Origin of the sequence: Dokdonella sp. (assembly GCF_019634815.1) — a bacterium.
Classification (GTDB): domain Bacteria; phylum Pseudomonadota; class Gammaproteobacteria; order Xanthomonadales; family Rhodanobacteraceae; genus Dokdonella_A.
The window spans coordinates 1-57,671 of the sequence record NZ_JAHCAP010000020.1; the positions used below are offsets into that span (position 1 = coordinate 1).

Here is a 57,671-nt window from a genome sequence, read left to right on the forward strand (position 1 = left end):
TCGCTGATCGCATGGCGGCGCATGTCTTGGAATCCGGCGACATCGTTTTTGGACGAAAGGGGGCGGTCGACCGCCACTTGCTCGTCACTCCGGAGTGCGCGCAGTGGATGCAAGGGTCGGACTGCATTCGGCTGCGACTAAGTGGCGACGTGCTGATTCCTCGTTACGTCTCCTACGCGATGCTGGAAGAACCGCATAAAAAGTGGATGCTTGCCCAGTGTGGCAACAAAGCAACGATGGCGTCGTTGAATCATGACGTTATCAAGCGCATCGAGATCTTCGTCCCTCCGGTGCCGGTGCAGCGCGAAATCGTAGGTGTACTTACCGCCTACGACGACCTGATCGAAAACAACCACCGCCGCATCAAGCTGCTGGAAGACGCCGCCCGCCTGCTGTACCGCGAATGGTTCGTGCACCTGCGCTTCCCCGGGCATGAGCACGTCAAGGTGGTCGATGGCGTGCCGGAGGGGTGGGGGCGGATGGCGCTGGGCGATGTGCTGACACTGCAACGTGGGTTCGATCTACCTTCTGGTGCGCGTGTCGAAGGTGAGATCCCGATCTTCGCTGCAACTGGCGTGCACGGCAGCCACAACAAGGCGATGGTCAGTGGCCCCGGTGTGATTACGGGACGAAGCGGATCATTGGGCGCGGTTTCGTATTCGCCGGGTGACTTCTGGCCGCTGAATACCACACTCTGGATCAAAGAATTCAAACGTGTCGCGCCGGAGTTTGCTTACTTCCTTCTATCCGTCCTTGGGCTGGAGCAATACAACGGCGGCGTTGCCGTGCCGACGTTGAATCGAAACGATGTGCATCGCATCCAAGTCAACTTGCCTTCGCAAGCGCTGATGGACGAGTTCAATGAGTTTGCCTTGTTGCAGTTCCGGCAAGTTGCCACACTTACCCAGCAAACCGAAAAACTCCGCCAAGCCCGCGACCTCCTGCTCCCTCGCCTGATGCGCGGCGACCTCGCGGTGTAAACCAGGTCACAACCTGCCGGCCAGCCTTGCCAGCAGATCCATGCGCTCATGCAGAATCGCCACGACCAATGCGGGCGCGTTGTCGCGCGGCAGGCAGAAGACGTAGTGGTGCCCGCAGTGCGCCACGCGCAGCGCCGGATGAATCTCGCCCAGAGCCTTGAATCCGCCCGCGCCGGCGCATAGCCGCTCGATGCCATGCTCCAGTTGGCGAATGTAACGACGAACCTGTGCATCGCCCCATTGCTTGCGGGTATGGCCAATGATGCCGCGCAGATCGGCCGCCGCCGCGTGCGTCAGCATATACGCCTTCACCCTTGGCGATCCTGCGCCAGCTCCTCTTCAAGAATGTCGCCGATGCGCTGCTCGGACACCTTGCCCGCCAAGCCCTCGCCGATACGCGCTGTCAGCAAGTCGTTCAGCCCTCGCCAAGCCTGATCGGCCTCGGCGTCGCCGGGGAACAAGCGTTCCAGCGTGTATTGGCGAATGGTTTTGCCTTGCAGGGCGGCCAGAGCCTTCAGGCTCTGGTGCTGTTGGTCGGTCATGTCGATGGTCAGACGGCTCATGGGCAATCCAGGACAATGATTACAAACCCACATTACTACATATGTTGTGCGACGCCACTCAGGTTGTGGTTTGTTGCTCCCCCGCCTGATGCGCGGCGATCTCCAGCTTGTCTAAATGGCTTATTAATAAGCCTTAACGCTTGATTTGGCTTATTCATAAGCCTATATTGGCCCCATGGCCAAGCCCGCCGCCCGCACCTATTCCCGCACCAGCCAACAGGCCCTACGCCTGCTGGGCGCCCTGCTGCGCGCCGCCCGCATCGAAAAGAAGATGGGCACGCAGGCCCTGGCCGAGCGCGCCGGCATCTCCCGCGACCTGTTGCGGCGCATCGAAAAAGGCGACCCGCGCTGCGAGATCGGCGTGGTGTTCGAGCTGGCCGCCATCCTCGGCGTGCCACTGTTCGAACCGGAACCGGGGGCGCTGCAGCGCCGTCGCCGCGAGGTCGAAGACCGGCTCACCCTGCTGCCCAAGGCCGTGCACGCCCCGCGCGAGGAGGTGAAGGATGACTTCTGATGCCGTCCGCGAGCCGCCGCGTGAGGCCTATGTGTGGACCTGGCTGCCGGGACAGGCCGAACCGGTCGTCGCCGGGCGGCTGGCACCCACGCCGCTTGGCCTGCAATTCAACTACGGCCGCAGCTATCTGGCGCGAGACGACAAGCTGCCGCTGTACCTGCCGGAACTGCCGCTGCAAACCGGTCTGCTGCCCTTGCCGGCCGGCCTGGCGATGCCGGGTTGTTTGCGGGATGCCGCGCCCGATGCCTGGGGGCGGCGCGTCATCCTCAACCGGATGTTCGGCCGTGAGGCGAGCGCTGCCGATCCCGTGTTGCTGGACGAGTTGAGCTATCTGCTGGAGTCCGGCTCGGACCGCGTTGGCGCGCTGGATTTCCAAGCCTCGGCCACGCAGTACGTGGCGCGTGGCACCGGTTCGGCTTCGCTGGGGGAACTGCTGCAAAGCGCCGAACGGGTGGAAGCGGGGCTGCCGTTGTCGCCAGAACTGACGCAAGCGCTCCAGCACGGCACCTCGATCGGAGGCGCGCGTCCGAAGGCCACGCTGGATGGCGACGGGCGCAAGTGGATCGCCAAGTTCTCCAGCAGTGCCGATGTCTATCCGGTGGTGAAGGCGGAGTTCGTCGCGATGCGACTGGCCGCACTGGCGGGCATCGTTGCCGCGCCGGTGAAGTTGGTGCGCGTGGCCGGCAAGGACGTGTTGCTGGTCGACCGTTTCGATCGCATTGCGGATGGGGACCGCTGGCAACGTCGCGCGGTGGTTTCAGCGCTGACCTTGCTGGGACTGGACGAGATGATGGCCGCGTATGCGAGTTATGAAGACCTCGCCGACATCGCCCGCCATCGTTTCATCGAACCGCGCGCCACCCTGCGCGAGCTGTTCGCACGGCTGGTGTTCAACATCCTGTGCGGCAACACCGACGACCATGCGCGCAACCATGCGGCGTTTTGGGATGGCCGCGCCTTGTCGCTGACACCGGCCTACGACATCTGCCCGCAGCAACGCACGGGACAGGAAGCCACCCAGGCGATGAAGATCCTGGGCGACAACCGCTTCAGTCGGCTGACGGTTTGCGTGGACGCGGCCGCCCGCTTCCAGTTGTCCACGGCGGATGCACGCGGCATCATCGATGCACAAGTGCTGGCAGTGAAGACGCATTGGCGTGCGGTGTGCGACGAGGCGGGGTTGGGCGAGGCCGAGCGCAATGCGCTGTGGGGGCGCCAGTTCCTCAATCCGTTCGCCCTGCAGGACTACGGGGAAGCCTGAGGGGGCGCAACCACGCATGGCCTTGAACGAAGACACCCTGGTCCAGCAGACCACCGCGGACTATCTGCGTGACGCGCTGGGCTGGCGTTCCGAATACGCACACAACACCGAAGTGCTGGGACCGGAAGGCAGCTTCGGTCGCGCCAGCGAAAAGGACGTGGTGCTGACCCGCATCCTCGGCGAAAAACTCATGGCCCTGAACCCCGGCCTGCCGCTGCTGGCCTACCAGGACGCGCTGCGCCAGATTGTGGAAATCGGTGCCGGCCAGAGTGGCATGACCGCCAACAAGGACAAATACCTGTTGCTGCGTGATGGGGTGAAGGTTTCCTTCCGCAAGGATGACGGCAGCATGGATGCGCGCAGCCTGCGCGTGTTCGACTTCGATGCGCCGGACAACAACGACTTCCTGGCCGTGCGCGAGCTGTGGGTCAAGGGCGACCTGTATCGCCGCCGCCCGGACCTCATCGGCTTCGTCAACGGCATCCCGTTGCTGTTCATCGAATGCAAGACCATCCACAAGAACCTGCGCAAGGCCTTTGATCAGAACCTGAAGGATTATCTGGACACCGTGCCGCAGTTGTTCCACCACAACGCCTTCCTGCTGCTGGCCAACGGCAGCGAGGCCAAGGTCGGCGCGCTGGGCGGCAAGTTCGAGCATTTCCACAACTGGAAACGGTTGGAGGAAGCCGCGCCCGGCGTGGTGGACATGGAAACCCTGCTCAAGGGTGTGTGCGACAAGCGCAACTTCCTTGACCTGTTCGAGAACTTCATCCTGTTCGATGACGCGGGTGACCGCACCATCAAGATCGTGGCCCGTAATCACCAATTCCTCGGTGTGAATCGCGCGGTGCGCGCGGTGGGGCAGCGTCAGCAGAACCTCGGCAAGCTCGGCGTGTTCTGGCACACGCAGGGCAGCGGCAAGAGCTATTCCATGCTGTTCTTCACCCGCAAGGTGCACCGGCGCATCGGCGGCAACTACACCTTTCTGATCGTCACCGACCGCGACGACCTGGATGGCCAGATCTACCGCACCTACGTCGGCTGCGGCGTGGTGGGTGAGAACGACGAGGCGCGTGCCAGCGGCGGCGCAAACCTGAAGGACATGCTCACGCAGCACAAGGGCTACGTGTTCAGCCTGGTGCAGAAATTCAATGAGCAGGTGGACCCGGACAATCCTTACTCGCGGCGCGATGACATCATCGTCATCAGCGACGAAGCGCACCGTACCCAGTACGGCACGCTGGCGCTGAACATGCGCAACGCCCTGCCGAACGCCAGCTACATCGGCTTCACCGGCACCCCGCTGATGGGCGACGACGAGGTGACGCGCCGGGTGTTCGGTGATTACGTGTCCACCTACGATTTCCAACGCGCCGTGGACGACGGCGCCACCGTGCCGTTGTACTACGACGCGCGCGGCGAGAAGCTCAAGGTCGCCACCGACGATCTGAACCAGCGCATCGCCGACAAGCTGGCCGAGTTCGAGGACGAGCTGGGCGGCGACCCGGACGCGCAGCGTCGGCTGGAGGCGGCCATGGGCCGCGACTACCACGTCATCACTGCCGGCGAGCGTCTGGACCGCATCGCCCGGGATTTCGTGAAGCATTACGCCGAAGGCTGGGAAAGCGGCAAGGCGATGTTCGTCTGCATCGACAAGCCGACTTGCGTGCGCATGCACGGGCTGATCGAGAAATACTGGACCGAGCACATCCACAAGTTGACGATCGAGCGGAACAACACCTTGGACGATCAGGAGCTGGCCCAGCGATCCCGGCAGCTCAAGTGGATGGGCGAGACCCGATTCGCCGTGGTGGTGAGCGAGGAACAGGGCGAGGTGCAGCGCTTTCGCAACCTGGGGTTGGACATCGAACCGCACCGCCGGCTGATCAAGGAAGGCTGGGTGGTGCCGGGCGAGCCCAAGCCGCTGAGCATGGAGGACGCGTTCAAGAAACCGGAACATCCGTTTCGCGTGGCCATCGTCTGCGCCATGTGGATGACAGGCTTCGACGTGCCGACCCTTGGAACGCTGTACCTGGACAAGCCGCTGAAGGCCCACACCCTGATGCAGGCCATCGCCCGTGCCAACCGCGTAGCCGAGGGCAAGACCAACGGCCTGATTGTGGATTACTGCGGGATCCTCAAGAACCTGCGCAAGGCGCTGGCGACGTTTGCCGGTACCCGATGCGACGGTAGCAGCGACGGCGAAGCAACGGATCCAGCGCAGCCGGAAGAGCGCTTGCTGGAATTGCTGGATGGCGCGCTGGCGGAAACCTGTATCTGGCTGGACAGGCGCGGCGTGCCCTTGTCCGTGATTCTCGAGACCAGCGGATTCCAGCGCAATCGGGCAATCGTGGACATCAAGGAGTCGATCAACGAGAACGATGAGAGCCGCAAGCGTTTCGAGCTGATGGCGCGCGCGGTGCAGGCGCGCTTCAAGGCCTGCGTGCACGTGGCCGGGGTCAATGAGCGGCGTGCGCGTGTGGACGCGGTGATGATCGTCTACAAGTCTCTGCAGGAAGATGTTGACCGAAAGGACATCAGCCACATCATCGAGGCGCTTCGCAGCGAGGTGGACGAGGCGATCGTGACCGCTGATGCGAAGGCGGTTGGCGATGGTGATCCGGATGCCAGGGATCGCTTGTTCGACATAAGCAAGATCGACTTCGACAAGTTGCTCAAGGAGTTCCAGCGCAGCAAGCGCAAGCAGACCACCGTGCAGAGCCTGAAGGCGGCCATCGAATCGAGGTTGGCAAGATTGCTCGCGCAGAATCCGCTACGCAAGAACCTGCAGGAGCGCTACGAGGAGATCGTGGCCGAGTACAACCAGGAAAAGGATCGCGCAACGATTGAAGCGACCTTCCAGCACCTCACCTTGCTGGTTCAGGCCATGAGCGAGGAAGAGCAGCGCGCCGTTGAACTCGGTCTGGACGAGGAGACGTTGGCGCTGTTCGATCTCCTGCGCAAGCCGGATCTGGACAAGGCAGGTATCGAAAAACTCAAGAAGGTCTCCGAGGGCTTGCTGACAACGCTGAAGGCGCGAATCGCCGAGATCGCAGATTGGCAAGCAACCGAAGGTAATCGAGATACCGTACGCGTCACCATCCATGACTTCTTGTACGCGGATGCTACCGGCCTGCCGGTGGATAGCTACAACGAACAGGACGTAGAGGCGAAGACCGACGCGGTGTACCAGCACGTCTGGCGGGTTTACCAAGTCTTGCCGTCTCCCGTTTTCAGCAACTGAAGGTCACGCAGGGAGTGGGTCAGCTCCAGTAGGTAGCGTACAGACTTCAATCACGGACCTTCACGGGTAACATGAAAATGGCAATGGGCCGGCTTCGCCGGCGACTGGGTACTCCTCGGATGGTCGCATCAGTCGACGGGCTGCGATCGGGGTACGCAGCTGTACCGACGAGCGCGCCGCACAGGGAGCACCGCTCACGCGGCTGCGCAGGCAAGCCCGCATGCGCTAGCATTTCCGCATGCAAGAGCATGACCCCGGTGCTGCCGACGCGGCAGACAACCCGCCAGACTGGAACGTGCAGGTCTACCAATGCCTGCACGATCTCGCGCGTCGCCACCTTGCCGGCGAGCGCGCCGACCACACGCTCAACACCACGGCGTTGGTGCACGAGGCCTGGCTCGCGCTGTCGGGCGCGCCAGTGACCTGCGACGCAACGCGGTTCTACCCGTTTGCCGCAACCACGATGCGCCACATCCTCATCGACCACGCGCGTCGCCGCCTCGCGCAAAAGCGCGGCGGCGGTGAGACGCACATCGATCTGGATGTGGTCGAGGTTCCGATCAACGATGCGGCGGGTGAACTGCTTTCGCTCGATCGTGCGCTCGATCGCCTTGCCGATCTGGAACCGCGCCTGTCGCAAGTGGTCGAGTTGCGCTTTTTCGCCGGTCTTTCGGTCGAGCAGACCGCGCAGGTGCTCGAGATCGTGCCACGCAGCGTCGTGCGTGACTGGGCGCGCGCACGCGCCTTCCTGCGCGAGGTGATGGGGTGAACGCCGGCGCCGGCCCGCTGGAGCGGCGCTGGCGCGAATTGGCGCCCCTGTTCGAGCGCGCCTTCGAACTCGAACCCGATGCGCGCGCGGCGTTCATCGACGCGATCGACGACCGCGAGCTGCGCGATGCCCTGCGCAGCCTGCTCACCGACCGCGCTGGCGACAGTCCAATCGATGGTGACAGCGGCCGCTATGCCGCCGAACTCATCGGTTTCGGGCTGGAAGGCCGCCGCATCGGTGCCTGGCGCATCGGTCGTGCGATTGGCGCAGGCGGCAGCGCAACGGTGTTTCTGGCACGCCGCGACGATGGCGCCTACGAACAGAAGGTTGCGATCAAGATCCTGCGCCACGGCATCTACGATGCCTACGAGCGTGAACGCTTCATGCGCGAGCGCGCGATCCTCGCCCGCCTCGAGCATCCGCACATCGCCCATCTGTTCGATGGCGGCCTCACTGCCGAGGGCGTGCCGTGGTTCGCGCTCGAATACGTCGATGGCGCGCCGGTCACGCACTGGTGTGACGCGCAAAAGCTCGATCTCGACGCCCGCCTGCGCCTGTTCGCGACGATCTGCGCAGCGGTCGCCCATGCCCAGCGCAATCTCGTCGTGCACCGCGATCTCAAGCCATCGAACATCCTCGTCGATGGCGAAGGCCGGCTCAAGCTGCTCGATTTCGGCATCGCGCGCCTGCTCGACGATGCCGGCGGCGATGAGCTGACCCGTACGGAAGCGCGCCGGCTCACGCCGGCCTACGCCGCGCCCGAACAGCGCGATGGCGGCGCCGTGACCACCGCAACCGATGTCTACAGCCTCGGCGTGCTGCTGCACGAGCTGTGCACCGGGCAGCGGCCGCAGTTGCTCGCCGATGGCAGCCTGCGCTCGCCCGCGCTCGCCGTCGACGCGAATGCCGCGCAGATCCGGGCGTCCGATCAACGCACGCTGCGTCGACGCCTCGAAGGCGAACTGGGACTGATCATTGCCAAGGCCCTCGCGCTGGATCCGCTCCAGCGCTATGCCGGCGCCGCAGCGCTGGGCGACGAGATGCAGCGCCTCGCCGAGGGCAAGCCGATCCTTGCGCGCGCCGACTCGCGCGCCTATCGCTTCGCCAAGTTCGTGCGTCGGCACCGGCTCGCCTTTGCGGTCGGCAGCGCCTTGCTCGTCGTGATCCTCGGCGCCAGCGCAGCGACCGCATGGCAGGCGCGCGTCGCGCGCATCGAGGCAGCGCGGGCCGATGCGGTACGTGATTTCGTGTTGGCACTGTTCGAAGGCATCACCCCCGACGAGAGCAAGGGGCGTGTGGTCAGCGCGCGTGAGCTGGTCGATCGCGGCGCCGCGCGCTTGAACGAACCTTTGGCTGGTGAGCCCGCGATCGAGGCACGGCTGGCGACGACCCTGGCAACCGCCTATCGACAGCTGGGCGATTATCCCAAGGCCATGCAGTTCGCGCAGCGCGCTCTGACGAGCGCGGACCAACCGGCTGCGCGCAGCCTCGCCCTGGTCGAGCGCGGTCGCATCCATGCCGCGCAAGGCGATTTCGACGGTGCCGAGCGTGACTTGCGCGAAGCCCTGGCACTGGCCCCGGGGAGCAATGGCGGCGAAATTCGCCTGCGCCTGGCCGACGTGCTGGCCGAGCGCGGTCGCCTCGACGAGGCACTGGCGATGGCCCGGGACAACCTGACCCACGCCACCACCCCCGACCAACGCGACCAGGCCCTGGCGATGCTCGGCGGCATCGAGTTCCGCGGCGGCAAACTTGCCGATGCCGCGCGCGAGCTCAATCAGGCGCTCGCGCTGGCACGGGCCAAGCGCGGTGAGACGCACACCCAGACCGCCGCGATCGAACACGACCTGGGCGTGGTCACGCTGCAGCAGGGCGATGCCAAGGCTGCAGTCGCCCTGTTCGAGCAGGCGCTCAAGACACGTCGCGCCTTGCTCGGTGACAAGCACCCCGACATCGCCGACAGTGAATTCAACCTCGGCACCGCCTTGCGCCGCCTGGGCGAGAATGAACGGGCGGGCCAGCTCATCCACGAGGCGCTGGCTATGCAGCGCGAATTGCTCGGCCCGAAACATCCCGCCGTGGCCGTGAGCCTGAATTCGCTGGCAGTGCTGGCCTGGCAGCACGGCGACCTGGACACCGCGATCGCACACCTCAAGGAAGCGCTGGAAGTAGCGACTGCTGCGCAGGGCAAGAGCCATCCCAGCGTGATCGCGATGCGCAACAACCTCGCCGGCATGCTGCGTGTGACCGGAAAGCTCGATGAGGCCGAAACGCTGGCCCGCTCAACACTCACCGATGCCCGCGCAGCGCTGGGCGAGAACCACTACCTTACTGGCGTAGCACAATTGGGCCTGGGTTCGACCCTCGCGGATCGCGGCCAATTCACGGCGGCTCTTGGTGAGGTCAGGCAAGCGCAGGCAATCCTCGCCAAGGCGCTCGGCAGCAACCACGCCGATACCCTCATGGCCCAGGTTGCGCTGGCCGATCTCGAACGCGAGACGGGCGAACTCAAGGCCGCGGCCGACGATGCCCGGCAGGCGCTGGACGCAGCCACCAAGGTCTTGCCTGCCGGCCATCCTCGGCTGGGCAAGGCCTATCTGGTGCTCGCGCGCATCGACGCCCAGGCCGGGGATTGCGCGCGTGCATCGCCCGCCTTCGAAACGGCGGCGCAGGCGCTGGCCAAGGGTGGCGCGTCGATGCGCACCGACCTTGCCGCGGCACAAGTGGGTCTGGCGCAGTGCCTGCGCACCAGCGATCCGGCGCAGGCCGACAAGTATCTCGCACAGGCTCGGGCAACGATTGCGACCCTGCCCTTCGTACCGCCCGCGCTCGCACATGCGGCCGCCAGGCTGCACTGAGCCCTGCCCCGCGGCCGCGTCCGGCGCCCGCGCCAACCAGGTGATCGGCGCCGGAAAAAACCGGAATTTCGACCCTGCCTGTCCTGTGCGCCCCCTTTCTTGCGCCTTGAGGATGGTCCACCCACGAAGGAACGAGGATGGGCGCCGGTCTTGCGCGCGCCACGACATGCGCGCACGCGCTACCGCCGCATTGCCATTTTCCAGACGCCGGATCGCCCGGCCTTGCGCAACAGGAGAGCTCGCGTGAAAAGACTGCTGCTGACGACCAGCATCCTCGCCGCCGGGTGCTGGGCCATGCCCCATGCATACGCCGATCGGCCGGCCACGCCGGCGGAGCGGCAGGCCGCCGGCTTCGATGATCCGGCCATCCCGTACATGATCCGCGAAATGCCCGCAGCGCGTTCGCACATGCCGCGCTCGCCGAAGGGCATTCCGGGCTCGAAGTTCCAGACGCGCCTGGGCGCCGCGTTCCTCGGTCGCACCAGCGACTACACCTTCGGCTTCGCTCCTCCACCGAGCACGGGCTGCGATTCGGGAACCGAGCGCTTTGCCACCGCTGCCTTCGACTTGCCGCAGGGAGCAAGGATCCATTACCTCGATGTCTTCGCTTTCGACGCCAATGCCAGCGACGACATGCTCGTGTTCCTGCAGCAGGTTTGCCAGGACCTCGGCAGTCTCGATCCGCCCGTGGTGACCCAACTGGGCAACACCACGACCAGCGGCTCGGCCGGCAATGCACTGGTGACGCTGGATTTCAGCGCCGCGCCCATCGAGGTCAACCGCTACACCTGCCATTACCTGGTGCGCGTGAACCTGGCCTACCCAAGTGGCGCCTGCACCACCAGCATCGGCCTCGACAAGGCTCGCATCCAGTACACCAATGCCGGCAACTGAGGGAGCAAGCGCCATGAACTCAAAGATCAAATCCTCTTCGGTTGCGGGCTTTGCCTTGATTGCCGCGCTGGCAAGCCAACCGGGCGCGGCGGGCATCCTGTATGGAACCCAATACGAAACCATGATCGGCCGCTCCGGGCACCGCACCAGCAGCGCGCTCGTGATCGACTCCACCGGATACCTCGACGCGGCCTGCCTCAACTCCGCGGGGCCGGGACGCCGCACCATGATCTATCCCTTCGACATTCCCGACGGCTTCGAGATCTTCAAGGTTGAAATCTGGGGCCGGGATGCATCGCCGAGCAATGACCTCGGTTACCGCCTCGTTGAAACCTGCCAGCCATTCCTGTCACCCGGCGTACCGGTCAGCACCAACCTTGCCACGTATTCGACCAGCGGCAGCCCCGGCGAGTTCGTCGCGTTCCTGTTCGCCGACCAGCATGTCGCGATCAGCTCCAGTTGCGCCTACTACGTCGAAGCACGCTTTGCCGCAGACGGCGCCGCCTGTGGCGGCTATGACCTTGCCACGCGCAATGTCCGCATCCTGCTCAATGATCCCGATGTCATCTTCCGCGACGACTTCGGACCCTGAGGACCTGCACATGAAACTTGCCTACGCACTGATTGCCACGGCCGCACTCGCATCGACGAATGCGATTGCCCAATCCCGACTCGTGCCGGTGCAGGATCCTGCCGAGCTCGCTGCTGCAGGGTTCCCGCCCGATGCGGCCAATGTATGGCGCCTGCTGGACACCAAGACGGCAAGCAACTCACGGCCGCTCGATCCCGAGGGAGGCGCTCCGACGGTCGACACGTCCACCATCGTAACCGCCGAAGATTTCCACCATAAGCTGAGCAACGGGCAGTATCAGGCCGTGGCTTATGCCCAGCTGCAATGCGATACCGGTTCGCCCTACTTCAATGCAAACCTGCGCTTGCCTTCGGGCAAACGTCTCAAATACCTCGATGTCTGGGGCAAGAACACCTCCGCCTTCCCCATCAAGACGACCCTGCTTTCCGCATGCAAGGCGGACGACACCCCGGGTATGACCACCAATTTGATCCTCGGGCAGTACACATCCGCTGCTCCGGGCACCGGCGGCTACTCCAGTTGGGTCGAACTCCCCGCCGGGGTGTTCACGGACACCGAGCACTGCGCCTACGAGATCACGATTAGTTTCGGCGATCCGGCGACATTCACGTGTCAGGGCAGCTCGCAAATCTTCTACAAGGCTCGCGTGGTTTGGGACTCCGAGTGATCTGGAGATTGACCCGGGATCCGCGCTCGCACACCGCGGCGCGGACTCGGGCTCATGCCGGCAATGCAAGCCGTGGGCACGCCGATGGCAAGGTTCAAGCGCCCTGATGCAGAGCCTGAACCTCGCGCTGCCTGGCGTTGGCAAGCGGAGGATCGGTTGCCACAGAAGCCGCGGCGCGTTGCGATGCGCGCACGGCCCAGCCGCGTCGCCCGGCGCTGTTCACCAACGCGGCACGCCGGCTTCCTGCGGTAGTTCACCCTTGCGATAGAGCTGCTCGAGACGCGCGACGAGCGCATCGAGCGCGAGTGCGGTTTCGGTTCCATTGACCTCGACCGCACGCGCGATCTGTGCGGCCGTGAGCGGGCGCGTCACCCGTTCGCCCGCGGCCTCGGCAAGCCGGACGGCCAGCTCGGCCAGATGCGCGGCGTAGATGCGTGCCTGGATCGCCTGCTCGAGAAATTCGCGCCGCAGCACGAAGTCCTTGTCCGCCATGTCACACCTCCGCACGATGGCCGCATCGGCAGCGAGTGTACGTCCATCGGCTGATGGTGGCGATCGGCAGCGCATCATCGATGCGCGCGCGACGTGGCGCCGCTGGTGCGACATGCAAGCACCATGCACAATGGGCCGATGCGTATCTGTGTCTATTGCGCGTCCAGCGCCGCGGTCGATCCCGTCTATCTCGAAGCTGCTCGCAGCCTGGGCGACACGCTCGCGCGCGCCGGCTGCACGATCGTCTATGGCGGTGGCGGTACCGGCCTCATGGGCGCGCTCGCCGATGGCGCGCTGGCCGCGGGCGGCGAGGTCATCGGCATCATCCCGCGCTTCATGGTCGAGGTGGAGTGGCAGCACCCGGGCGTGGGCGACATGCAGATCGTCGAGGACATGCGCGAGCGCAAACATCGCCTGCTCACCGGCTCGGATGCGGTGATCGCATTGCCGGGTGGCTGCGGTACCCTCGAGGAACTGTCCGAGGCACTCACGCTCAAGCGCCTGGCGCTGTACGCCAAGCCGATCGTGCTGCTGGACATCAACGGTTTCTATGCGCCGCTGGAACGCTTCCTCGAACAGATGATCGAGCAGCGTTTCATGAATCCCGAGCATCGCGGCTTGTGGACGCGCGTGACCCGCGTCGATCAGGTGCTGCCGACGATCCGCGCAATACCCGACTGGGACGTCAACGCGCGCGATTACGCGGCGGTGCGCTGAGCAGGCGCGACGGCTTCAATCGAAACGACTGAGATCGCGATCGCTGTCCGCGCGACCACCACCGCCGTCACCGTCGGGATCGTCGAACAGGCTCATCGCCGCTCCGTCACCGCCTTCGTCGCCTTGACCGCGAGTGGAGGCTTCGCTGGCCGCCTTCTGCTTGTCCCAGCGCGTGCGCAGGATCGGATTGGCCGACTCAGCCGCCTCGAGTGCGCTCACCAGTTCCTGGCGCTGCGCCTCGGGCACGTCGTTCCAATGGCAGTCGGCGAGTGCGCCGGCCATCGAATACAGCAGGTTGAGGCTCGGCCGGAATCCCGCCCGCTTGACCTTGAGGAAGGCCTCGACCACGCCGATGCGGGCGAGGTCCTCGGTGGTGCGCACGCCGACCTGCCGCAGCCAGGCTGCCGATTTCGGTCCGACATTGCGGATCTTGCTGTCACGTCCACTCATCGCTGCCTCGTCATGCCGCGGCGGCGCGTGGCTGCAATGATTCGATGAAGACCGCACACAGTGCCTGCATCCCACGCCGGTCGTCCTCATCGAAGCGCGCGAGCCGCGGGCTGTCGACATCCCAGACGCCGAGCAGGGTGCCCTGCGCATCGACCAAAGGCACGACGATCTCCGAGCGCGAGGCGCCGTCGCAGGCGATATGGCCGGCAAACGCATTCACATCAGCCACCAGCTGGCTCGTGCGCGTCGCGGCAGCGGTACCGCACACGCCCCTGCCCAGCGCAATGCGCACGCAGGCGGGCTTGCCCTGGAACGGGCCGACTACCAACTCGCGGCCATCGAAGAAATAGAAGCCGCACCAATTGATGCCCTCGAGCGCATGCCAGGCCAGAGCCGCCAGGTTGGCCGCATTGGCGATGCGATCATGCTCGCCATGCAGCAGTCCATGCGCCTGCTGCACGAGCTGGTCGTAGAAGTCGGCCTTGTCGAGGGCTTCGATGCGGGTGGCGGCGAACATGCGGGCGCTCGTGGAAGCAAGCGCCCATTGTATCAGCTGCTGCAAATGCCGGTCGCGGCGTGTATGATGCGCGGTTTCCATCCGTCCATCCATCCATCCGCATTGAAGGATATAACGTCGCGATGAGCAACTACCTCTTCACTTCCGAGTCGGTTTCCGAAGGCCATCCCGACAAGGTCGCCGACCAGATTTCCGATGCCGTGCTCGATGCCATCCTCGCCCAGGACAAGCGCGCGCGCGTGGCCTGCGAGACGATGGTCAAGACCGGCGTTGCCATCGTCGGCGGCGAGATCACCACCAGCGCCTGGATCGACCTCGAAGCGCTGACCCGCAAGGTCATCCTCGACATCGGCTACAACTCCTCCGACGTCGGATTCGACGGCGCCACCTGCGGCGTGCTCAACCTCATCGGCAAGCAGTCACCCGACATCAATCAGGGCGTGGATCGCAAGAATCCCGAAGATCAGGGCGCGGGCGACCAGGGACTGATGTTCGGTTACGCCACCAACGAGACCAAGTCCTTCATGCCGGCCGCGATCGATCTGTCGCATCGCCTGGTCGAACAGCAGGCCAAGGTGCGCAAGCAGAAGAATTCGCCGCTCAAGTGGCTGCGCCCCGACGCCAAGAGCCAGGTCACGTTGCGCTACGAGAACGGCAAGGCAGTCGGCATCGACGCGGTCGTGCTGTCGACCCAGCACAATCCCGAGGTCAAGCAGAAGGACCTCATCGAGGGCGTGCGCGAATACATCCTCAAGCCGGTGCTGCCGAACAAATGGCTGCACAAGGGCACCAAGTACCACATCAATCCAACCGGCAAGTTCGTGATCGGCGGTCCGGTCGGCGACTGCGGCCTCACCGGCCGCAAGATCATCGTCGACACCTACGGCGGCTGGGCCCGTCACGGTGGCGGCGCGTTCTCGGGCAAGGATCCGTCCAAGGTCGACCGCTCGGCCGCCTACGCTGCGCGCTATGTTGCCAAGAACATCGTCGCTGCCGGCATCGCCGATCGCTGCGAAGTGCAGGTGAGCTACGCGATAGGCGTGGCCCACCCGACTTCGATTTCGGTCACCACCTTCGGCACCGGCAAGATCAGCGACGAGAAGATCGAGAAGCTGATCCGCGCGCACTTCGACCTGCGTCCCTACGGCATCATCAAGATGCTCGACCTGGTGCATCCGATGTACCAGTCGACCGCAAGCTACGGCCACTTCGGCCGTACGCCGCACAAGATCAGCTACAAGGACGTCACCGGCAAGACGCAAACTGCCACCGCGTTCTCGTGGGAACAGACTGATCGCGCCGAGGCCCTGCGCAAGGCCGCCGGCATCAAGTAAGCCATGCACTCCGGTGCTGTGCGAAGAAGCGGGCCGCGCAAGCGGCCCGTTTTCGTTGGCCACGTCCCCTGCGACAATCCACGCTCGAATCCGTCACGAAATTCGGGGCCATGCGCGAAACCGATCGTCGCCCGATTGCCGCCCGCAACACGGGCTGGGCCCTGCGTTGTGCGCAATGGCTCGCGCGCAGCGACATCACGCCGAATCAGATCTCGGTGTTCAGTGTGGCCTTCGCTGCTGCGGGCGCGGCGGCACTGCTGAACTGGCCCGACTGGCGTGGCATGGGTACCTGTGCGCTGTGCATTGTGTTGCGCCTGTCATGCAACCTGTTCGACGGCATGGTCGCGCTCGAAGCCGGCCGCGGCGCCACACCGATCGGCGCGATCTACAACGACGCGCCCGACCGCGTGGCCGATGTGCTGTTCCTGGTCTCACTCGGTCACCTCGCCGGCTGCGACTGGCTCGGCTGGCTCGCCGCCCTGCTCGCGGTGCTCACCGCCTACATTCGTGTGCTCGGCGGCACGCTCGGTCTGGCGCAGGATTTTCGCGGACCGATGGCCAAGCCGCAGCGCATGTGGCTGATGTGCGGCGCGTTGGTTGCCGCGGCGCTGCTGCCGACCCACGCATCGAGCATCCTGCTCGGCGCAGCGGCCCTGATCGCCGCCGGCTGCGCGCTCACCTGCGTGCTGCGTTTGCGCGCAATTTCACACGCGCTGCGCGCCCGCACGTGAGCGGCGTGCCGCATCGACACCGCACACGCATCATCCACCTTGTCGGCCACGAAGACCGGGCCACGGAGCGCGTGCGCACGCCGAGGCCAATGCATCGTGTCCTTGCGCCTGCCCGCCTACCTGGCGGCACGCTGCAGGAACGATGCGGCAGTCGTCATCGGCCGGTTCGCCTGCTCGAAACCATTCGCGAAGATGACATCGGAAATCACCGATTCTTCGACCAGCACGAAGATGTCCGAAGCATCGTTGGTGTCGTTGGGCACCAGGTTGCTCGCCTCCGATGCGAAGGCCATCGACAGACCCGAGGCATTCACGGCCAGCGTGTAGCCGGACGCCCCGTTGCCCGGCGCGCCGGCACTGTCCGTGCTGATCATCTGCGGCGCGCCGGCGCCTGGAACAAACACGAAGACCTGCGGGTAGCGGCCTGATCCGGTCCAGTTGTAAAGGCAGGCCATCACCACGCTGCCGATATCGGACACTGCCGAGGTCGAACAACTGTCGTAGTCGGTCGCAGGAATCGCGCTGGGCCGCGGGATGGGCGTGATGGTGTTGGTTTGACGGTCACGCAGGTAGACACCGCTGTTGCCGCTGCAATCCACGCCGTTGGCCGTGCCCAAGCCAGCGTAGCAGGGCACCTTGACAGCCACGTAGCGGCCGCTCGGGGAGATCGCGGGATAGTAGGCGAACGAATTCGGTCCGTTGGGCATGGTCGGACTGCGGCTGATGAGCTCGATGGTATTGGCCTCGAGATCACGCACGTAAGCCTGACCGGTGCCGGCGCCGGCAACCATCGCCGGATCACACAGCATCGCCAGAAAACGCCCGGTGCCGGAGAGCGCATGCGGCAGCAGCGCGCAGGTACCGCCTGACGCAGTCCCATCGGCCTTGACCGAGGCCATCTCGACCTGGCCCGTCTGCATGTCCTTGACATAGATCTCACCGGAACTGCCCGTCGGCGTGGCCGGCAGGTACGCCAGGCTCACGGCCGCGCTCATGTTGGCGACGGTCTGGAACGCGACGTAACGGCCATCGGCCGAGATCGACACGGTGTTGTCTTCGATGCCCGTGCTCGCGGCCTGGCCCGCGGCATTGGCGCTGGCCACTTCCAAGGCGCCGGTCTGGCGGTCCTTGCGCAGTGCCTGCCAGTTCGGACCGTAAGCCGACCGGCTGTAGGTGAGAAAGGCAACATAGCGCCCATCGCCCGAAACCGCGGGCGACTCGCCGCGGAAAAGGCCGCCGCCATCCAGCGATATCGCTTCGATCAGGCCGGTATCCAGATCGATCGCGACGGCGCGGTTGCCGTTGTAGTCGTCGCCGAGCCACTGCTTCGCATCGCTTGTGAACACCACGGTGCGGCCGTCAGCCGATACATCGACATCCGTCGACTGGCCGTTCGGCTCGATGCCAGGGCCAGGCACCAAGCGCCCATAGAGGAAATCGGCATGGGCCAGCCCGGGGCAGGCAGCCAGGGCAAGCAGGCTCAGCAGGGCGGCGGGCAGGCGGGCACGGTTCAAGGACATGGGCGGTATCGCTGTGGCAGGAAGTCCAAGGCAAGAACGCAACTTCGCGTCCGATCCCCTCATGCAAGCCCGCATTGCCAGCACCCGGCAACGGGCATACCGCGGCGCCACCCGAGCCGTCTCATTGGAACGCCCCATGTCCATGCAGATCCGCGACTTGTCCGGACCCGCGCCCACACCGGCGTAGAGCGGAGCTTGCTCTGCTCCCATGCGCCCCAAGCCGAGCGAGCTCGGCTCTACAGGAGCACACCACCGCCGTCGTAGAGCGGAGCTTGCTCTGCTCCCATGCGCCCCAAGCCGAGCGAGCTCGGCTCTACAAAACCCACCGCGTCGTGGAGCGGAGCTTGCTCCGCTCCCGGGCGTCAGGTCGGGCCTTCCGGCCCTCCTACCTCGCGCAGTTGTAGGAGCGACGGCAGTCGCGACCTTCCCGTAGAGCGGAGCTTGCTCCGCTGCGTTTTCCACCCCGTTGCCGCTCCGCGAGCCGAGCGAGCTCGGCTCTACAAAACCCACCGCCCCGTGGAGCGGAGCTCGGCAGAGTCAGTGCCCCCGTGCGGACATCACCTCCAGGACCGCCGGCGCGGTCACGCGCCCTTGCTCCGCGGGATCGAAGCCGTTGGCGAAGATCACGTCGAAAATCACCGATTCTTCCACCAGCACGTAGATGTCGGTTACACCGTTATGGTCATTCGCGTCGGCATTGCTGGCCTCCGACTCCCATGCCATCGACAATCCCGACGCGTTCACCGCGAGTGTGCTGCCGGCCGAGCCGTTGCTTGCCCCGGTGCCGCCGGCTGCCGGGCTGATCAATTCCGGTGCACCCGCGCCAGGTACGAACAGGAATACCTGCGGATAGCGTCCTGCTCCCGCCCAGGTGTTGAGGCAGGCCAATACCACGCTGCCGACATCCGAAATCGCCGTCACGCTGCACGTGTCGTATTCGGTGCTCGGGAGCAGCGCCGGCCGCGGAATCGATGTCGTGGTGCCGGCCTGGCGGTCGCGCACATAGATGCCGCTGTTGCTCGCGATGTTCGCGCCATCGGCATAGCCCAGGCCGCCGTAACCGCGCATCTGGAAGCTGACGAAGCGGCCGCTGGGCGAGATCGCCGGGCGACCGCCGAAGGTGCTCGTCCCGTTCGGAACGGCAGCGTTGCGGCTGATCAATTCGGTGGTGTTGGCCTGCAGGTCGCGCACATAGACCTGGCCAGCGGTCGCGCCGCCGACCATCGCGGGAGAACACAACATGACCACGAGGCGACCGTTGCCCGACAGCGCATGCGGGAGCAAGTCGCAAGTGCCGCCGGACAGGCTGCCATCGTTCTTGCGCGAGGCCACCTTGAGCTCACCGCTCACCATGTCCTTGACGAAGATCTCGCCGCTGCTGCCGGCCGGGACCATGCCGCCGCCCGCGGGGTTCGCATGCGCGGCGCCGAGGTTGGAGGAGGTGGACTGGAACGCGACATGGCGGCCATCGGCCGAAATCGACACCGTGTTGTCCTCGATGCCGCTGTCGGCCGCCTGCCCGATCAGATTGGAACTGGCCAGGACCACCGCGCCGGTCTGGCGATCCTTGCGCAGCGCCTGCCAGTTCGGCCCGTAGCTGCCATTGGCATGCGTCAGGAAGGCAATGTAGCGTCCGTCACCCGAGACAGCCGGAGCCTCGCCGCGAAAGAGGCCGCTGCCATCCGCGGAGAGCGCTTCGACCGTGCCGGCTTGGAGATCGACGGCGAGCGCGCGGGTGCCGTTGAAGGTGTCGCCCAGCCACAGTTGCGAGTCGCTGGTGAACACCACGGTGCGGCCGTCGGACGATACATCCACCCAACTCGAACGGGCGTTCGCTTCGCCGCCCTGGGGCGTGAGGCGGCCGTAGAGGAAATCGGCGCGGGCAGGATCCGGGCAGGCGATCAGGGCGAGCAGACCCAGCAGGGCGATGGGTGCGCGGGCAAGAGCAGGTGACATGGGCGATCTCGCAGTGGTTGGGGGTTCCCATCCTGACTATGCAAAACCGCGCCAGATCCCCGCATGCCAACCGGGACAGCCATGCCCGGAGACGGCAGATTGCCAGCACCGCTCCGGTGGCCTACCTTTGAACGACACTGGCCGGCACGAAAGAGGCGGCACCATGTCCACGCAGATCCGCGACCTACCCAAAGCCCCCCCATCTCCGGACTGGAGCGTGAGCGGCATGCAAACGACGGGCGCCAACGGCCAGGCGCGGGTGGACATCCGCGTCACCGGGCGCGTCACCGGCAAGATCGACCAGGGCGGCGGCACCGACGCGGTGCGCGTGTCGCTGTGGGACGACGGCGAGGAAAAGGACTTCAAGGTTGTCCCGGTCCCGCTGGGCGCCACTGCAGTCGTGGATGTGCGGCTCGGCTTCTCCGGGCGTTACGACGACACCGCGGGCGGCATCGGCATCACCGTGGTCCATGGCTCGCACGCCGGCGCGCAGGCACTGTTCGCGCTCGATCCGTTCTTTCCCAAGGATGTCCAGGCCGGCGCCAAGCCGGAAGCCTGAGCGCAAGCGCGCCCCATGCGGTGTGCGCGCAGGCGCGCTCGCGCCGCTGTGATATTTCGCCCGCCTGCGCGAATCACGATGCCGACGACAGCATCGGGCAAGGCGCAATGGAGCAGGCACTGGGCATGACCACGGCAGACCGGGACACGGATTTTCGCGAGCTGCTCGAACGCCACCGCGGCATCGTGTTCAAGGTGGCCAGCAGCTACGCCAACAATGCCGCGGACCGCGAGGACCTCGCGCAGGAAATCGCCGCGCAGGTCTGGCGCGCATTCCCGCGCTACGACGGCGAGCATGAGTTCTCGACCTGGATGTATCGCATCGCGCTCAACGTGGCGATTTCGCATCTGCGCGAGCGCAGCCGCTACGAGCGCCACCATGAGGCGCTCGATCTCGCCAGCCACGATGTCGCCAGCACCGACGCGGCGCCCGATGCCGATGCCGCCGTGCGCGAGTTGCAGCGCTGCATCGCGCGTCTGGACCCGCTCAACCGCGCGCTCTTGATCCTGTATCTGGACGAGCGCAGCCAGCGCGAGATCGCCGAGATTCTCGGCATCAGCGAAACCAACGTGGCCACCAAGATCGGGCGCCTGAAACAGCGCCTGCGCAACGACATGAGCGAGGTTTGAGCAATGGAGACGACGATGGAACTGGACGAACTCAAGGCCGCCTGGCAGTCACTCGACCGCCAGCTGCAACGCCGCAGCACGCTGGACATGGAACTGCACATCGAACGCAAGCTCGATCGCCTGCGCTCGCGCGTGCGCCGCCTGTACTGGGGCAAGATCGCGCAGATCCTGTTCGGCGACGCGCTGATCTACTTCGGCATCATGGTTTCGATCAGCCAGCGCGCGACGCCGCACCTGCTCGCCTGCAGCCTGTACATGCTCGCCTATGGCGTGCTGACCGTGGTGTTCGGCGGGGTGATGCTCGGCCGCATCTCGGGCATCGACCACACTGCCCCGGTGCTCGACATCTCGCGACGGGTGGTCGCCCTGCGCCGGGCCTACCGGGTCGAAAACCTTTGCCTGGGCCTGCCGTGGTGGTTCCTGTGGATCGCGATCTTCGCGCTTGAAATGCAGGCCATGGTCGGCATCGACCTGTTCGTGCGCGCCCCGGCCTTCCTCTGGATCAGCGGCGGCCTTGGCGTGATCGGCTTCATCGGCACGCTCGTCTGGTTCGGCCGCCGCAATGCCCGGCTGGCGGCCGATGGCGACGCCTCCGACGCCCCGCGCAGCCTGCGCGAGGCCAATCGGATCCTCGCCGACATCGCGCGTTTCGAGCAGTCCTGAACCGGCATATATCGCTTCATCGCGACAGCGCGATATAATCCGCGGCCGCCTGTCGAGGGGCGCTGCACGTGGGCCCGCCAATCCGCGGCCCCGCTCAGGCTCGACATGCGCTTTCGCAGCAACGGCGCCCGGAACCTCGATCGTATCGTCCGCCGCCGCGCGCGCGGCGGACACGCGATCCCGAACCGGAGTCCTGCCATGAACGCACAGATCAAGACTTTCTCCACCGAGGGCGACTACAAGGTCGCTGACATCAAGCTGGCCGACTGGGGCCGCAAGGAAATCGACATCGCCGAAGCCGAAATGCCCGGCCTGATGTCGATCCGCAAGAAGCACGCCGCGGGCAAGCCGCTCAAGGGCGTGCGCGTGACCGGTTCCCTGCACATGACGATCCAGACCGCGGTCTTGATCGAAACGCTCAAGGACATCGGCGCCGACGTGCGCTGGGCCTCGTGCAACATCTTCAGCACCCAGGACCACGCTGCCGCCGCGATCGCCAAGTCCGGCACGCCGGTGTTCGCATGGAAGGGCGAGAGCCTGGAGGAATACTGGGACTGCACGCTCGATGCGCTGTCCTTCCCCGACGGCAAGGGCGGCTTCCTCGGCCCGCAGCTCGTGGTCGATGACGGCGGCGACGTGACCCTGCTGATCCACAAGGGCTACGAACTGGAAAAGGGTGACGCGAGCTGGGTCGACAGCGCCTCGGGCAGCCACGAGGAACAGGTCATCAAGAATCTGCTCAAGCGCGTCGCCAAGGAGCGCCCGGGTTACTGGACGCGCGTCGTCGCCGACTGGAAGGGCGTGTCCGAAGAAACCACCACCGGCGTGCACCGCCTGTATCAGCTCGCCGAAGCCGGCAAGCTGCTGGTGCCGGCGATCAACGTCAACGACTCGGTCACCAAGTCCAAGTTCGACAACCTCTACGGCTGCCGCGAGTCGCTCGCCGATGGCCTCAAGCGCGCGATGGACGTGATGCTCGCGGGCAAGGTCGCGGTGGTGTGCGGCTACGGCGATGTCGGCAAGGGGTCGGCGCACAGCTTGCGTGCCTACGGCGCGCGCGTGGTCGTCACCGAGATCGATCCGATCAATGCGCTGCAGGCGGCGATGGAAGGTTTCGAGGTCAACACCGTCGAGTCCACGCTGGGCCGCGGCGACATCTACGTCACCACCACCGGCAACAAGGACGTGCTCACGCTCGCCCACCTGTCGGCGATGAAGGACCAGGCCATCGTCTGCAACATCGGCCACTTCGACAACGAGATCCAGGTCGATGCGCTCAACACCTCGGGCGCGGTCAAGACCAACATCAAGCCGCAAGTCGACAAGTACACGTTCAAGGACGGCCGCGCGATCTTCCTGCTCGCCGAAGGCCGCCTCGTCAATCTCGGCTGCGCCACCGGCCATCCGAGCTTCGTGATGAGCAATTCGTTCTCCAACCAGACGCTGGCGCAGCTCGACCTGTGGGCGAACAAGGACGGCTACCAGCCCAAGGTCTACATCCTGCCCAAGAAGCTCGACGAGGAAGTCGCGCGCCTGCATCTGGAAAAGATCGGCGTGAAGCTCACCACGCTCAGCGCCGAGCAAGCCGCGTATCTGGGCGTGCCGGTGGAAGGCCCCTACAAGCCCGAGCACTATCGCTACTGAGCACGCAAGCTCTCACTCGCATCGACACGACGGGCGCCGCAAGGCGCCCGTTTTCATGTGCATGTGCCGAGCCCTTCATGGCGCGCCAAGATGGCCCCGCAGAAACCATGACCGGCCAGTCCCGAATGCAGCTCGAACAACTGCACAGTAAACGTCAGGCCATCGAGGCTCTCGGATTGAAATTCGGAGCGAAGCGCATCCGTGTATTCGGCTCCGTCGCCCGCGGCGAGGAAAACGATCGCAGCGATATTGCCTTCCTCGTCTGTTTTCCGCGCGGGTACGATCTCTTCACCCAGCGGTTGCCCCTGACCGAAGAGCTTTCCTTGCTACTCAATCGTGCAGTGGAAGTTGTTCCGGAACACAAGCTTTCCCGCGTTCATCGCACACCCCGGCAAGCTGGAAATCAGGGGGCAGCGTGTACTTCTCCGCGCTCTTTCCATGCCTCGACACCGGGTGCCCGTGTGCCCCCGGTTTTCCGCGAATCTACGCCAACTGCATGATCTGGTTCAGCACCAGCAGCACGTCGGCGAACGGCTTGTCGTCCACCTTGCGCATGGGGTGAGGCTTGCCGCCGCGCAGCCGCCAGTCGAACGACTTGGGTTGATGGCATAGAACGTAACTCGTCGCGCCGGGCTTGCGCCCGCTCACCGTGCCTGCGACGACGGCGAATGGATTGCTTGCGTTGTATTCGGCCGTCGTCATCGGCAATCCGACGACAAGCGACGTGCGCTGGTTGAACGCCCTGGGTGACAGCACGAGGAACGGATGCACGTCGCGCATTTCTCGCCCGGCCTGCGGGTTGCAGCCGATCCAGATCACGTCCTGACGATCCGGCACCCATGTGCGCACCGATTTGCTGGAAAGCGCTCCGGCGCGCTTGCTCACCATCGCTCGGCACCGATGCGTTCATCGGTAGACATGGCTTCGCCGCCGTGGCTTTGCGGATCGAAGCGGGCCAGGCGTTGTTCGAGCGTGAGCGGCGCGTCTTCGATCGGCGTGACGACGACGCGGCCATCCTCGACGGCGATGCTCACGCGCTGGTCCGCACGCAGATGCGCGGCGCGCGCGATCGCCGATGGCAAGCGCACGCCGAGATTGTTTCCCCATTGCTTGATGTCCAGTTCGACTGCCGCCACGGCACACCCCGTTCGCTATGTTTATACGAAGTCTAAACTTCGGCGGTTTCGAGATCAACACCGTCGAGTCCACGCTGGGGCGCGGTGACATCTACGTCACCACCACCGGCAACAAGGACGTGCTCACCCTCGCCCACCTGTCGGCCATGAAGGATCAGGCCATCGTCTGCAACATCGGCCACTTCGACAACGAGATCCAGGTCGATGCGCTCAACGCCTCGGGCGCGGTCAAGACCAACATCAAGCCGCAGGTCGACAAGTACAGCTTCAAGGATGGCCGCGCGATCTTCCTGCTCGCCGAAGGCCGCCTGGTGAACCTGGGCTGCGCCACCGGGCATCCGAGCTTCGTGATGTCGAACAGTTTCTCGAACCAGACTCTCGCGCAGATCGATCTGTGGGCGAACAAGGATGCGTATTCGGCCAAGGTCTACATCCTGCCCAAGAAGCTCGACGAGGAAGTCGCGCGCCTGCATCTGGAAAAGATCGGCGTGAAGCTCACCACGCTCACCGCCGAGCAGGCCGCGTATCTGGGCGTGCCGGTGGAAGGCCCCTACAAGCCCGGGCACTACCGCTACTGAGCACGCAAGCTCTCACTCGCATCGACACGACGGGCGCCGCAAGGCGCCCGTTTTGCAATGCGGGCTTCCCTCGACTGAGCCAGGCGCAGTGCTACTCTGCGCCGCTCCCCGCACCCGGAATCAAGCCATGCGCAAGCTGCTGAAATGGTCCTCGCTCACCCTGCTCGGCCTCGTCGCCATCGGCGCGCTTGCCTTCGTGCATGTCTGGTACTTCAAGCCGCTCGACATCAACTGGTTCTACGGCCGCGTCTTCGCCCAGTTCGCGCTGCAGAATCCGGAAACGATCAGCAGCATGCGCATCCTGCCGCACTGGGCAGATTTCACGCGTGACCAACTCGATGACGCCTCCCCGGCGCAGGAAGAAGCGATGGGGCATCTGTTCGAATCGGCGCTGGACACCCTGCATCGCTACGATCGCAACGCCTACACCGGCGAGGCGCGGTTGTCCTACGACGTGATGGAGCAGTTCCTTGCGATCCAGGTCGAAGGTGAGCGCTTCCGCTACAACAACTTTCCCGTCAACCAGATGTTCGGCGTGCAGTCGAGCCTGCCCAACTTCATGGCGCAGACCCATCAGGTCAAGTCGGCTGGCGAAGCCGAGGATTACATCACGCGACTGGATCTGTTTCCGCGCAAGTTCGACCAGGTGATCGAAGGCCTGGACCTGCGCGAGTCCAAGGGCGTGATCCCGCCGCGCTTCACCGTCAGCGGCGTGCTCGAGCAGATGCGTGGCTTCATCGCGCCACCGCCACGGCAGAACATGCTCTACACCACGTTCAAGGAAAAGCTCGAAAAGATTTCCGAAGCGCAGATGTCGGCGAGTACGCGCGCGGACCTGCTCGCACGCGTGGAGTCGGCGATACAGACACAGGTGTACCCGGCCTACGGCAAGCTCATCGCGCACTTCGAACAACTGGCCGCCAAGCCGCTGGAGAATCGCGGCGCCTGGAGCCTGCCCGATGGCGATGCCTATTACGCCTGGTGCGTGCGCATGCACACCACCACCGACATGACGCCGGCGCAGGTGCATGAACTGGGCTTGGCCGAAGTCGCGCGGATCAGCACCGAAATGGACGCAATCCTGCGCGCGCAGGGCTTGACCGAAGGCACGATCGGCGCGCGTGTGCAGCAGCTCGCGCGTGCGCCTGATGAGACCTATCCGAACACGCCCGAAGGCAAGGCCGCGATGATCGCGCAATATCAGGCGATCCTCGATGAGGTCAACGGCAAGCTCGGTGACGCCTTCGATGTGCGACCCAAGCTCGGCGTCGTGGTCAAGCCGGTGCCGGCGTTTTCGGAGAAGACCGCGCCCGGCGCCTACTACGAATCGGGCGCCTTCGATGGCTCGCGCCCGGGCATCTTCTACGCGAACCAGCGCGATACCGCCGAGACACCGAAATTCGCGATGCGCACGCTGGCCTATCACGAGGGCATTCCCGGCCATCACTTCCAGATCACGATCGCGCAGGAACTCGAGGGCGTGCCGTTCTTCCGCCGCGTGTTGCCCTTCACCGCCTACAGCGAAGGTTGGGCGCTGTACGCCGAACGCCTGGCCTGGGAACTGGGCTTCGAGAAGGACCCACTCGACAACCTTGGCCGCCTGCGCGACGAGATGATGCGCGCGGTGCGTCTGGTGGTGGATACCGGCATTCATTACAAGCACTGGACGCGCGAACAATCGATCGCCTACATGATGGACAACACCGGCATGGCCGAAGGCGATGTCACCGCGGAAATCGAGCGCTACTTCGTTGCGCCCGGCCAGGCACTCGCCTACAAGGCCGGCATGCTCAAGATCCTCGCGCTGCGCGAGAAGGCGCGCGCCGCGCTTGGTGACAAATTCACGCTCGGTCGATTCCACGATGAGGTGTTGACCCACGGCGCGCTGCCGCTGTCCCTGCTCGAGCGCGTGATCGACGAATGGATCGCGGCGCAACAGCGTGCCCCGACGAGCACCTGAACGCCCGCGAGATGTGCCGCCGTGGATAGCGCTTGCGCCTGATCGCCTTGCGCGCGATCGCGCTACAGTGCGGCGATGTGACGCCGAGGCATTGCGATCGCGCACGCCGCGTCGCGCCGAATCGCGCATGGGAGGTCACGCATGGCATCGGACCGGACGGCCTTCGTGCTCAGCGGCGGCGGGAGCCTGGGCGCCGTGCAGGTGGGCATGCTGCAGGCACTGGTCGAAGCCGGGCTCATGCCCGACTTCGTGGTCGGCACTTCGGTCGGCGCGCTCAATGGCGCGGCCTTTGCCGACGACCCCACACCGAAGGGCGTGCAGCGGCTCGCCGACCTGTGGCGCAGCCTGCGCCGCGAGGACGTGTTTCCGCTCACGCTGCTGGCTGGCCTCAAGGCCCTGCTGCTCAAGCGCGATCATCTGGTCGAAGCGGGCGCCCTGCTGTCGATCGTGCGCGGCATCCTGCACGCCCGGCGCATCGAGCAGACGCGCATCGCGCTGCACGTGACCGCCACCGACGTGCTCAGCGGCGCCGAGGTCACGCTGTCCACGGGCGATCTGGATACCGCGCTGATGGCGAGCACGGCGATCCCGGTGGTGTTTCCACACGTGGAGATCGATGGCCGCTACCTCGTCGATGGCGGCGTCGGCGACAACACACCGATCAACACCGCCGTTGGACTGGGCGCGACGCGCATCATCGTCTTGCCCACGGGCATGAGCTGCGGCCTGCGCGAACCGCCGCGCGACATGGCTGCGCTCGCGCTGCACATCATGAGCCTGCAGAGCATGCGCCAGCTCGACCGCGACACCGAACGCTTTGCCCAACGAGCGCGCATCACGATCGTGCCGCCGCTGTGCCCGCTCGATGTCTCGGTGTTCGATTTCTCGCAGACAGCCGCGCTGATCGACCGCACCGCGCGGCAGACCCGCGACTGGCTCGCCGGCGGCGGCATGGACCAACATGGTCCACTCGATGTACCCCTGCTCCACCATCATGGTCACCACGCCTGAACGGACGCGGCCAAGCGTCATCAGCCACGCAGGCGACTCTTGCCCTGGCATCCGCGATTTGCATCGCCGGGAAAATCATGGCGCAGGATTCCGGCACCCTGCTAGGCTAGGCAGCACACACCTGCTGCGTGTGCGTACGCGCACGGCAGGCATGATCAGGGGGCAAACCGGGTTGCTGTGGCCGCCGCTTGCGGCGCCTGCTCTGCGCGGTGCGCCAAGACGCGAGAGCCGCCATGAATGCAAGCCGCAACGACGCGCACGTCGTCGTTCCCGATCCGCTTCGCCTCGGTCAGGTCCAGGCCCTGTGCGATCTCGACGCACCCTACGCGCATGGCGACGCTGCCGATGCGCTGTTCGTCGCCGCGATGAACGAGATCATCGCCTGGCATGTCAAGCACAACGACTTCTACCGGCGTCTGCTCGCGCGCAGCGGACCTGCTGATGGCCGCGTGCACACGATTGCCGATTGCGCCGCCCTGCCCGCAATCCACGCCAATTTCTTCAAGACCCACGAGATCGCCTCGATCGCGCCCGAACAGGTCGCGCTGCACCTGACTTCCTCGGGCACCACCGGGCAGAAGTCGCAAATGTATTTCGATGCCTGGTCGATCGGCGCGGGCCAGCAGATGGTCGAGAAGATCTTTGGCCACTACGGCTGGGTCACGCCGCAAGCAGCCAACTACCTGCTGTTCAACTACGAGCCGCTTGCCGACTGGAAGGTCGGCACCTCGTGGACTTCCAATTCGCTGACGCGCTTCGCGCCGATCAACGACCTGCGCTACGCGCTGCGTCGCAATGGCAGCGGCGGCCACGAGTTCGATGTGTATGGCGCGATCCGCAGCCTGCAGGAGTACGCCGAGCAGGGTTTGCCGGTGCGCATCTTCGGCTTTCCGGCCTTCGTCAACGCCACGCTCGAACGCATGCAGGCGCTGGGCATGCCAGCGCTGTCACTGGCACCGGGCTCGATGACCTTCTTCGGCGGTGGCTGGAAGGGCCAGGCCGACAGGGCGATCCCGAAGCCTGCCCTGCAGGCACGCATCGAGCAGCAACTGGGTATCGACAACGCGCTCATCCGCGACGGCTTCGGCTCGGTTGAACACAGCGTGCCCTACATCGAATGCGCGCGACATCACTTCCACATTCCGGTGTGGTCGCGCGTGGTGATCCGCGATGTCGCCACGCTCGAACCCTTGCCCGCAGGCGAGCCGGGTTTTCTCAATTTCATCTCCGCCTATGTCACTTCGGCGCCATCGCACAACGTGATCATGGGCGATCTCGCCGCCTGGTATCCGGGCGAGGCCTGCGAATGCGGATCGAGCGCGCCGTGGTTTGACCTGCTCGGCCGCGCCGGCGCCGGCAAGAATCGCAGTTGCGCGGTCGCCGCCGCCGAACTGCTCAAGGGGAATGCCGCATGAACTGGCCGCAGCCTGATCCGAGCACGCCACACCTTTGGCAGGGCCAGTGGCTCGACGACGCCGCTCTCGATGTCCATCTGCACGCACTCGCCGACGAATTGCACGCCGATCTCGCGCGCGCCTCGCCCTTGCCGGCGTTGCTGCGCGCGGCCGATGCGCTGAGCGCGAAACTGCGCCCCGGCGCCGGCCACGACGAGGCCCTCGTCGACTCACTGCTGGCAACGCTGTGCGCGGATCCGGCCACCGATGAGGCACAGGCGCGGGCGATGCTCGCCACGCTTGCCGATCACCTCTCGCGCAGCGCACTCGAAACCAAGTTGCGCCGCGAGCTCGGCAGCCTCGTGCCGACCACGCCGCGTCGCATCGATGGCGCGGTCGACACCTTCGAAGCCTGGGCGCCACTCGGCCTGCTCGTGCACGTGGCGCCGGGCAACGTGCCGACCGTCGCCCCGTTGACGGTGATCGAAGGCTTGCTCGCGGGCAACGTCAATATCCTCAAGGCCAGCAGCGGCGTACCGCCGTTCGCCCAGCACCTGCTGTCGGTGCTGATCGAACTCGATGCCGAGCGCGTGCTCGCACCGTTCATCAGCGTGGTCAGCCTGCCCTCGCGCGATACCGCGCGACTCAAGGCGCTGTTTGCGCTCGCTGACGGCATCGCGGCGTGGGGCGGCGAAGCCGCGGTTGCGGCGGTCAACGAGCTCGCACCGGCCGGTTGTCGCGTGGTCGACTGGGGCCACAAGATTTCCTTCGCCTATTGCGCGGCCGAATGTCTGGATGACGAGCAGGTACTCGAAGCACTCGCGCGCGATGTGTGTCTGATCGAACAGCAGGCCTGTTCGAGTCCGCAGTGCCTGTACGCCGAGGTCGACAGCCGCGAAGCGCTGTTCGCCTTTGCCGAGCGCTTTGCCGGGGTGCTCGCGCGCGTATCGGCGCAGATGCCGCGCGCCGCGGGCGCCGAACCCGGCCCGCAGGAATGGGCCGACATCACCACCGCCTGCGTGCTCGCGGAACTCGAAACCGCCTGGTCCGACAGCACACGCGCGTTTACCGCTGCCGATCGCAGTTGGCGCGTGCTCGCCGAGGACAATCCGGCGCTGCGCGCCTCGCCGCTGTTTCGCACGATCTGGATCAAGCGTCTCGCGCCCGAGCGCATCGTCGACACGCTGCGGCCGATGCGCCGCTGGTTGCAGACTGCGGGGCTGGCCTGTCCGCTGCCGCGGCTGGCCACGTTGTCCACGCGCCTGCTTGCCGCCGGCGTGCTGCGCGTGGCGCGCGTGGGCGAGCAATTGGGCGGTTACGTCGGCGGGCCACACGATGGCGTCTACGCGCTGCAGCGCTACAGCCGTCGCGTGAGCCTGGAGCTGCCGGAAACGACGCGCTCGATTTCAAGTTTCGACGAATTGATCGACGCGCCGCCACCGCCGCTCACCGGCGTGCCGGTGATGGACAAGGCCGCCTTCGTCGCGCTTGCACCCGATGCCACCAGGACGCAGCTGATGTTTCGCAGCGGCGGCAGTTCGGGCGATCCCAAGATGAGCACGTTCAGCTGGGATGACTACCACACGCAGATGCGTGCGGCCGCCGACGGCCTGCGTGCGGCCGGGCTCGATCCGGCGAGCGACCGCTGCATGAACCTGTTCTTCGCCGGCCACCTGTACGGCGGCTTCGTGAGTTTCTGGAGCATTCTCGAAGCGCTCGGCGCGTACCAGCTGCCGATGGCTGGCGTAGACGACCTCGCCGAGGTCGCGCACACCATCGTCGCGCGCAAGGTCGACACCCTGCTCGGCATGCCGTTCTATCTCAATCGCCTGTTCAGCGAGCAGGCGCAGCTGCTGCGCGAATACGGCGGCGTGAACAAGGTGTTCTTCGGCGGCGAGCACATGGCCGCGGCGCTGCGCCGCCGGCTGCGGGAGGAGTTCGGCGTCAAGCTCATCCGCGCCGCGTCCTACGGCAGCAACGATGCCGGCCCGCTCGGCTATCAGTGCGGGCACTGCGAGGATGCGGTCTACCACGTGCTCACGCAGTCGCAATATCTGGAGATCCTCGACAGCGAGCGCGACGCGCCCGTAGCCGCGGGCACACCGGGGCGATTGGTATTCACCTCGCGTCACCGCAGCAGCGTACCGTTGCAGCGCTACGAGATCGGCGACATGGGTCGCGCGGTTCCCGGACCCTGCGCCTGCGGTCGCACGGCACCGCGTTTCGAACTGCTCGGTCGTTATGGCGACCTGTTCCGCGCACCGGCCTTCTTCAATTACAGCCGCTTCGTGCGCACGCTGTCCGAGGAAGGCGCATACGCCGGGCCGGTGCAGCTCGAGCTCAGCCACGATGGCACGCGCCACCGCATCAAGGTGCGCGTGCTCGAGGGATCGGCACCTGCCGCCGAAACCGTGCGGACGCTGTTGCTCGCGCACGATCCGGACCTGCGCCACTTCGTCGAAGACGGCGAGCCGATGACCGGGCTCGACATCGAACACGCGCCGCTCGAGCGCTTCGCCGCCAACGCGGTGACTGGCAAACTCAAATCCATCGTCGACCTGCGGAGTCCTGCATGATCGTCCATTACCCGCTCGACACCATCGTCGGCGCCGCTCGGCAGTTGTCGCCCTACTACCGCGAGTTGTATGCGGGACTGCCCGAGCGCCCCACGCTCGCGCAACTGCCGGTGATCGAGCAGAAGGCGTTCTGGGCGGCCAATACCACCCAGGACAATCGCCTGCTCACCGGGCCGATGCGCGATGGCATGGTGTTCAAGAGCGGCGGGACCACGGGCGAGCCGAAGTTCTCGGTCTACAGTCGCAGCGAATGGGCCGCGTTCACCGGCGTGTTCGGCATGGGCCTCGACGCGGGGGGTCTGGCCGACGGCGATCGCGTGGCCAACCTGTTCTATGCGGGCGAGCTGTATTCCTCGTTCATTTTCATCATGCATTCGCTGCTCGCAGCGCGTGCAGGCAGTCTGCAGTTTCCGCTCTCGGGCCGCGCCGATGCCGAGCTGGTCGAGCATGTGGTGGTCGATTTTTCGATCAACACGATCGTCGGCACGCCAACCACCTTGATGAATCTCGCTGCACATTACATCGGCGCCGGGCACACCGCGCCCTCCGTGCGCCGCCTGCTGTTCGGCGGTGAATCGCTGTATGCCGATCAGCGCGAGATCCTGCGCCAGGCTTTCCCGCAGGCACAGGCCGGATCGGTCGGTTACGCCAGCGTCGATGCCGGCCTGCTCGGCTATGCCGATGCGTCCTGCGGCCCCGATGAGCATCGCGCATTCTCGCGCTACACCCACATCGAGATCCTCGACGAGGCCAGCGGCGAAGTGATCGAGGAGGAGGGCCGCGTCGGCCGCGTGATCGTCACCAACCTCACGCGCCTGCTGATGCCGATCCTGCGTTACCCGGCCGGCGATCTGGGCTGCTGGATCGAACCTGCGGGCACGCCTGATCGCAAGTTCCGCCTCATGGGGCGCAGCGAGGAAGGCGCACGCGTGGGTCCGGCGACGCTGTATGTCGAGGACGTGCGCCAGGTGCTGCGCAGCTTCCACGAACGCCTCGGTGCGAGCGACTTCCAGATGCTGGTCGAGCATGTCGAACACCGTGATCGCCTCACGCTGCGCGTGGCCTGCGCCGCCGATGCCGACACGCGCGGCGCGCTCGAACCCGAACTCACCCGGGCACTGCACGCGGCGCGGCCGATGCTGGTCGACCTGCTCGACCAGGACATGATCCATCCGCTGCGCATCGAGTGGGTCGCGCTCGGCGGCCTGGAAACCAACGCGCGCTCGGGCAAGCTCAAGCGCGTGATCGATCGTCGCCATGAACGCCGCTGACGGCAGCCTGGCACGCGGCGCCTGCCGTCTCACCCTGACCAACGAGCCGGCCGCGACCGCACTCGCCTGTGCGCTTGCCCGTGCGCATGCTGCGCAACTGGGTTTCGACGAACGCGAACTCGCACAGATCGAACTGGGTGTCGAGGAAGTCGTATCCAATGTCGTGCGCCACGCGTTTCCCGCCGACGAGGACGCCAGCTTCGAGGTGAGCTTCCAGCCTGCGGCACTGGGCCTGGAGATCCTGATCCACGACCAGGGCCTGCCGTTCGATCCGACGCGCATCGCCGACTTCGACCCCCTGGCCGAAACCGAGGCGCAGGGCGGCTTGGGCATGCACCTGATCCGCAGCGCGTTCGACGAGGTCGAATACCGCAACCTCGGCCGTGGCGGCAAGCTGACGCGACTGCTCAAGGTGCGTGCCGGCATTCCGATCGGCGAGCGCCCACTGCCGCCGGCAGCAGTCGCGGCCGCCGCCGAACCAGTCTGCGAGGTGCGCCTGCTGCAGGCCGACGATGCGCTCGAGGTCTCGCGCCTGATCCACGAGGCCTACGGCTATTCCTATCCCTACGAACACATCTATTTTCCCGAACGCATCCAGGCGCTCAACGCCAGCGGCCAGCTGTGCTCGGCGATCGCGTTGACCGCATCGGGCCGCATCGCCGGGCATGCCGCGCTGGTGATCGACGCCGATCAGGACGATCGCGCCGAGCTCGCCATCGTGGTCACGCGCATGGAGTTCCGTGGCCAGGGCGTGGCGCGACGGCTCGGCGATTTCCTGCTCGACAACGCCCGCACGCGCGGTCTGCGCATGCTGTTCACCAACGCCGTGACCGCGCATCCGTTCACCCAGCAGTTCATGCATCAGCTCGGCTTCCGCGACTGCGCGCTGTTGCCGGGCCATGCACCGGCTTCGCTGCGTTTTCGCAAGATCGCCGAAACACTGCCGCAACGCGAAAGCTGCATGCTGCTGGTGCGCTATCTCGACGATTCCTGCCGCGGTGAGCGCATGGCCGTGCTGCCTCCCGCACATCGGACGATGATCGAGGCGATCTATGCCAACCTCGACATTCCACTGCGCGAAGCGGCCGCCCCCGCCAGCGGGCAACCCGCACATGCCCGCATCGAAGCTTCGATACACAACGGTCTCGAACTGGCCCAACTCAAGGTCGAACAATGGGGCGCGGATGCACTCGACATCCTGCGCGCACGCCTGGCGCAGCTGCGCCGCGACCGCATGGCGGTCATCGAACTGCAACTGCCGCTGTGCGACCCACGCAGCTGCGCCGCATTGCCTGCGGTGGAAGCGCTTGGCTTCTGTTTCAGTGGGCTTGCCCCCGGCGTGAGCGCGGGCGAGGATTGCCTGGTGTTGGATTTCGTTGCCGACGGCGGCTTCGACTACGGCGTGCTGCAATTGCATTCGCCACTCGCGCAGGGCCTGCGTGAGCATATCGTCAGGCACAACGCCGAGGCCGCGTGAAAGCCGCGCTGCTGCGCCCGCGCTGGAGCTCGCGCCTGCATGTGCGGCTGATCTTTGCGATCGGCGCGGCGCTCGTCCTCATCGATGGTGCGCGCATGGCGATCGGCTATCGCGACGATCGCGCGCAGGCGCAGAGCCAGGTGCGTGCCTATCTGCTGGAAGTGACCCGGCATCGCGCCGCGGCACTCGCCGCGCGGCTCGGCGATGTCATGCAGGCGACGCGCGCGAGCGCATGGTTTCTCGGCTCCGGCCATCTCGCGTTCGACGATCCAACCCTGCTCGACGCACTCACCGGCACGCTGCAGCAGACGCCTCTGATCTACGGCAGCGCGGTCGCCCTGCCGCCCAGCGTCGATCATCGCGCGCTCTACGTGTACCGCGAGGGCAATCAACTGGTGCGCATCGCGCATGCAGAACAGCGCCTGGATTACGCCGACCAGCACTGGTTCAGCGACGCCGTTGCCGCGGACAAGCCGATCTGGAGCGCGCCGTATTTCGATCGCGACCTCGGCCAGACGCGCATGGTCACCTATTCGGTGCCGTGGACATTTCCGCGTGGCGGCACCGCGGTGCTCACCGCGGATATCCAGCTCGACACGCTCGACATCGGTTGGTCGAGCCCCTGGGGCGGCAGCACGCGCATCGTCGACGGCAGCGGCCGCTACCTCGCCAGTTCGGGCGATGTGTCACCACGGCAAGACAGCGTGTTCAGTGCCGCCAAGGCACTCGGCGTGACCGCCTTGCAACAGGCAGGCGAGGAGATGCTGCGCGGCCGCAGCGGCATCGTGCGCACCCATGATCCCCGCTTCGGTGGCCAGGCGGTATGGATTTCCTGGGCACCGATCAGTGGCACGCGCTGGAGCCTCATGGCTCTGCTCTACGAGGACCGGGTGCTGGCCAATGCGCGCGCGCAATTGCTGCATCAGTTCCTGCTGTCGCTGGCGGCATTGACCCTGGTGCTCGGCGTGCTGGTGGCGGTGACACGACGCCTCACGCGGCCGCTCGATGCGCTGCGCCGGGTCGCGCGCGCGGTGCGTCATGGCGACCACTCGCAGCGCAGCGGAGTGCCGGCCCGACGCGATGAAGTCGCCCAGTTCGCGCACGCCTTCGACGGCATGCTCGATGCACTGCAAGTCAGCCAGGACGAACGCCTGCGCGAAGCACAGGCGCGCCAGCGCATCGAGGGTGAACTGGCCGCCGCACGCGAGCTGCAGCGGCGACTGCTGCCGCCCGACTGGTCGCAGTGGAGTCGCGCGGCCGGCCCGACGCCGGGCTTTGCCTTCCACGGTGTCTGCGAACCCGCCACGCTCATGAGCGGCGATTTTTACGATGCCTACCGCCTCGACGACGACACCATTGCCTTGTGCGTCGCCGATGTCTGCGGCAAGGGCAGCGCGGCGGCGCTGTACATGGCGATGGTCTACACGCGCCTGCGCGATTTTTCCGCACCCGGCCGCAGTCCTGCACAGATCCTTGCCGACACCAATCGCCTGCTCTGCGACGAGCGCGAGGACGGCATGTTCGTGACCCTCGTGCTGGCGCACTATCGCTGGCGCGACGGCAGCCTCGGCTATGCCTGCGCCGGCCATCCATCTCCGATGATCGTTCGCCGCGACGGCTCGGTCGAAACACTCACCGCGCGCGATGGTCTGGTCGGCGCCTTTGCCGACAGCCGCTATCACGACGCGCAGGCGCAGCTCGGCCTCGGCGACAGCCTGCTGCTCTACAGCGACGGCATTACCGAAGCCGGGCCCGATGCCGGCCCCATGTACGGCATGACGCGATTGCAGGGCAGCGCCAGCCGCGCCGCGAACTTGCCGCTGGATGCACTATCCAGGGCGATCGTCGACGATGTGCTCGCCCATTGCGGGCAGTCGCCGGGCGATGACATCACCCTGCTGGTGGCGCGGCGACTGGCTGCGTCCTGAAGCGCAGGCGAAGGCGATTGGACTGGTCGACGCGCCGATATTCGAACGCATCGGCGAGGCGCCGCACGAGCAGCAGGCCGAGCCCACCGATCGGCAGCCCGCCAAGCGATTGCGCCGAAGTCGGCGCGGGCTGTGCGGTGGGATCGAAGGCCGGGCCGTTGTCGATCACCAGCAGTTCGACGCCATCGCTTGCCTGTTGCAGACAGACTTCGAAGGCATGACCGTCACGGCCTTGCACCGCATGTTCGATGATGTTGGCGGCAAGCTCATCGAGCGCAAGCAGAATGCGATGCGTGGCGTGCGCACCCACGCCGGACTGCGTCAGCCACGTATTCGCCTGCGCCTGCAAGGCAGCCAGACCGGAATGATCGGCCGGCACATGCCAGCGACCACCCCATTCGGCGCTCACGACGCAGCAACCCCATCGATGCGCAGATGCCGATCGAGACCGGCCATCACGAACACTTCGCGGACCAGCGGTGTCAGATGCGCCAGTTCGAAACGCTCGCCGCCCACCCGCCGCGCGGCGAGGATGCACAGGCGCAGGAAGGCCGAGGCAACGAAATCGCTGTGGGCCAGGTCAAAGCGCAGGTGCTGACCCGGCTCGACCTGTTCGATCTGCGCCAGCAGCGCGTCGTTGAGCGCGGCGCAACCGGCGCTGTCGAGCCGACCGTGAAAAGCCACGCTCAGCACCTGCGGCGATGACTCGACTTCGAAACGCGGTGACGACATGCAAACCCTCCAGCCAGACAGCGATCGATGTGACGGCCCCAAGGCGAGGATAGCGCATGCGCGGGGATGCGCAGCGACGCCGAACGCATGCCCGCTGCGCGCTACACTCGCGCATCCTTTCCAAGGCGCGGCGCGATGAGCAAGGGCACCCACGACTACGCACCCGATCCACGCAATGCCGCGATCCGCATCAACCTCAACGGCGAACTGGTCGCGCGCGAGGACGCCAAGGTCTCGGTGTTCGATGCCGGCTACGTGCTCGGCGATGGCGTGTGGGAAGGCCTGCGCGTGCATGACGGCGGGCTGCCCTTCCTCGACCAGCACCTGGACCGGCTCTACGAAGGCGCCAAGGCGCTTGATCTCGACATCGGCCTGAGCCGCGAGCAGCTCAGCGCACGCATCGTCGAAACCCTGCGTGCCAACGGCATGCGCGATGACGTGCATATCCGCCTCATGGTCACGCGCGGGCTCAAGGCGACGCCGCATCAGGATCCGCGTTTCGTGATCGGGCCGGCGACGATCGTGATCGTGCCCGAGTACAAACAGCCGTTGCCGGAGACGATCGAGCGCGGCATCCGCCTGTTCACCGTGCATGTGCGGCGCGGCGCGCCCGACGTGCAGGATCCCAAGCTCAACAGTCATTCCAAGCTCAACTGCATCCTCGCCTGTATCCAGGCGCAGAAGGCCGGTTGTGACGAAGCGCTGATGCTCGATCCACACGGCTTCGTTGCCACCTGCAATTCGACGCATTTCTTCATCGTGCGCAAGGGCGAGGTGTGGACCTCGACCGGCAAGTATTGCCTCGGCGGCATCACGCGCGGCAATGTCGTGCGCCTGTGCCATGAACACGGCATCTCCATGTACGAAAAGGATTTCAGCCTCACCGACGTCTACGGCGCCGAGGAGGCCTTCGTCACCGGCACCTTCGCCGGCCTCACGCCCGTGCACGAGATCGACGGCCGCGTGATCGGCGACGGCGCTCGCGGGCCCATGTGCCTGCGCCTGCAAACGCTCTATCGGCAACTCGTCGAGCGTTCGAGCCGCGAGGGAGTGCGCGTGTGATGTCGGGTGATGGCCTGCGACTGGCGATGTGGTCGGGCCCGCGCAACATCTCCACCGCGATGATGCGTGCGTGGGAGAACCGCGCGGACTGCACGGTGATCGACGAGCCGTTTTATGCGCACTACCTGCTGCGCACCGGCGTCGATCATCCCGGTCGCGCGCAAGTGCTCGCCGCACAAGACACGGACGCCGCCGCGGTCGCGGCGATGCTGTGCGGGCCGATCCCGGACGGCAAGGCGATCTGGTACCAGAAGCACATGACCCAGCACATGCTCACAGACATGCCGCTGGACTGGCTCGATCGACTCACGCATTGTTTCCTCATCCGCGAACCCGAGCGCGTCGCCGCCTCGTTCACGATCCAGCGCCCCGATGCCGCGGTGTGGGAACTGGGCTTCGAGCAGCAGGCGCGGCTGTTCGACCACGTCTGCGACCGGCTCGGCCAGACGCCGCCGGTGATCGATGCGAAGGACGTGCTGGCCGATCCGCGCGGCACACTGGGCGCGCTGTGTGCGCGGCTGGGTATCGACTTCAGCGAGCGCATGCTGCACTGGCCCGCGGGTCCGCGCGCGAGCGATGGCGTGTGGGCGCCGCACTGGTATGCCGCGGTCGAGCGCTCGACCGGCTTTGCGCCGCCCACCGATGCCGAGCCGGCCTTGACACCGTTCCAGCGCGAACTCGCCGACGCCTGCCGACCGCACTACGAACGCCTGGCCGTGCATCGCCTCGTTGCGTGAATCGCATCGATCAAGGCCGCCAATTCGCGTGGCGTTCCCAGAATTCGACGCTGCGCCGATAGGCCGCGCGCTCAAGCGGCACGCCCGAGCCGCCTTCATCTACGCCCAACGCATTGCGCATCATCGTGATCGGCACCATCGGAATTTCCGCGGGCGCCTGCGTGTACAGACAACCGACGATGCCCCAGTCGGCGTCGATCGGCGTGCCTTCGCGTGCGAGCTGTTCGCGGTCGTAGAGGATCGGCACGAGATAGCGCGCGATCGGTGGCTCGATGCCTTCGAACCAGCGCACCAGCACCGGCAGTTCATCCTTGTTGCGCGCCTCGTAGGCGCTGCGCAGCCGATGCCGGTTGTGCGCGTCGATCGCGATCACCGAGCAGCGCGTCGAAGTCCAGTTGGCATGCACGTGCAATTTGCAGAACGGCGCGTAGCCGTCGAGCACCGCCAGCGGCGCCTCATTGTTGAGTCGTGCAACGAATTCCTCGGCGCTGCAATCCTGGATCGCGGTGAGGCGGCCATCGCGCGGGAACAGGCGCGGCCTTGCAAATTCGGTAAGGACGATGGACATGCTCGATTCCACGCAAAGACGCGAGCATAGCGCGCCGCACTCAGCCCAGCGCGATCAGGGCCACCGCGACTGCGGCAAGGCTGAGCGCAGCGAAATTGATCGCGGACAAGCGCTCGCGGAACAGCCACAGTCCGGTGAGTGCGCCAAGCGCAACCACACCGAGATTCATGCCCGCGAACACCAGCGAAGGCGCATCGGGCAGCGCGCGATGCGCGCGCAGGTAGAACGCGATATTGCCGAAGTTGAGCAGGCCCAGGACGATACCGGCGGCGAGACTGCGGCGGTCGAACCGTACGCGCCGCGCAAGCACGATGATGGTTGCCACCACCAGGGCGAGCGCGAAGACGATTTGCAGCGAGCTGCCCAGTGGCAGACCGCTGCGCGCGATCTGCTTGAACAGGATGTCGATCACGCCGAAGCCGAAGAACACACCGAGCGGCCAGCGCCAGCCTGTGCCCACGAGCGCATCAGCCTCGCTTCGCCAAATCATGCCCGGCAAGGCAACGAGTCCGAGCGTGCAGCCGAGCAGCTTGAGCGGTGCCGGGGTTTCGCCGAACAAGGCGAACGCAGCGAGCAGCGGCAGCAACAAGGACAGGCGCTGGGCAACATCGCTGCGCACGATGCCGGTGCTGCGCACCGAAGCGGCCAGCACGAGAAAGATCGTCGGCAGCAGGATGCCGAGTGCGACCAAGGCCGGCCATGCTGCAGCGGATGAGCCGAGTGGCGCCAGCGTCGGTCGCAGGATCAGCGCGGTGGCGATGCCGGCAACGAGGTAGTTGCAGGCAATCGCCTGCAACAGTTCGATGCGCCAGCGCGGCGCGAGCTTGAGCAGCACCGACACCAGCACGCTGCAGACGACTGCGGCGAACACATTGCTCATGCGCGCCGCGTCCTCACGCGTGCCGTGCGCCGCGCCGGTTCCAGGCAAATCCCGCCAGCAAGGCGAGCAGGGTCAGTACTTGCGCGAGCGTGGTCTGCACGGTCGGAAACAGGCCGAACAGGCCCACACGAGGCAGGCCGGCAAGCTGGGTCACGCCGACCATGCCCGCTTCCTGCAGCGCCGCTACGCCCTTGCCCGCGAGCACCACCGCGAGCACGGCCATCAGCCATGCGCTCCAGCGGAAGAAGGTCGCAATCGGCAGCATGCGGCTGAAGCGCAGCATCGCCATCGCGATCAGACCCAGCAGCACGATCGCACTGCCCGCACCTGCGAGCAGGGCCGCACCATTGCCTTGCGACCACAGCGCCGCGAAGAACAGGATCGTCTCGAATACCTCGCGGTAGACGACGAGGAAAGCAAGACCGAACAGCAACCACGCTGCACGTCCCGACAGCGCGCGCGACATCTTCTCGCGGATGTAGCGCTGCCAGTGGTCGGCCTGCGCCTTGCCATGCATCCAGATGCCGACCGAGACCAGCACCAGCGCGGCGAACACCGAACCAAAACCCTCGGTGAGTTCGCGGCTGGCGCCGCTGATCTCGATCAGCCAGGTCGCCGCGGCCCAGGTCAGTCCGCCGGCGAGCAAGGCACCGATCCAGCCGGCATGGACGTAACGCACCACCTCGACGCGCTCGGCCTTGCGCAGGAAAGCGAGCATCGCCACGACGATCAACAGGGCTTCGAGGCCTTCGCGCAGCAGGATCGTCAGCGCGCCGAGGAAACTCGCAAGCTGCCCACCACTGCCTCCCGCGAGCGCGGCTTCGCTTGCGCCGATCAGTCCATCGAGCGAGGCTACACGTTGCGCCAGGACCGTCGCGTCTTCGCCTTCGGCAATGCCGCTGCGATAGGCAGCCATTGCGCTTTCGACGCGTGTCAGCAAGTCGCCATCGTGCGCCGCGAGCGTGGGCTCGATCGGCTCGAAGCCATCGAGATAGGCCGACAAGGCGAGTTGATTGGCCTTGCGGCGATCACCCTCGCGGTAGGCGGCCAGACTCTGTGCAAGTCGTTCGCGCGCAAGCGCCAGCGTGCCCGCCCCGGGCTTTGGCTGCAGCGTGTCGGGATGACTGCGCAGCCAGGCGGTGATCGCGTCGGCGGTGGTGGCACCGACTTCGGTCTCGAAAGTCGCCGGCGTGAGCTGCGTGAGCGCCTTGAGATCGGGAATGCGCGCGCGCAAGTTCGCATCGGCTTGCCACAGGGCTTCACCCTTGGCGACCTGAGCCGGCGCGAACGCGAGTTGACCGACATGGAAGGCCAGCGCCCAGCGCTCGTCGTTGGACAACTGCGCAAAACCCGGCATCGAGGTGCCATCGACGCCCTGGGTGATCGTCTGGTACAGCGCGAGCAAGCTGCGCTGACGCGCGCGTGCGGCGTCGTCGAAAGCAATCGGTGCGGGCGACAAGGCCGCTGCGGCCGGACCGTGGCCATCGCCATTGGCACCGTGGCAGGACGCGCATTGCTGCGCGTACAGCCGCGTGCCGAGCGCGGGATCGGGCGTGCGCGCGGGCGCCACCGCAACCGGGTAGGCCGCGAGCAAGGCTGCGCCAAGCGCACGCGCCTGCGTTGCCACCTGGGCGGCATCGGCTTTCCGTGCGATCGCTGCCTGCAACTGCGCGACGCCGCCGAGCAGATCCGCGCGTGCAGGATGCTCGGGCAAGGCACCGATACGCGCTGCGACGGTCGCCGCGAACTCGACCTGTTCGGCGTACTCGCTCTCGCTCACGATCTTGCCGTGCTCCACCGCGCCGGCGTAATCGACCGCGATGTAGTCGAGCAAGCGCCAGGCGGTCTGCGCATCGACATCGTCGGCGCGTGCCGTGCCATGCAGGGCCAACAACAGCGTGGCTGCACACGCCACACGCACGACAAAATTCGTGATCGACACCTTGATCCCCAGCTGCGCTTGCAGGGTCCGACAGGCTGGCATCACGGCGCGCGACAAACGAAAGCTCGCGGCGGCGGGTAGGGTGCTGGCGATCGGGCCGGGTTGAATGCGAATGCGTGCAAGGATATTCCAAATGCGCATGTGAGCGCTGGCCGGGGCATGAACGCCGCATGCGGCCGTAGTCGCGGCTGTCGCTGGCCGCGCTCGATCGGTGCCGTGTGAGCCGGCATCTATCTCTTTATCCCGACGAAAAGATATAGTGCACAGTCCGCCGATTGCCCATGCCCTTCCATGCCTGCCGTACCGATTTCCTTCGAGTTCTTCCCGCCCAAGACCGACGAGCAGAAAGCCACGCTCGAAGCGGCACTGCCCAAGCTCAAGGCGCTCAAGCCCGACTACGTGAGCTGCACCTTCGGCGCCGGCGGCTCCACGCTCAACTACACGCCCGAGACGATCCGCCGCCTGCACGACGTGCATGGCCTCGACGCCGCGCCGCATCTGTCATGCATGGGCGGCACGCGCAAGGAAATCGCGGCCCTGCTCGGCAGCTACCGCACGATGGGCTGCAAGCGCATTGTTGCCCTGCGCGGCGACCTGCCCTCGGGCATGGCCAGCCACGGCGACTTCCGCTACGCCAGCGACCTCGTCGATTTCATCCGCCGCGAACACGACGGCTTCTTCCACATCGAAGTCGCCTGCTATCCGGAAGTGCATCCGCAGGCCGACGACGCCCACGCCGACCTCGCACATTTCAAGTCCAAGGTCGATGCCGGTGCCGATGGCGCAATCACGCAATATTTCTACAACGCCGACGGCTATTTCCGCTTCGTCGAGGCGGTGCGCAAGATCGGCATCGACATTCCGATCGTGCCCGGCATCATGCCGATTGCCAACTTCAGCCAGCTCAAGCGCTTTTCCGACATGTGCGGCGCCGAGATCCCGCGCTGGCTGGGCAAGCGCCTGCACGCGCTGGGCGATGATGCCGAGGCAATCCGCGATCTCGCCTCCGACTTCGTCGCCGACCTGTGCGACCGCCTCGTCGAAGGCGGCGCGCCGGGCCTGCACTTCTACACGCTCAACCGCGCCAGGCCCACGCTCGCGGTGATCGAACGCATGCGCAGCCGAGGCTGAGCGATGGGCGCGCCATGCGCCCCAACAGCGGAGCAAGAACGGCAGCGGAGCAAGCTCCGCTCTACACGGCGGTTGGTTTTGTAGAGCCGAGCTTGCTCGGCTCGGATCCGCGAAAGCAGCGGAGCAAGCACGAGAGCGGAGCAAGCTCCGCTCTACGACGGTGGTGGGTTTTGTAGAGTCGAGCTTGCTCGGCTCGGATCCGCGAAAGCAGCGAAGCAAGCACGAGAGCGGAGCAAGCTCCGCTCTACGACGGCGGTGGGTCTTGTAGAGCCGAGCTTGCTCGGCTCGGATCCGCGAAAGCAGCGGAGCAAGCACGAGAGCGGAGCAAGCTCCGCTCTACGACGGCGGTGGGTCTTGTAGAGCCGAGCTCGCTCGGCTTGAAGCGCGTGGGAGCGGAGCAAGCTCCGCTCTACGGTGATCAGGGATACGGCATGCATGCGCGACTTCGCGCACCCGCGATCGGCGCGCTGCGCTGCTCAGGCCAGCTCGGCCAGTTCGCTCTCGCGTTCCCGGTGCGGGCGCAGGCTGTCGATCACGAACACCGCCAGCGCGAGCCAGATGCAGGCAAAGCCGACCAGACGGGCCTGGTCGAAGGCTTCGTGGAACACGAACACGCCGCACAGCAATTGCAGGGTTGGTGCGATGAACTGCAGGATGCCCGTGGTGGTCAGCGAAATCCGCCGCACTGCATAGGCAAAGCCGATCAGCGGCAGCGCGGTGAAGATGCCGCCGAGCATCAGCAGCATTGTTGCGGTCGTGCCATAGCCGTGCGCAAAGCCACCGCCGCCGTGCCATTCGATCCAGCCCAGCCACAGCAGCACGGGCACGAACAGGTAGGCGCCTTCCACGCCCAGGCCGGCCACCGGATCGACATGAGCGAGTTTGCGCAGCAAGCCGTAGAGCGCAAAGGACACCGCGAGAACGATCGCGATCCACGGAAACTGGCCGTATTGCACCGTGAGCCAGACCACGCCCGCGGCCGCGATCGCCACCGACAGCCATTGCAACGGACGCAGGCGTTCGCGCAGGACCAGCACGCCGATGACGACGTTGAGCAGCGGGTTGATGAAATAGCCGAGCGAACTTTCGACCACATGGCCCGCATTGATCGCCCAGATGTACAGGCCCCAGTTGACCGAGATCAACACGCCGCTCAGGGCGAGCATCCACCACAGCCGTGGATGTCCTCGCAGCGCCTGACGCAGCCAGTGGCGGCCATCGCGCCAGACCAGCCAGGCGGCAACGAACAGCGTGCTCCACAGCACCCGGTGCAGCACCACCTGCAGCGCCGGCACGACCTCGAGCAAACGCCAGTACAGCGGCGCCACGCCCCAAGCGGTGAAGCTGGCCAGCGCGGCCCAGGTGCCGCGCGTGCGTTCAGTGGTCGCGCTCATCGAGTCTGCTCATTGCCTTTGCGAGAGTCGCGCCGTGTCACGACCACACCCGCGGCGCGCATTCAAGCGATCGCGCAGCATCACTGCCAGCGTGCCGCAGCGGCCAGTGCGATTGGTCACGACGGCACGCCTTCACCCCGCGCCTGCGAGGCGCGCGTCCGACCTCCATGCGGGCAGGCGGCCGCATCAAGTCGTGCAGCACCGCGCCCGCCAGATGCGGTCGAGCCCAGGATCGGTTCACGCCAGCGCCGCCTCGTGCACGCCGGCGACCGCGCGGCCCGATGGGTCGGCGGCCGTGGCGAAGGCGGGGTCCCACGCGATCGCGGCGGGTGAGGAGCAGGCGATGGACTTGCCGCCCGGCACGGTTGCCGCGCAGGCTGCGCCGGGGAAGCTGCGCTCGAACAGGCAACGATAGAAATAGGCTTCCTTGGTGGCTGGCGTGTTGTACGGAAAGCGCGCGGCCGCAGCGGCGAACTCGCGGTCGCTCACGGCTTGTTCGGCGTGGGCCTTGAGGCCATCGATCCAGCCATAGCCGACGCCGTCGCTGAACTGTTCCTTCTGCCGCCACAGGATCGCTTCGGGCAAGGCGCCGGCGAAGGCTTCGCGCAGGATCGCCTTCTCGATGCGACGGCTGCCGTCGGCCTGCACGCCGGCCATCTTGTGGTGCGCATCCATCGACATCGCCACGTCGAGAAACTCCAGGTCGAGGAAGGGCACGCGCGCTTCCACGCCCCAGGCCATCATCGACTTGTTCGCGCGCAGGCAGTCATAGCTGTGCAGCGCATCGAGCTTGCGCACGGTTTCCTCGTGGAAGGCCTGCGCCGAGGGCGCCTTGTGGAAGTAGAGATAGCCGCCGAAGATCTCGTCCGAGCCTTCGCCCGAGAGCACCATCTTCACGCCCATCGCCTTGATCCGCCGCGCGAGCAGGTACATTGGCGTGGAGGCGCGAATGGTGGTGACGTCGTAGCTTTCGATGTGGCGAATCACTTCGGGCAGCGCATCGAGGCCTTCGGCAAAGCTGTAGACGAAGCCGTGGTGCACCGTGCCCAGCGCATCGGCGGCGACCTTGGCTGCAGCCAGATCGGGCGAGCCTTCCAGACCGATCGCGAACGAATGCAGGCGCGGCCACCAGGCTTCGCTGCGATCGCCGTCCTCGATGCGCTCGCGCGCGAACTTCGCCGCGCAGGCCGCGACCAGCGAGGAATCCAGTCCGCCCGAAAGCAGCACGCCATAGGGCACGTCGGTCATGAGCTGGCGATGCACGGCCGCTTCGAAGGCCTTGCGCAGCGAAGCGGGCTCCACACGCACACCGCGCGTGTGCGCATAGTCGCGCCAGGGCTTGTGGTAGTAGCTGCGCAGCTCGCCGACACGGCTGTCGTAGACATGGCCGGGCGGAAAGGCCTGCACGTCGGCGCACAGCTCGGCCAGCGCCTTCATTTCCGAGGCCACACACAGGCGTCCCTGCGCGTCGTGGCCCCAGTACAGCGGGCATACGCCGAGCGGATCGCGCGCGATCAGGTAGCGATGGCTGGCGGCATCCCACAGCGCGAAGGCAAAGATGCCGTTGAGCCGTGCGATCCATTCACCCGGTGAAGCATCGCCGGCCTCGCGATGGAGCGCGTTGATGACTTCGCAATCCGAGCCGCTGGTGAAGTCGTAGGTACTGGCCGCGCGCAGTGCCTGATGGTTGTAGATCTCGCCATTGACCGCGAGCGCAAGCGCGCCATCACGCGAGCGCAGCGGCTGCGAACCGCTGGCCGGATCGACGATGGCCAGGCGTTCGTGGACGAGGATCACGCCGGCATCGACGAACACGCCGCTCCAGTCGGGCCCGCGATGGCGCTGACGCTGCGAACAGGCCAGGGCCTGCCGGCGCAGCTCGGGCAGATCATCGCCCGGATGAAGGTCGAACATTCCGAAAATCGAACACATGATGGAACTCCTTGGAGGTTTCAGGTCGCGTGGAACGAGGTGGTGCCGCGGCACCCTTGCCACCAGAACCTGCCCGATCGCGGGCCACAAAAAAGGCCCGCTGCGGGCGGGCCTTGGTGTCGTATCGGTATGAAAATCGCCTACGCACAAGCCCCGCGATGTGAGCGCGGATTATTGTTGCGACGATTGTTCGCAGCCGCGACAGCGGCGGCGGGGTTGGGCACAATCGGGCGAATGGACAGATGCATGGCCGAACTAGAGCACGAGCGCGTGGCCGACGCAAGCGACTTTTCGCGATATGGACGAACACGGGGCGGGCAGTTGAGACACCTCGGCCTGTTCGCGCTGGTCTTGTGGCTGCTCGGCAGCGCCGCATCGGTGCAGGCCGAGGAATCCGGCCAGCGCGTGCACCGCTGCATCGGTCGCAATGGCGAAGTCGTGTTCAGCGGCACCTGGTGCAGCGCCGAGCCGGCTTCTGCGGGCGCACTGGCCAAGGCGCAGAGCGAGGCAGCCGCGCAGGGCGCACCCGCCGCAGATACCTGCGCGACTTCGGTGGCGCAACTGCGTGAACGCATCGCCGGTGCGATCGCGCGCCAGGATTCCAACACCATCGCCGGCGCGATGCGCTGGCGCGGCGTGAGCGGCGGCGAGGCCAAACAGGTGCTCGCGCAACTGCGCGATCTGGTGCGCGAACCCCTGCTCGCGATCGAGGGCGGCAGCACCTCGATCGAGGTCAAGACCGGCAGCAATCTCGATGCCGGCGTGCGCAGCATGCGCTTTGGCATCAGCGACGAAAGCGGTTGCTACTGGCTGAGCTGGTAGGCCGGGCCGGCCGCGCGCGCTGGTATCATGAGCGTCCTTGCGCGGAGAGGCGACATGACCCAGCAATACCCCGAACACATCTGGCAGAACGGTCGCATCAAGCCCTGGGCCGAAGGCACCGTGCACGTGATGGCGGCCGGCCTGCAGTACGGCGCCTCGGTGTTCGAGGGCATCCGCAGCTACGACACGCCCAAGGGCGCGGCGATCTTTCGCCTCTCCGACCATAACCGGCGCCTGCTCAACTCCGCGAAGATTTACGAGATGGAGGTGCCCTACACCTTCGACGAGATCAACGCCGCCTGTCGCGACGTGCTCAAGGCCAATGGCTACGGCGCGGCCTACCTGCGTCCCTGCATCTATCGCGGTCTGGGCGGCTTCGGCCTGTCGGCGCAGACACCGATCGACGTCTCGGTGGCAACCTGGAAGATGGGCGCCTACCTGGGCGCGGGCGTGCTCGAAGCGGGCATCGATGCCTGCGTGTCGAGCTGGCAGCGCGTCGCGCCCAACACGATTCCCGCAGGCGCCAAGGCCGGCGGCAATTACCTGTCCGGCTCGCTGATCGCGCGCGAAGCGCGGCGCCTGGGCTTTGGCGAGGGCATTGCGCTGGCCTCGACCGGCCTGCTCAGCGAAGGCGCGGGCGAAAACCTGTTCCTCGTCTTCGACGGCGCGCTGCACACCACGCCGGTGAGCGCGGCCTTGCTCAACGGCATCACCCGCAACACACTGATCACGCTCGCGCGCGCCAACGGCATCGAAGTGATCGAACGCGACATCCCGCGCGAATACCTGTACCTCTGCGACGAGTTGTTCATGTGCGGCACCGCCGCCGAGATCACCCCGATCCGTTCGGTCGATGGCCGCAAGGTGGGCGCCGGCAAACCCGGGCCGCTCACCCAGCGCATGCAGGAGCTCTTCTTCGGCCTGTTCAACGGCAAGACGCCGGACCAATGGGGTTGGCTGGAGCCGGTCTGAGCGCAGACCTGCGCCGGTCCGTACGGCGTCCGCCATGCGCAGCTTCGTCCTGCGGGCACGCTCCACCCCGGTCGACGGCGCCGCCCTGCTGGCGTCCGTCGGCAACGGCGCGCACAGCGAGATTCTCGCGCACACGCTGATGAACGCGCTGTTCGTGGCGCAATCGCATCGACCCGGCGTGGTGCTGCACCTGGTGCTGGAGAAAACCGCCGACTATTCCCGCACGATCAGCTTTCATTCCGACGAACTGGGCGATCTGGGCGGCTTCCACGAACAAGCCCTGCTCGGCACCATCGCCCAGGCTCTGGATGCCTCGCGCGGCATGGGCAAGGAGGAATGCCGCGCCGTGGCAGCGGGCATCACGGTACGCACGACCAGTTTCGAAAAGCTGGTCGCGGCGCTGGCCGCGGATCACCCCTTGTTCGTCATGGATCGCAAGGGCAAGGCGATCGGCGCAGAGGAATTCCCGGACGATCCCTGTTTCATCCTCACCGACCACCTGCCGATGCCGAAGAACAGTGCCCACGGTCTGGCGCGTCTGGGCGCACGCCCGCTCAGCCTGGGACCACGCATGCTGTTCGCCTCGCAATGCGTGGTGTTGATCCACCACGCGCTGGACTGCTGCGATGGCTGATCAGGCGCGTCGACGCTTCACCGCTTGCATTGCGACCGCCCGCAGCGAGCCATCGCGGTGACCCCGTGCGCCACCCTGATACAACAGGATTTCGCAGACGAAACCACAAGCCACCCGCCGGGTGCGCATTGGGTGCAGCCCACGGCGCAGGCGCCGATCGAGCATCGAGCCTTGTCCTGCCGCTGCGCCTTATTGCGCCTTGTGCAGACAGGGGCAAGTCTGGGGCGCGTCTGGACCGGGTCGCGGCATTGATTTTGCCTTGACCCACCGGGGTCAAGCCCATGCAGGCGTGGCGTTCGAGGGGGATGGGACCATGAGGCAATCGCAGCATCAGGGCAATGCGGCGCGCAGGGCCGCGCGATCGGACCGGGCACGACTCGTCGGCGCCGCGCTGGCACTGGCGCTCTCCACGCAGGGCTTCGCGCAGGGGCTGCCCGCCTTCCCGGGCGCCGAGGGTTTCGGCGCGATCGCCAGTGGCGGGCGCGGCGGCGCGGTCTACAGCGTGACCACGCTCGATCCCGATCCGGCCGGCACGCTGCCGGGCTCGCTCAACCACGCCCTGCGCCAGACCGGGCCACGCACCATCGTGTTCAGGGTCAGCGGCGTCATTCACGGCATCGCCAACATCGTGCATGGCGATGTCACGATCGCGGGCCAGACCTCGCCGGGCGGCATCATCGTGCGCGGCCTCATCTGCGATGGCCACTACGAACAGAACGATTGCGACAATGTCATCGTGCGCCATCTGCGCAGCCGGCCCGCCTGGAACCTGTCGGTGCCAGCGGGGGGCGAACGCCTCGACGATGCGCTGCGCCTGGATGGCATCAATCGCGCGATCTTCGATCACGTTTCGCTCGCGCACGCGACCGACGAGGCACTGCAGATCAGTTGGGCCTCGGACATCACCGTGCAGGATTCCATGCTCGGTGAAACGGTCGGTTCGCATGCCGACCGCGGCGGCGTGTTGATGAACTACTCGCATGCCGATCACCCGCAGGACCGCGTCGCCCTGATCCGCAACCTGTGGTATCGCGTCGGCGGCCGCATGCCCGAGATCACCTGCGAAGCGAGCAACTACGACGGCGATCCCGGCCTCATCGCCAGCTGCCAGAACACGCCGCTGCACCTGGAACTGGCCAACAACCTGTATGTCGATCCGGGGTTCCTGCTCTGGTACAACCGCGACGTCGACCAGGTACCCGCCAATGGGCCGTATCGCGTGCGCATCAACGCGGTCGGCAACCGCTTCGTCGCGCGCGCGAGCTATCCCTACGGCATGTTCCTGCATGATCTGCTCGACGTCGCCGACAACCAGCTCTACGTCAGCGACAACCAGCTCTCGCTGTATCCAAGCTGGAGCGATTACCAGTTGTTCTATTGCTGCAACGACTTCGCCCAGGAAGGCCCGAACGGTGATCTTGGCGTCGCGCAGCGCCGCAGCACGCGCCATCCATTTCCCGCCGTTGCCTACGTGTCTTCCACCCAGCTTCTGGCCAGCGTCGCCGCGCAGGCCGGCGCATGGCCGACTGACCCGCTCGACCGCCGCTGGCGCGACTCGGCGCGTGCCGGCCTGCCGCCTGCGGTCGATTGGGGCACGCCGCTGGCCGATGACGACTTCGATCTGGACTTCAATCCCGCGCAGCCACCTGCCGCGCCCGCCGACACGGATGGCGATGGCATGCCCGATGCGTTCGAACTGGCCAACGGCCTCAACCCCGCCAACGCCAGCGATCGCAACGGCACTCAACTGGCGCTGGCCTGCATGGGCATGGCCGGCTACACCAACCTCGAGTGCTATCTGCAGCAGCGTGCCTTCGCATTGCAGGACCGGATCTTCACCGACGGCTACGAACAGGGCTGAGGCCGATCAAGGCCTTCGCACCCACAGCGCGTTCGGGCGCGCGTGCCGCCATGCCAGTTTCTGGGAAGGCGTCATCCTTTCCGGCGAGAGCGCACCCTGATCGAGGTCAGCGCCCGAACCCATGGGCGCGAGCCACTGATCCTCGCCTGCGCCAATCTCGCACCATTAGCCTAACGCTGGCCTCGCCGACACTCTTTCCAGGGCGGTTGCTTGCGCCACCCCGTGGTTCAAGGCGACGCTTTGCTCCTTCCAACCGCTCGTGGCGAGATCCGTACCACGAGGCTGTGGCGCAGCCACCGGTCGCGGGACGAAGACCAAACGATGAACGGTCGGTGACATCGGGCTCATGTCTGCTTCCTGCGCCTCCGACGAGCGTCATACACGTCGCCCCCCCCGCCCGGTCATCGGCGTTGCCGGTGCGGGGAACTGCCGACGCAAACAAGCTCGCGAACCGAACGGGAATGAAGGCGAAGCAGTTCACAATGGTGACGCACAGTTCGACCCTATCGCGCGATGTTTGTGTAGGATCGATCCCTATCGCGCTTCCGTTCCGGATGGGTGGGGAAGAACCGATCCGCGACGCAGAACAGGAATGGACATGGACATCAGACCGGCATCGACTGCCTTTGCACTTGCTATGGCGTTCGTGGCGCACGTTCATGCAAGCAATGGATGGGAGCATTACCCCGGACTCACTGCACCAGGTCGTGCGGGAATCGTGATCGGTGATTTCGATGGCGACGGCACTGCCGAAGCAGCGGTAAGCGCCTCCGCCTGGAGACTTGACGCATCGCAGCCGACGTCCCATCTGGTTGCGGTCCTCATGGCAGGAGCCAATGGCAGCTTCGACGTCGCCTCGATGTTGCACCTGCCGGACCTGCAGTACGGCCAGTTGATTCGGGCGCCGCGCGAAGGGGCCGCAAATCGCCTGGCCGCCGTGATCGGCGCCGGCGCGGACAGCCGCATCGTGATCCTGGGCGATGTCCCGCTACGCATACTGCGCACGATCCAGGCACCGATGGTGACTCAAATCACCTCGATCGCAGATGTCGACGGGGATGGGCAGCAGGAAGTCGTGGCACTGGCGGCAGGCCAAGTGCCGTGGCTCGATTTGTATCCAATGGTGCTTGATTACGAGACCGGCGCGATCGAATGGCTCGGCGGCGATGCCGCCGCCGATATCGGCGTTGCCCAACTCGACAATGATCCGGCCCTCGAACTCATCCTTGCCGGCGTCCCCGGACGTATCGTCGATGGTGCGAGCCAAGCGCTCGAATGGACATGGCCCAATGGCTTTGGCGACGGCATCCTGACGGGTCAGTTCGACGAAGACGGGATCACGCGCTTTGCGACCTACCAGCACGGCGGGTCGCTGGTGCAGATGTTTCGCTCGAGCCCGTATTCGCCTGAATCCCAGTTCTCGACTGCCTCGATCGACGTGGCGAAAACGGTGCGCCTGAGCGAGAGCGGCCCCGACCGGATTGCCATCGGCGGCGATCAGTGGGGGAGCGTGACGGTGCACCAGGCGCGCAGCGGGGAGCAGCTTTTCACGGTCGTCAATCCAGGACACGGCGTATCTGCGCTGGAGATCGGCGACATCGGTGCAGCCGCTCAGGCAAGACTCGTGTTTGGTCCAACAGCCCGGGCCGGGCTTCAAGTCTTCGACCTTTCCACGGGCGCGCTTGAGTACGCCCAGGATGTGGAAACGGGTCCGTTTTCTTCCATCGTCAGAGGGGATCTCGCCGGCGGCGGCAGCGATCAGGTTGCATATCTGGCACGTGACTTATTTGCATCCGGTGAGAGCAATGTCAAATTGCACGTGCTCGATGCCGCAACTGGCACGCACTTGCGTTCACGCAACGTGATTGATCGCGCCCAGAGCCGCACGGATCTTCCGATCGGCATCGGTCGGTTCAATGCCGCCGCGCGGCAGGATATCGTGGTTGCCGGCGGAGATTCTTGGGGCGAGGTCGCACTCATCAATGGCGCGACCCTGCAGGATCGGTGGCGGGTCGGCGGTGCTGCCCTGTTCGGCCAGAGCGAAATCGACGCGCTCGCGGTGATCGATGTGGACCACGACGAAATTTCGGATGTGCTCGTTGCCACGTCCTCCGGACGGTTGTTCGTGCTCAAGGGAACCAGTGGCTCGGTGCTGTGGCAATCAGACATGTTAGGAAACAACGGCCGCGTTGCCCTCGTTGCATTTCGTGGTGCAAACGATGATCCGCGCGTGGTGTTTGCGCGCGGCAACGAGATTTATCTGATCGATCCAGGCACGCGACAGATCCTGGCCAGCACGACAACCACCCACGAGGTGATCGGCGTGACGCACTTGGGCACTGGCAGCACGTGCCGTCTGGGCGTGCTCCTTGCCGGCTCGATTGCGACCCTGCACGACTGTATGGATTTGCAGGTGGCGGACCAGCTCGCCGTGCCGCCAAGTACGCTCTTCTTGCGGGCTCTCGACAGCTTGGGCACGCGTTTCGTCACTGCCAGCGAAGGTCGCATTCACGAAGTAGCCATCGATGGGCGTAGCGCGACCACGTCGTCCATGTTGGGATACGGCCTCGGTGACTATAATCAGGGCGATTTGCGCCCTGCCCTGGAAGCCGGCAGATTCGAACTGGTCATCGGCTCGAATTACATGGTCGTGCAACGACAGGTCGAGATCGACATGCTGTTCGCCGATGGATTCGACTGAGGCGCTGGCACAGGTTTGTTGGTTGCGGCGGTTGTCAACGAGCACGCGGACGGCACGAGGAAGCAGGAAATGAAGCATCCGATCACCAGCCTCACATTCCTGCTCGCCCTGCTTCTCCCCCCATCTGCGCGGTCGGAGACGGTTTGGGAAAGCTATCCCGGCTTCAGTAGCCCCGGTGAGGGCGGAATTGTCATCGGTGATTTCAACGGAGACGGCAAGCCGGAAGCCGCGGTTACGGGAAATGCCATGTCCACATTTCCCGTCTACACCTATCTGATCGGATTGGTGGGTACTGACACCTCCGGCAGACTGGATGTGCATTCAATCACCCCGTTGCCGGATTACGTGACCGGTCCGATAGTACTGGCTCCACGAGAAGGGCTCGCCGACCGTCTAGCCGTTTGTTCCAGCGGGGAAAACAACCGCATTCTCATTCTCGGTGGCTCGCCGCTGCGCGTGCTGCGCAGCATCGAGGCACCACAGGTCATACGTGTCCACGGGATTGCCGACGTGGATGGCGACAATCAACCCGAGATTGTTGCATTGGCCACCCTTGTCCCGAATTCTGGTTCGAGCACCAGTTTTCCGGTATTGCTCGATTACGAGACCGGCGCGATCAAGTGGGCAGGTCCCGACGGGGTTGATGGTGTTGGCTTGCTGCCGATCGATGGCGGCACAGGGATGAAGCTGGTACTCACGGGTACGCCGGGTCGCGTGATCGATGGCGTCAGCAAGACACTTGAATGGATCTATCCGGCTGGTTTCGGCAAGCGCGTAATGGTGGGAAAGTTCTTTGCCTCCACCGCCGAGACTTTTTTTGCCACGACCTCATACGGACTGACCGCGTTGCAGGTTTTCGGCAGCGCTCCCTTCCGGCACCAGCTCAATATCCCGACCATTCAGGCAAACGCCGCCGCGACCGTGCGGCTCGCTACCGGACCGGATCGAATCGCGATCGGCAGCTGGGACACGCCCGGACTGATCGTCTACGGAATCGACAGCCGTCAACCGGTGCTGGATCTGAACCCAACCGAGATCGGAATCCAAGCATTGGGTGCGGGCGATCTCGATGGCGATGGCCGCGTCGAACTGATATTCGGCACGAATCTGGCCAGGAGCGCTCCCGATGTCTTGCGCGTGGTCGATACGGTGACACTGACGAATGATCTGCAACGGCATGAGGAGGTCGGGCCGCTTTCGACGGTGGCACGCGGCGACTTGACCGGCAACGGTGGTGATCAGGTCGCCTACTTGAGCCGCTATACCTCAGCATCGCAAGGCGGCGTACACCTGCGCGTTCTCGATGCGCAAACAGGTCAAGCACAGCGCCGGCGCGATCTGGTGTTCGATGGTTATGAATATCAGCCAGCGCTCGTTGCCGCGCAGATGGACAGCGATTCGCAGGCGGAATTGGTGATGGTGGCAAGCAAGTACTCCGAAGGAATCGTGGCAGTCATCGACGGACTCACCTTGCAGGACCAATGGCGCAAATCCACCGACGACTACACCAGCGGCGCGGCGATGCTCGATGTCAACGCAGATGGAATCTTGGACGTAATCACTACCATTTCATCACGTCTGAGCGTGCTCGATGGCAGGAACGGGGCCCTGCTATGGCAGTCCATCACGTTCTTTGGTGATGGCGAAGCATGGGTCGCCGCGTTCCGGGCTGCCGACAGTGCGCCCCGCACGGTGATTGCCCGCGGTACGGGCGTCTATGTCTTTGATCCGCTCATGAACCTGCTCGTGACAAGTGCATCAACAATTGCGCCGATCGACGCGCTCACTCAATGGGGCGATGGCACCGACTGTCGCCTTGGCTTGCTTGGACATGATTCGATCCTCAGCGTTCGCCGCTGCACGAACCTTGAGCAGGTGGCCCAATACACGATGCCCCCGGGAACTCAATTCTTCCGACCGCTCAATGCCGGAGGCGATCACTTCGTAGCCGCGGACAACCGCCAACTTTTCGAGGTGAAGTCGAATGGCATCGTGGCGCCTCTTTCCGGCGATCTCGGGACATCGCTCGGTGCCCGGAACTTCGGACTGGTCCTTGCGCAAACCGACGCGCAGCATTTCGATCTCGTCATCGGCTCGGATTACATGGTCACGCGTGTTCGGGTTGGGCTCGACGAGTTATTCGACAACGGTTTCGAGAACGAACAACCCCGTCGCTCACATTGACGGCACAGGCGAATCGGCCAGGCTGGACGCGGTCGCCGACCCGACGATCATTGCGCTCCACAAGACCGCCGGCTACGACCCGCAATCGGCGGCGATCAGCTCGGCAGACGTTTGCGCGTTCAACAGCTACGTCCGCGACGACCTGAAGTTCAGCGCTGGCCTCTCGCGGCGGCAGGATAGACACCGCGGCGCGTTCGGGGTGGCAGCTGCCTGCGGGAGGAAGTCCCATCCGATCCGGCATCGTGCCACTTGGCCGCGCGTCTTCGCGCTTGTGGCATGATCGGCGACCGCGCCGCGCCGGCATCGGCCTTGGGGTGATACAGCGGACATGGATCCGTTGTGGCCCGATGGCTCGCCGCGCACGCGCGCTGCACCCACGCAGGATGGTGAGACGATGAATGCAGGCAGCACCCCTTCCGACCTGGCGGCATTGCGCAGCCGTGCGATCGACGCCGCAAGACAAGCCTACGCGCCCTACTCGAATCTGCGCGTGGGCGCGGCGCTGCGCTCGGCGCGCGGCGAAATCTATGCCGGCTGCAACGTCGAGAACGGCGCCTATCCGATCGGCGGTTGCGCCGAGCGCGGCGCGATCGCCAGCGCGGTGCAGGCCGAGGGCAAGGAATTTCGCCTCGCCGCGATCGCGGTGGCTGCGTTTGCCGCCGATGGCACGCCGTTGCCGGTGTCGCCGTGTGGCGCCTGTCGTCAGGCGTTGGTCGAATTCGGCGCCGATGCGCAGGTGACCTTCCTGCAAGCCGACGGCAGTTGGATCGAGGTCGATGCCGGCGCGTTGCTGCCGTATCGCTTCATCCTGCCCGGGCAGTAGCCGCGCGCGTCAGCGTGGCACCGACAGGCCCGCGGCACGACCCCGCGCCAGCACGCCGGCGACGATGCGATCGCAACGCGCACCATCGAAGGAAAACGCATCGGCGAGCGCGAGGTCGATCTGGCTTGCCATGCCTTCGCGCAGCAGGCTGCGCGCACGGAACAGGCGCGTGCGCACGGTGGCTTCGGGAATGTCGAGGGCTTGTGCGACTTCCTCGGCGCTCAGTTCCTCGACCGCGCGCAGCATGAACACCGTGCGGAAGGATTCGGGCAAGTCGTCGATGCGCGCCTCGATCAGCTTGCGCAGGTCGGCGCGCATCGCCGCGAATTCGGGCTGACGATCGGCCTGCTCGGTGAGCAGGTCGCGGGTATCGGTTTCATGTGAGCTCATCGCCGCCTCCAGCGGAATGAC

Annotated in this window: 51 protein-coding genes, 1 pseudogene and 1 riboswitch (1 of these 53 running past the window's edge); of the genes and pseudogenes, 35 read left to right on the forward strand and 17 right to left on the reverse strand. The window is 65.6% G+C overall.

Going from position 1 to position 57,671, the window contains the following annotated elements:
• Positions 1-980, forward strand: a 980-nt coding sequence (locus KF759_RS10395; RefSeq protein WP_291225172.1) for a restriction endonuclease subunit S, incomplete at its 5' end; no start/stop codon positions are given.
• A gap of 6 nt (positions 981-986) precedes the next feature.
• Here the strand turns inward: KF759_RS10395 and KF759_RS10400 are convergent.
• Positions 987-1,292 (reverse strand): type II toxin-antitoxin system RelE/ParE family toxin, encoded by a 306-nt coding sequence (locus tag KF759_RS10400; RefSeq protein WP_291225173.1) that lies wholly within the window; start codon positions 1,290-1,292, stop codon positions 987-989.
• Complete coding sequence (locus tag KF759_RS10405; protein WP_291225175.1) at positions 1,289-1,543, reverse strand: antitoxin; 255 nt, start codon at positions 1,541-1,543, stop codon at positions 1,289-1,291. Before KF759_RS10405 ends, KF759_RS10400 begins: the two co-directional genes overlap by 4 nt.
• A 175-nt stretch (positions 1,544-1,718) precedes the next feature.
• Between KF759_RS10405 and KF759_RS10410 the strand changes: the two genes are divergently transcribed.
• The 8 genes from KF759_RS10410 (at position 1,719) to KF759_RS10445 (ending at position 12,342) form a co-directional block, all read left to right on the forward strand.
• The gene (locus KF759_RS10410) at positions 1,719-2,057 is read left to right on the forward strand and encodes a helix-turn-helix transcriptional regulator (RefSeq protein WP_291225177.1); all 339 of its coding nucleotides are present in this window, start codon (positions 1,719-1,721) and stop codon (positions 2,055-2,057) included.
• The gene (locus KF759_RS10415) at positions 2,047-3,318 is read left to right on the forward strand and encodes a HipA domain-containing protein (protein ID WP_291225179.1); all 1,272 of its coding nucleotides are present in this window, start codon (positions 2,047-2,049) and stop codon (positions 3,316-3,318) included. The genes KF759_RS10410 and KF759_RS10415 overlap by 11 nt, the downstream gene beginning before the upstream one ends.
• Before the next feature lie 16 nt (positions 3,319-3,334).
• Positions 3,335-6,562 (forward strand): type I restriction endonuclease subunit R, encoded by a 3,228-nt coding sequence (locus KF759_RS10420; protein ID WP_291225181.1) that lies wholly within the window; start codon positions 3,335-3,337, stop codon positions 6,560-6,562.
• A gap of 238 nt (positions 6,563-6,800) precedes the next feature.
• The gene (locus KF759_RS10425) at positions 6,801-7,331 is read left to right on the forward strand and encodes an ECF-type sigma factor (protein WP_291225183.1); all 531 of its coding nucleotides are present in this window, start codon (positions 6,801-6,803) and stop codon (positions 7,329-7,331) included.
• Entirely contained in the window at positions 7,328-10,189 is a 2,862-nt protein-coding gene (locus KF759_RS10430) for a serine/threonine-protein kinase (protein ID WP_291225185.1), read from the forward strand. Before KF759_RS10425 ends, KF759_RS10430 begins: the two co-directional genes overlap by 4 nt.
• 243 nt (positions 10,190-10,432) lie before the next feature.
• On the forward strand, positions 10,433-11,083 hold the full coding sequence (locus tag KF759_RS10435; protein ID WP_291225187.1) for a hypothetical protein: 651 nt from the start codon (positions 10,433-10,435) through the stop codon (positions 11,081-11,083).
• A 13-nt stretch (positions 11,084-11,096) separates the two neighbouring features.
• Complete coding sequence (locus KF759_RS10440; protein ID WP_291225189.1) at positions 11,097-11,675, forward strand: hypothetical protein; 579 nt, start codon at positions 11,097-11,099, stop codon at positions 11,673-11,675.
• A 10-nt stretch (positions 11,676-11,685) separates the two neighbouring features.
• Positions 11,686-12,342, forward strand: coding sequence for a hypothetical protein (locus KF759_RS10445; RefSeq protein ID WP_291225191.1), 657 nt, complete (start codon positions 11,686-11,688; stop codon positions 12,340-12,342).
• Positions 12,343-12,561: 219 nt separating this feature from the next.
• On the opposite strand, the gene KF759_RS10450 is transcribed toward KF759_RS10445, so the two are convergent.
• The gene (locus KF759_RS10450) at positions 12,562-12,834 is read right to left on the reverse strand and encodes a hypothetical protein (protein ID WP_291225193.1); all 273 of its coding nucleotides are present in this window, start codon (positions 12,832-12,834) and stop codon (positions 12,562-12,564) included.
• 138 nt (positions 12,835-12,972) lie between these two features.
• On the opposite strand from KF759_RS10450, the gene KF759_RS10455 reads away from it, so the two are divergent.
• Complete coding sequence (locus tag KF759_RS10455) at positions 12,973-13,551, forward strand: TIGR00730 family Rossman fold protein (RefSeq protein ID WP_291225195.1); 579 nt, start codon at positions 12,973-12,975, stop codon at positions 13,549-13,551.
• 15 nt (positions 13,552-13,566) lie between these two features.
• Here KF759_RS10455 and KF759_RS10460 read toward each other — a convergent pair whose 3' ends face one another.
• Entirely contained in the window at positions 13,567-14,001 is a 435-nt protein-coding gene (locus KF759_RS10460) for a TfoX/Sxy family protein (RefSeq protein WP_291225197.1), read from the reverse strand.
• 10 nt (positions 14,002-14,011) lie between these two features.
• Entirely contained in the window at positions 14,012-14,518 is a 507-nt protein-coding gene (locus tag KF759_RS10465) for a GAF domain-containing protein (RefSeq protein ID WP_291225199.1), read from the reverse strand.
• Positions 14,519-14,640: 122 nt separating this feature from the next.
• Here KF759_RS10465 and metK point away from each other — a divergent pair, with 122 nt between their 5' ends.
• A complete protein-coding gene (metK, locus tag KF759_RS10470; RefSeq protein ID WP_291225201.1) occupies positions 14,641-15,852 on the forward strand; it encodes a methionine adenosyltransferase in 1,212 nt (403 codons plus the stop codon).
• Between the two features lie 110 nt (positions 15,853-15,962).
• Positions 15,963-16,583 carry a CDP-alcohol phosphatidyltransferase family protein gene (locus tag KF759_RS10475; protein WP_291225205.1) on the forward strand — a complete coding sequence of 207 codons (621 nt, stop codon included), beginning with the start codon at positions 15,963-15,965 and terminating at the stop codon, positions 16,581-16,583.
• A 116-nt stretch (positions 16,584-16,699) separates the two neighbouring features.
• Here KF759_RS10475 and KF759_RS10480 read toward each other — a convergent pair whose 3' ends face one another.
• Both KF759_RS10480 and KF759_RS10485 read right to left on the reverse strand, forming a co-directional pair.
• Positions 16,700-18,103 (reverse strand): hypothetical protein, encoded by a 1,404-nt coding sequence (locus KF759_RS10480; protein ID WP_291225206.1) that lies wholly within the window; start codon positions 18,101-18,103, stop codon positions 16,700-16,702.
• Positions 18,104-18,640: 537 nt separating this feature from the next.
• Positions 18,641-20,059 carry a hypothetical protein gene (locus KF759_RS10485; protein ID WP_291225208.1) on the reverse strand — a complete coding sequence of 473 codons (1,419 nt, stop codon included), beginning with the start codon at positions 20,057-20,059 and terminating at the stop codon, positions 18,641-18,643.
• 163 nt (positions 20,060-20,222) lie between these two features.
• Here KF759_RS10485 and KF759_RS10490 point away from each other — a divergent pair, with 163 nt between their 5' ends.
• From KF759_RS10490 to KF759_RS10510, 5 genes are all read left to right on the forward strand, one after another.
• On the forward strand, positions 20,223-20,618 hold the full coding sequence (locus KF759_RS10490) for a hypothetical protein (RefSeq protein ID WP_291225210.1): 396 nt from the start codon (positions 20,223-20,225) through the stop codon (positions 20,616-20,618).
• A 125-nt stretch (positions 20,619-20,743) separates the two neighbouring features.
• Complete coding sequence (locus tag KF759_RS10495) at positions 20,744-21,247, forward strand: sigma-70 family RNA polymerase sigma factor (RefSeq protein WP_291225211.1); 504 nt, start codon at positions 20,744-20,746, stop codon at positions 21,245-21,247.
• A 15-nt stretch (positions 21,248-21,262) separates the two neighbouring features.
• Positions 21,263-21,910 (forward strand): hypothetical protein, encoded by a 648-nt coding sequence (locus tag KF759_RS10500; protein WP_291225212.1) that lies wholly within the window; start codon positions 21,263-21,265, stop codon positions 21,908-21,910.
• Between the two features lie 48 nt (positions 21,911-21,958).
• Positions 21,959-22,047: riboswitch (S-adenosyl-L-homocysteine riboswitch) on the forward strand.
• A 61-nt stretch (positions 22,048-22,108) separates the two neighbouring features.
• Positions 22,109-23,554: an adenosylhomocysteinase gene (gene ahcY, locus KF759_RS10505; RefSeq protein WP_291225214.1), complete on the forward strand. Its 1,446-nt coding sequence runs from the start codon at positions 22,109-22,111 to the stop codon at positions 23,552-23,554.
• 77 nt (positions 23,555-23,631) lie between these two features.
• Positions 23,632-24,054, forward strand: coding sequence for a nucleotidyltransferase domain-containing protein (locus KF759_RS10510; protein ID WP_291225215.1), 423 nt, complete (start codon positions 23,632-23,634; stop codon positions 24,052-24,054).
• Here the strand turns inward: KF759_RS10510 and KF759_RS10515 are convergent.
• Positions 24,038-24,439, reverse strand: coding sequence for a type II toxin-antitoxin system PemK/MazF family toxin (locus KF759_RS10515; protein ID WP_291225217.1), 402 nt, complete (start codon positions 24,437-24,439; stop codon positions 24,038-24,040). The two genes, KF759_RS10510 and KF759_RS10515, sit on opposite strands and share 17 nt — an antisense overlap.
• A complete protein-coding gene (locus KF759_RS10520; RefSeq protein ID WP_291225219.1) occupies positions 24,436-24,690 on the reverse strand; it encodes an AbrB/MazE/SpoVT family DNA-binding domain-containing protein in 255 nt (84 codons plus the stop codon). Before KF759_RS10520 ends, KF759_RS10515 begins: the two co-directional genes overlap by 4 nt.
• Positions 24,691-24,734: 44 nt before the next feature.
• Between KF759_RS10520 and KF759_RS10525 the strand changes: the two are divergent.
• From KF759_RS10525 to KF759_RS10560, 8 genes and pseudogenes are all read left to right on the forward strand, one after another.
• Positions 24,735-25,268, forward strand: a pseudogene (locus KF759_RS10525) (adenosylhomocysteinase); the annotation flags it as partial.
• 127 nt (positions 25,269-25,395) lie between these two features.
• Positions 25,396-27,228: a DUF885 domain-containing protein gene (locus tag KF759_RS10530; RefSeq protein WP_291225221.1), complete on the forward strand. Its 1,833-nt coding sequence runs from the start codon at positions 25,396-25,398 to the stop codon at positions 27,226-27,228.
• Positions 27,229-27,369: 141 nt separating this feature from the next.
• Entirely contained in the window at positions 27,370-28,239 is an 870-nt protein-coding gene (locus KF759_RS10535; RefSeq protein WP_291225223.1) for a patatin-like phospholipase family protein, read from the forward strand.
• A 233-nt stretch (positions 28,240-28,472) separates the two neighbouring features.
• Positions 28,473-29,654, forward strand: coding sequence for a hypothetical protein (locus KF759_RS10540; protein WP_291225225.1), 1,182 nt, complete (start codon positions 28,473-28,475; stop codon positions 29,652-29,654).
• The gene (locus KF759_RS10545) at positions 29,651-32,209 is read left to right on the forward strand and encodes an acyl-CoA reductase (RefSeq protein ID WP_291225227.1); all 2,559 of its coding nucleotides are present in this window, start codon (positions 29,651-29,653) and stop codon (positions 32,207-32,209) included. Before KF759_RS10540 ends, KF759_RS10545 begins: the two co-directional genes overlap by 4 nt.
• A complete protein-coding gene (locus KF759_RS10550) occupies positions 32,206-33,480 on the forward strand; it encodes an AMP-binding protein (protein ID WP_291225229.1) in 1,275 nt (424 codons plus the stop codon). The genes KF759_RS10545 and KF759_RS10550 overlap by 4 nt, the downstream gene beginning before the upstream one ends.
• Positions 33,467-34,957 carry a GNAT family N-acetyltransferase gene (locus tag KF759_RS10555; RefSeq protein WP_291225231.1) on the forward strand — a complete coding sequence of 497 codons (1,491 nt, stop codon included), beginning with the start codon at positions 33,467-33,469 and terminating at the stop codon, positions 34,955-34,957. Before KF759_RS10550 ends, KF759_RS10555 begins: the two co-directional genes overlap by 14 nt.
• The gene (locus KF759_RS10560; RefSeq protein WP_291225233.1) at positions 34,954-36,885 is read left to right on the forward strand and encodes a SpoIIE family protein phosphatase; all 1,932 of its coding nucleotides are present in this window, start codon (positions 34,954-34,956) and stop codon (positions 36,883-36,885) included. The genes KF759_RS10555 and KF759_RS10560 overlap by 4 nt, the downstream gene beginning before the upstream one ends.
• Here the strand turns inward: KF759_RS10560 and KF759_RS10565 are convergent.
• Together KF759_RS10565 and KF759_RS10570 are read right to left on the reverse strand one after the other, a co-directional pair.
• Positions 36,848-37,294, reverse strand: coding sequence for an ATP-binding protein (locus KF759_RS10565; RefSeq protein ID WP_291225235.1), 447 nt, complete (start codon positions 37,292-37,294; stop codon positions 36,848-36,850). The two genes, KF759_RS10560 and KF759_RS10565, sit on opposite strands and share 38 nt — an antisense overlap.
• Positions 37,291-37,617, reverse strand: coding sequence for an STAS domain-containing protein (locus KF759_RS10570; RefSeq protein ID WP_291225236.1), 327 nt, complete (start codon positions 37,615-37,617; stop codon positions 37,291-37,293). The genes KF759_RS10565 and KF759_RS10570 overlap by 4 nt, the downstream gene beginning before the upstream one ends.
• 135 nt (positions 37,618-37,752) lie before the next feature.
• On the opposite strand from KF759_RS10570, the gene KF759_RS10575 reads away from it, so the two are divergent.
• Both KF759_RS10575 and KF759_RS10580 read left to right on the forward strand, forming a co-directional pair.
• On the forward strand, positions 37,753-38,679 hold the full coding sequence (locus tag KF759_RS10575) for an aminotransferase class IV (protein WP_291225237.1): 927 nt from the start codon (positions 37,753-37,755) through the stop codon (positions 38,677-38,679).
• Complete coding sequence (locus KF759_RS10580; RefSeq protein WP_291225239.1) at positions 38,679-39,416, forward strand: hypothetical protein; 738 nt, start codon at positions 38,679-38,681, stop codon at positions 39,414-39,416. Before KF759_RS10575 ends, KF759_RS10580 begins: the two co-directional genes overlap by 1 nt.
• A 10-nt stretch (positions 39,417-39,426) precedes the next feature.
• Here the strand turns inward: KF759_RS10580 and KF759_RS10585 are convergent, their stop codons facing one another.
• From KF759_RS10585 to KF759_RS10595, 3 genes are read right to left on the reverse strand one after another with little or no spacing between them, the layout of a single operon-like run.
• Positions 39,427-39,984, reverse strand: a complete 558-nt coding sequence (locus KF759_RS10585; RefSeq protein WP_291225241.1) for a DUF3228 family protein — start codon at positions 39,982-39,984, stop codon at positions 39,427-39,429.
• A gap of 40 nt (positions 39,985-40,024) precedes the next feature.
• Positions 40,025-40,864, reverse strand: a complete 840-nt coding sequence (locus tag KF759_RS10590; RefSeq protein ID WP_291225243.1) for an EamA/RhaT family transporter — start codon at positions 40,862-40,864, stop codon at positions 40,025-40,027.
• A gap of 13 nt (positions 40,865-40,877) precedes the next feature.
• Complete coding sequence (locus tag KF759_RS10595) at positions 40,878-42,806, reverse strand: cytochrome c/FTR1 family iron permease (RefSeq protein ID WP_291225245.1); 1,929 nt, start codon at positions 42,804-42,806, stop codon at positions 40,878-40,880.
• 291 nt (positions 42,807-43,097) lie between these two features.
• On the opposite strand from KF759_RS10595, the gene metF reads away from it, so the two are divergent.
• A complete protein-coding gene (metF, locus tag KF759_RS10600) occupies positions 43,098-43,937 on the forward strand; it encodes a methylenetetrahydrofolate reductase [NAD(P)H] (RefSeq protein WP_291225246.1) in 840 nt (279 codons plus the stop codon).
• A gap of 476 nt (positions 43,938-44,413) precedes the next feature.
• Here metF and rarD read toward each other — a convergent pair whose 3' ends face one another.
• Together rarD and asnB are read right to left on the reverse strand one after the other, a co-directional pair.
• Positions 44,414-45,331, reverse strand: coding sequence for an EamA family transporter RarD (gene rarD / locus KF759_RS10605; protein WP_291225249.1), 918 nt, complete (start codon positions 45,329-45,331; stop codon positions 44,414-44,416).
• 237 nt (positions 45,332-45,568) lie between these two features.
• On the reverse strand, positions 45,569-47,263 hold the full coding sequence (gene asnB / locus KF759_RS10610; protein WP_291225251.1) for an asparagine synthase B: 1,695 nt from the start codon (positions 47,261-47,263) through the stop codon (positions 45,569-45,571).
• A gap of 246 nt (positions 47,264-47,509) precedes the next feature.
• Here asnB and KF759_RS10615 point away from each other — a divergent pair, with 246 nt between their 5' ends.
• From KF759_RS10615 to KF759_RS10645, 7 genes are all read left to right on the forward strand, one after another.
• Positions 47,510-48,085 carry a hypothetical protein gene (locus KF759_RS10615; protein ID WP_291225253.1) on the forward strand — a complete coding sequence of 192 codons (576 nt, stop codon included), beginning with the start codon at positions 47,510-47,512 and terminating at the stop codon, positions 48,083-48,085.
• 54 nt (positions 48,086-48,139) lie between these two features.
• Positions 48,140-49,057 (forward strand): branched-chain amino acid transaminase, encoded by a 918-nt coding sequence (locus KF759_RS10620; protein WP_291225255.1) that lies wholly within the window; start codon positions 48,140-48,142, stop codon positions 49,055-49,057.
• A gap of 34 nt (positions 49,058-49,091) precedes the next feature.
• Positions 49,092-49,691: a tRNA (pseudouridine(54)-N(1))-methyltransferase TrmY gene (trmY, locus tag KF759_RS10625; protein WP_291225257.1), complete on the forward strand. Its 600-nt coding sequence runs from the start codon at positions 49,092-49,094 to the stop codon at positions 49,689-49,691.
• A 313-nt stretch (positions 49,692-50,004) separates the two neighbouring features.
• Entirely contained in the window at positions 50,005-51,552 is a 1,548-nt protein-coding gene (locus KF759_RS10630) for a hypothetical protein (RefSeq protein ID WP_291225259.1), read from the forward strand.
• A 598-nt stretch (positions 51,553-52,150) separates the two neighbouring features.
• Positions 52,151-54,253, forward strand: a complete 2,103-nt coding sequence (locus tag KF759_RS10635; protein ID WP_291225261.1) for a PQQ-binding-like beta-propeller repeat protein — start codon at positions 52,151-52,153, stop codon at positions 54,251-54,253.
• 69 nt (positions 54,254-54,322) lie between these two features.
• A complete protein-coding gene (locus KF759_RS10640; protein ID WP_291225263.1) occupies positions 54,323-56,437 on the forward strand; it encodes a hypothetical protein in 2,115 nt (704 codons plus the stop codon).
• A 394-nt stretch (positions 56,438-56,831) separates the two neighbouring features.
• On the forward strand, positions 56,832-57,260 hold the full coding sequence (locus KF759_RS10645) for a cytidine deaminase (protein WP_291225264.1): 429 nt from the start codon (positions 56,832-56,834) through the stop codon (positions 57,258-57,260).
• Positions 57,261-57,269: 9 nt separating this feature from the next.
• Here the strand turns inward: KF759_RS10645 and KF759_RS10650 are convergent, their stop codons facing one another.
• A protein-coding gene (locus tag KF759_RS10650; protein WP_291225266.1) for an RNA polymerase sigma factor crosses the window boundary here: on the reverse strand, positions 57,270-57,671 show its 3' portion. It continues 312 nt past the right edge of the window; only the last 402 of its 714 coding nucleotides appear in the window; its start codon lies beyond the right edge, outside the window; it ends in the stop codon at positions 57,270-57,272.

Bases quoted from the DNA above. Each gene is read 5' to 3' on its own strand.
- metF (WP_291225246.1), top strand. From the start codon at position 43,098: ATGCCTGCCGTACCGATTTCCTTCGAGTTCTTCCCGCCCAAGACCGAC.
- KF759_RS10495 (WP_291225211.1), top strand. From the start codon at position 20,744: ATGACCACGGCAGACCGGGACACGGATTTTCGCGAGCTGCTCGAACGC.
- KF759_RS10420 (WP_291225181.1), top strand. From the start codon at position 3,335: ATGGCCTTGAACGAAGACACCCTGGTCCAGCAGACCACCGCGGACTAT.
- KF759_RS10450 (WP_291225193.1), bottom strand. From the start codon at position 12,834: ATGGCGGACAAGGACTTCGTGCTGCGGCGCGAATTTCTCGAGCAGGCG.
- KF759_RS10425 (WP_291225183.1), top strand. From the start codon at position 6,801: ATGCAAGAGCATGACCCCGGTGCTGCCGACGCGGCAGACAACCCGCCA.
- KF759_RS10405 (WP_291225175.1), bottom strand. From the start codon at position 1,543: ATGAGCCGTCTGACCATCGACATGACCGACCAACAGCACCAGAGCCTG.
- KF759_RS10575 (WP_291225237.1), top strand. From the start codon at position 37,753: ATGAGCAAGGGCACCCACGACTACGCACCCGATCCACGCAATGCCGCG.
- KF759_RS10590 (WP_291225243.1), bottom strand. From the start codon at position 40,864: ATGAGCAATGTGTTCGCCGCAGTCGTCTGCAGCGTGCTGGTGTCGGTG.
- KF759_RS10545 (WP_291225227.1), top strand. From the start codon at position 29,651: ATGAACTGGCCGCAGCCTGATCCGAGCACGCCACACCTTTGGCAGGGC.
- metK (WP_291225201.1), top strand. From the start codon at position 14,641: ATGAGCAACTACCTCTTCACTTCCGAGTCGGTTTCCGAAGGCCATCCC.
- KF759_RS10445 (WP_291225191.1), top strand. From the start codon at position 11,686: ATGAAACTTGCCTACGCACTGATTGCCACGGCCGCACTCGCATCGACG.
- KF759_RS10645 (WP_291225264.1), top strand. From the start codon at position 56,832: ATGAATGCAGGCAGCACCCCTTCCGACCTGGCGGCATTGCGCAGCCGT.
- KF759_RS10630 (WP_291225259.1), top strand. From the start codon at position 50,005: ATGAGGCAATCGCAGCATCAGGGCAATGCGGCGCGCAGGGCCGCGCGA.
- KF759_RS10490 (WP_291225210.1), top strand. From the start codon at position 20,223: ATGTCCACGCAGATCCGCGACCTACCCAAAGCCCCCCCATCTCCGGAC.
- KF759_RS10635 (WP_291225261.1), top strand. From the start codon at position 52,151: ATGGACATCAGACCGGCATCGACTGCCTTTGCACTTGCTATGGCGTTC.
- KF759_RS10415 (WP_291225179.1), top strand. From the start codon at position 2,047: ATGACTTCTGATGCCGTCCGCGAGCCGCCGCGTGAGGCCTATGTGTGG.
- asnB (WP_291225251.1), bottom strand. From the start codon at position 47,263: ATGTGTTCGATTTTCGGAATGTTCGACCTTCATCCGGGCGATGATCTG.
- KF759_RS10640 (WP_291225263.1), top strand. From the start codon at position 54,323: ATGAAGCATCCGATCACCAGCCTCACATTCCTGCTCGCCCTGCTTCTC.
- KF759_RS10460 (WP_291225197.1), bottom strand. From the start codon at position 14,001: ATGAGTGGACGTGACAGCAAGATCCGCAATGTCGGACCGAAATCGGCA.
- ahcY (WP_291225214.1), top strand. From the start codon at position 22,109: ATGAACGCACAGATCAAGACTTTCTCCACCGAGGGCGACTACAAGGTC.
- KF759_RS10455 (WP_291225195.1), top strand. From the start codon at position 12,973: ATGCGTATCTGTGTCTATTGCGCGTCCAGCGCCGCGGTCGATCCCGTC.
- KF759_RS10410 (WP_291225177.1), top strand. From the start codon at position 1,719: ATGGCCAAGCCCGCCGCCCGCACCTATTCCCGCACCAGCCAACAGGCC.
- KF759_RS10615 (WP_291225253.1), top strand. From the start codon at position 47,510: ATGGCCGAACTAGAGCACGAGCGCGTGGCCGACGCAAGCGACTTTTCG.
- KF759_RS10535 (WP_291225223.1), top strand. From the start codon at position 27,370: ATGGCATCGGACCGGACGGCCTTCGTGCTCAGCGGCGGCGGGAGCCTG.
- rarD (WP_291225249.1), bottom strand. From the start codon at position 45,331: ATGAGCGCGACCACTGAACGCACGCGCGGCACCTGGGCCGCGCTGGCC.
- KF759_RS10500 (WP_291225212.1), top strand. From the start codon at position 21,263: ATGGAACTGGACGAACTCAAGGCCGCCTGGCAGTCACTCGACCGCCAG.
- KF759_RS10540 (WP_291225225.1), top strand. From the start codon at position 28,473: ATGAATGCAAGCCGCAACGACGCGCACGTCGTCGTTCCCGATCCGCTT.
- KF759_RS10585 (WP_291225241.1), bottom strand. From the start codon at position 39,984: ATGTCCATCGTCCTTACCGAATTTGCAAGGCCGCGCCTGTTCCCGCGC.
- KF759_RS10550 (WP_291225229.1), top strand. From the start codon at position 32,206: ATGATCGTCCATTACCCGCTCGACACCATCGTCGGCGCCGCTCGGCAG.
- KF759_RS10480 (WP_291225206.1), bottom strand. From the start codon at position 18,103: ATGTCCTTGAACCGTGCCCGCCTGCCCGCCGCCCTGCTGAGCCTGCTT.
- KF759_RS10580 (WP_291225239.1), top strand. From the start codon at position 38,679: ATGTCGGGTGATGGCCTGCGACTGGCGATGTGGTCGGGCCCGCGCAAC.
- KF759_RS10555 (WP_291225231.1), top strand. From the start codon at position 33,467: ATGAACGCCGCTGACGGCAGCCTGGCACGCGGCGCCTGCCGTCTCACC.
- KF759_RS10475 (WP_291225205.1), top strand. From the start codon at position 15,963: ATGCGCGAAACCGATCGTCGCCCGATTGCCGCCCGCAACACGGGCTGG.
- KF759_RS10440 (WP_291225189.1), top strand. From the start codon at position 11,097: ATGAACTCAAAGATCAAATCCTCTTCGGTTGCGGGCTTTGCCTTGATT.
- KF759_RS10485 (WP_291225208.1), bottom strand. From the start codon at position 20,059: ATGTCACCTGCTCTTGCCCGCGCACCCATCGCCCTGCTGGGTCTGCTC.
- KF759_RS10530 (WP_291225221.1), top strand. From the start codon at position 25,396: ATGCGCAAGCTGCTGAAATGGTCCTCGCTCACCCTGCTCGGCCTCGTC.
- KF759_RS10620 (WP_291225255.1), top strand. From the start codon at position 48,140: ATGACCCAGCAATACCCCGAACACATCTGGCAGAACGGTCGCATCAAG.
- KF759_RS10510 (WP_291225215.1), top strand. From the start codon at position 23,632: ATGGCGCGCCAAGATGGCCCCGCAGAAACCATGACCGGCCAGTCCCGA.
- trmY (WP_291225257.1), top strand. From the start codon at position 49,092: ATGCGCAGCTTCGTCCTGCGGGCACGCTCCACCCCGGTCGACGGCGCC.
- KF759_RS10465 (WP_291225199.1), bottom strand. From the start codon at position 14,518: ATGTTCGCCGCCACCCGCATCGAAGCCCTCGACAAGGCCGACTTCTAC.
- KF759_RS10570 (WP_291225236.1), bottom strand. From the start codon at position 37,617: ATGTCGTCACCGCGTTTCGAAGTCGAGTCATCGCCGCAGGTGCTGAGC.